The sequence below is a fragment of the Thermoflexus hugenholtzii JAD2 genome, from assembly GCF_900187885.1.
GTDB lineage: Bacteria > Chloroflexota > Anaerolineae > Thermoflexales > Thermoflexaceae > Thermoflexus > Thermoflexus hugenholtzii.
This window is the reverse complement of sequence record NZ_FYEK01000077.1, coordinates 1-56365: the sequence shown is the minus strand read 5'-3', so window position 1 is coordinate 56365 and position 56365 is coordinate 1. Positions and strand designations below refer to the sequence as shown.

The following is a 56365-nucleotide window of genomic DNA, read 5'->3' as shown; positions in this document are numbered from 1 at the left end:
GATGCCGGAGTGAGAACGCTTGGGGGCACAGGTCTCAACCTGTGCCCCCGGTGCTTTATGAGGCCGCCGCGCGGATGGGGAGGCGCTGGAGGGCTTTTTCGATGCGCTCCAGGGCCTTCTGGATGTTCTCGATGGAGTTGGCGAAGGAGAGACGCAGGAAGCCCTCGCCGTATTCCCCGAAGGCCGTGCCGGAGAGCACGGCCACCCCCGCTTCCTCCAGGAGATAGCTGGCCAGCTCCCGGGAGGACATCCCGGTCCCTTCGATGTTGGGGAAAGCGTAGAAGGCGCCTTTAGGTTTCAGGCAGCGGAAGCCGGGGAGGCGGTTGAGCCCCTCCACCATCACCTCACGGCGCTCCCGGAAGGCGGCCACCATGCGATCGACGTCGTCCTGGGGGCCGGTGAGGGCGGCGATGCCGGCGATCTGGGTGAAGGCGGCGGTGCAGGAATTGGAGTTGATCATCAGTCGGGTGACGGCCTCGGCCAGGGGTTCGGGCATCACCCCGTAGCCCAAGCGCCAGCCGGTCATGGCGTAGGTCTTGCTGAAGCCGTCCAGGATGATGGTGCGCTCCAGCATCCCGGGGAAGCTGGCGATGCTGATGTGTTCCCCTTCATAGAGGATGCGGCTGTAGATCTCATCGGAGAGCACCACCAAATCGTGTTTCAGGCACAGCTCGGCGATGGCTTCCAGGTCCTCTCGGGTCAGCACCCCGCCGGTAGGGTTGGCGGGGGAGTTGAGGATGAGCATGCGGGTGCGGGGGGTGATCAGGCGGGCCAGCTCCTCCACATCCACCCGGAACTCGTTCTCCATGCGCAGGCGCAGGGGGACGGGGCGAGCGCCCACGAAGCGGATCATGGACTCATAGATGGGGAAGCCAGGGTTGGGATAGATGACCTCGTCCCCCTCCTCCACCAGGGCCAGAATGGCGAAGAACATGATGGGCTTGCCGCCGGGCACCACCACCACGTGCTCGGGCCCGACGGGGATTCCCCGGGTGCGGCGGATGTAGTCGGCGATGGCCTCCCGCAGGGCGGGGATCCCGGCGGCGGGGGTGTAGTGGGTCCATCCCTCGTCCAAGGCGCGGACGGCAGCGGCCTTGATGTGGGCCGGGGTGTCGAAGTCTGGCTCCCCGATCTCCAGATGGATGATCTCCCGCCCCTGGGCCTCCAGGGCCTTGGCCCGCGCCAGCACCTCAAAGGCCGTCTCCGTGCCCAAGCGGGACATCCGCTCTGCCAGCCGCATAGACGCCTCCCGTTCCACAAGCAGGTGGGGGTTGCTTCCTTCCGCACTCCGCATTATGCCTGCGGAGCGATCCCCTCACAAGTGAGGGTTGTCAGATGTTACACCGGAGTTTGGGGAGATGGCCCGGGAAGGGCCCGGCTTGTGTTACAATCTTGCGCAATGCGCAACCCGTCGCGTGGCAGCGCCCATCGATCGACCGCTCTCAGGAAGCGCCAGCGAGGATGAGGGATGGGTCCGATCCTGGAGGTTCGCGAGCTCACGTTCCGTTATGCGGCGCGGCCGCAGCCGGCCATCCGCGACCTCTCGTTCGCCCTAGAGGAGGGGGAGATGGCCTTGATGGCCGGCCCGAGCGGCTGCGGGAAGAGCACCCTCCTGCGGGCGTTGAACGGGCTGATCCCCCGCAGCTACAAAGGGGAGCTGCGAGGCACCATCCGCATCGGGGGCCACGATCCCCGCGCATGGCCCATGGCCCGGCTCTCCCAGCAGGTGGGAACCCTGCTTCAGGATCCGGAGCGTCAGATTGTGGCCGCCGACGTGCTGCACGATGTGGCCTTCGGGCTGGAGAACCTGGGCTGGCCACGGGCGAAGATCCTGGAGCGGGTGGAGGAGGTCCTGCACGCCCTGGGGATCGCCCATCTGCGCGATCGGCCCACGTTCCAGCTCTCCGGGGGGGAGAAGCAGCGGGTGGCCCTGGCGGGGGTGCTGGCCATGGCCCCACGGATCCTGTTGCTGGACGAGCCCCTCGCTTCCCTGGATCCCCAGAGCGCCCAGGAGGCCCTGGCGGTCTTCCGCCAGCTTCATCGGGAGGGTCACACCATCCTGCTGGTGGAGCATCGGGTGGAGGACGCCCTCCAGGCGGGCCCCAGGCGGGTGCTGTATTTGGAGGACGGACGCTTGGTCTTCGATGGGGATCCGGAGTCCTTCTTCGAACGCGTGGATCCGACCGCGGTGAAGGTTCCGTTCCGGGTCTGGCTTCAGCGCTGGTCGGCGCTGACGCGGCGCCCGACGCCGGGGGTGGAGATCCCTCCGGCCTCTCCCACCGCGCCTCCGCTGGTTGTCTTCGAGGACGTGTCCTTCGGCTACGGAGATGGTCCCGATGTGCTGCGGGGGATCCAGGCGGAGATCCGGAAAGGGGACAGCCTGGCCATCCTCGGCCCCAACGGCGCAGGCAAGACGACATTGCTGAAGCTGGCCATGGGGCTGCTCAAGCCCCGAAGGGGCCGGGTCTGGGTCGGAGGAAAGGAGACACGGGCGCAGACGGTGGCCAGCATCGCCCGCACCATCGGCTATGTGTTCCAGAGCCCCAGCCATATGCTCTTCGCCCCCACGGTGTGGGAGGAGGTGGCTTTCGGGCCCCGGAACCTGGGCCGCCCTCCCCATCAGGTCGAAGCCGACGTCCGCTGGGCCCTGGAGCAGGTGGGGTTGCTGGACCAGGCCCGCTCCTCCCCATGGGCCCTGAGTTTCGGTCAGCAGAAGCGGGTGACCATCGCTTCGGTCCTCAGCATGCGGAGCCGGATCCTGGTGATGGACGAGCCCACGGCAGGCCAGGACTATCAGACCTGCATGCGCTTGATGAACGCCATCGCCGAGCTGGTCTTCGGGACGGCCCAGGCAGCGGACGCCCTGGTGTTCATCACCCATGATCTGGATCTGGCCCTCTCCTTCGCCAACCGCATCTGGGTGATGGCGGATGGTCAGCTGATCGCCGACGGCCCCCCGGAGGCCGTGCTGAGCGATCCGGAGGTGATGCGCCGGGGGCGGCTGGTCCCGACCTCTCTGCTGGAGGCGAACCGCCAGTATCTTCCCCGAACCGGCCGCTTCATGCGGGCCGAGCGCCTGTGCGCCTGGCTCCAGGGTGTTGGGAGTGATTCTTTATAATTGAAGAGAAGCCAGCCCTCTTTCTTTAAGAGGGTGGAGCATCCTTATCTCAGGAGGCGGCCATGGCGCGCAAGGCTCTGACCTGGCTGATCTTATTGATCGTGGTCGTCCTGTTGATGGGGCTGGCCAGCCTGATGACCGGGCCGGAGGGAGTTCGGCTGCAGGGCTTCGGCTGGCTGCTCTGGGTGGCCATCGGGGCCGTGATCGTCTACATCATCTACTTCGCCACCGCGGATCATCCGGCCTGGCAGATCGGCACCCGTGAGGTCGTGTATATGGCCATCGGCGCTGCCCTCTACGGCGTCTTCTCTTATCTTTTCAATGGCACCGTCTTCGTGGTCCCCTCGGTGAGTCAGGTGGCGCTGCGCCCGGCCATCGTCTTCCCGGTCTTCTTCGGCTACGTCTTCGGACCCGCTGTCGGCTTCTTCACCGGGGCCGTGGGCAACATCCTGGGGGACTTCCTTACCGGCTGGGGGGTGTTCCCGGCGTGGGATATCGGGAACGGCCTGGTCGGCCTGGTGGCCGGGCTGCCGGTGATCCTGGGGCGCGAGCGGGCCCTGAACATCCTCACCGGTGTAGTGGCCGCGGTGGGGGTGGCGCTGAGCTTGTGGGCGATGACCACCGAGATTGAGAGCCCCTTCTTCGGCGGACCCCTCAGCCCGCTGATGCGCTGGGTGCCGCTCATCGGTGCGGCCCTGGTGGTGGCCCTGCGGTTCGCTTTGGGAGGGAACATCGCCCTGGCCTCAGTGATCGTCTGGGGGGCGGTGGCCAACATCGTGGGCATCGGCTTCGCGGCCATCGCCGACATCTGGATCAACGGCTATCCGCCCGCGGTGGCCCTGCTTGGGGAGTTCGTGCCGGCGGCGGGACCGAACATCCTCCACGCGGCCATCCTCACCCCGTTGCTGGTGGGCGCCTACAACGCCCTGCAGCAGCAACTGGGCCGGGGCGCCGGGGTGGCATGAGCCAGGGTCTCCGCGTCTGGAAGAGGAGGGCCCGGTGCTGGTGACATGGCCCTATCGACGGCGGGGCAGCTTCCTGGAGGCCTTCGACCCGCGGGCTCGTCTGCTCGCCGCCCTTTCGTTGATGCTCTCCACCCTCTTCTTCTGGGACGTGCGGGTGCTGGCGGGCCTGTGGGGCCTGGCCCTCCTCTACTTCCGGCTGAACCGGCTGACCTGGCGGGAAACCCGTCGGGCCTGGCTGTTCACCGGCTTCGTGGCCTTCGTGTTCGTGTTCATCACGTTCCTGACCGGCCGCGGAGGCTTTGAGGTCTATCAGACGGAGCGGCTGCTGGCCCGCTTGGTCCTGCCGATCTCTCTGTTCGGGTGGACCCCGGCCATCCCTATCACGGTGGAGCGCCTCTTCTTCGCCCTCAGCCAGATGTGCCGGATGGGGACGGTGATCACCGCTGCCATCCTGATCCCCTATACCCTGGATCCCTCCCAGTATGGCGTGGTCTTCCGGGGCCTGGGTCTGCCGGACAAGATCGCTTACGCCATGGACCTGGCCTTCCGCTTCATCCCCACCCTGGGACGGGACGCCATGCAAACTATGGATGCCCAGCGGGCCCGGGGATATGAGCTGGAGAACGTGCGCGGCGGCCCCATCGCCCAAATCCGGCGCCTCGCGCCCTTGGTGGTACCGGTCACCCTGCACGCCCTGATGGCCGCCGAGGACATCATCGACGCGATGGACCTGCGGGCCTTCGGCGTGGGACGCCGCACTTGGCTGACGGAGCTGCGGTTCCAGCGCCACGATTTCCTCCTCTTGGGCCTCAGCGCCGCCCTGTTCTTCGGGTCCATGGCCGCCGCCGCCCTGGGCTTCGGCCGGTTCTGGACGCCGTGACCCCGCAGATCCCTCCCGCGACACCCGCTGGCCCGCAGGGCCTGGAAGGCTGCCGGAGATCTCCAACGAAGTGGAGAAGGCCTGCCGGAACCCCGGGGAATGCCTGAACGTCTTTCTTTCAGGAAAAGGGTCTTCTGGAGTATAGGCTCTCTGCTTCTGGGAGGGAGCAAGTGATGAGGAAAGCGATCCTGGCGGGTCTGCTCTGTGTCTTCGCTTCCTGCGCCCCGAGGCCGCTGGTGCCTCCCTCGAACGGCACCATCATCCCCACACCGGCCTTCTGGGAGTCCATCACCCCGATCGGCGAGATCCTCGCGGATCCCTCGGGCTACCAGGGCCGGGAGGTGACGATCCTCGCCTATTACCGGGGGTGGGATCTGCTGGGGGAAGCCGGGGTGGGGCCGCCCCTCACCCGCAGCGACGTCGCCGTCGCCGACCCGACCGGCTGCATCTACATCGCGCCCGCCGGGGAGGAGGCAATGAAGGACATCCCCCTCCGCCCATTCGACCGGGAGGCCACCGAAACGCTGCTCCGGTTGCACGGGCAGGTCCGGCGGAGCCCCCGCGGTCAACCCTACATCCTGGTGACGAAAGGGGAAGTGTGGAACGGGTTGCCCGCCCGCGTCCTCCTGCGGGTCCGCCGAACCGGTGGCATCGCCGGGATGGACCACGAGCTGATGGCGATGGCGGACGGCACGCTCTATTTCCTGGATCGGAAAAACCGCCTTCATGTTCGCTGGAAGACGACCCCGGATGCGGTCGCCCGGACGGTGGAAGGCCTCCGCCCGTTCCTGGATCAAGAGGTGGGCACGCCGGTCCCGGATGGCTTCGCTTACGCGGTCACGGTTCAGGAAGGGGAGCAGATCAGGAAGGTGATCTTCCACGAGGGGACGCTTCCGGGGGCAGCGGATCCGGCGCTGGCCCCGCTTCGGGAATGGTTAAGGGAAGCGATGGAGCGCGCGCCTTATCCTCCCCCAACCCCTACAGCGCATCCGGATGCGGTGAGGGCAGCGATCCGGTTCCTGGCCATGCAGCTGGATCTCTCCCCCGAAGCGATCCGGGTCATCGCATGGGAGCCGGTGGACTGGCCGGACGCCGCTCTGGGATGCCCGGAGCCGGGGAAGGTGTATGCGCAGATCATCACGCCGGGCTACGTGGTCTTCCTGGAAGCCCGCGGGGAGACCTTCCGCGTCCACACCGACCGGACAGGGGAACGGGCCTGTCGCCCGTGAGCCGGCTCAGGGGAGCCGAGCAGCGAGCCATCCGAGAACCAGATGAGGGGTCACATGGGCTTCGATCCAGGCCGCCAGCAGGAGCGGCGGGATCGCCAGCCCGAGGAGCTTGATCCAATCCGCCAGAGCCAGCAGCAGGCGATCCCGCAGGCTCCGGGGATGCGGCGGGGTGAGCAGCGTCAGGCTCAGGCGTAACGCGCCCGCGAACGCCAGGCCGACGGCAGGCAGCTCGACGAGCCCGTGGGGGAGCACAGCCAGGATCCCCGCCATCCCCAGCGAGGGATCGATGGTGAAGAGCATACGGAGCAGCATCCCGATGAACCCCATCAACCCCACCGGATAGAAGGCCACCCACAGGCCCAGGCTGAGGGCCCCCAGGAGGGTGTTCACCAGCACCGCCCGCAGGTTGTGGATGAAGATCCCCCACGCCGTCAGCGGGAGGGCCAGCGAGCGCGAGAGGTTCTGCCCGCCGGGCCCCAGCCGTTCCAGGATCGCCTCCGCGGGGAGGGAGCCTATCCCGGGCGTCAAGGACCACCCGAGGGCGAACCCCATCAGCCCCAGGAGGGCCAGGGTCGCCAGCGCCCCTCCGGAGCGGCGGATCGGCCCCCAGAGCCCATCCCATCCGCTTCGCGGCAACCCGTCGGGATCCCCCGTCCGTAGCGCCCGCCAGAACCCCCGCGCCATCCCCCGCAGATCCAGCGTGTCGAACTCCGCGCTGAGCAGCTGCTCCCGGTTGAACAGGGCGATGCCCATCCGGACCAGCAGGACGGCGTAGGCGAGCAGGATGCACAGGATGATCACTAGCATCCGGTAGCTGCCCCAGAAGAGGAGGGAGGACTCGAAGACCAGCAGCATGGAAAGGGGGAGGATGATGAAGCTGGCCAGAAGGTTGGCCCCGCGGACGCTATGGGATTGAGTGGAGATCACAATGGCCCCCGCCACCATCACCACCGCGTGCAGGCTCAGGATGCCGTAAAGGGAGAGGACGAGCGCTGGCTCCGGAGGAAGGGCACGCCGCGCGATGAGGATGAGCAGATACAGGGTGACCCCAAGCAACGAGGTGGCGGTGGGGACGATGAGGGCGGCCAGCCCCTTGCCGACATAGAGCTGCAGGTCGCTCACGGGGGCCGCCAGCAGCGGCTCCAGGGTCCGCCGTTCCTTCTCCCCCACGAAGGTCTCCAGAGGGATGATGAGACAGACCGTCAGGGGCAGGAAGCCGGTCGCCAGGGCCAAGAACGGCAGCAGGCGTTCCGCCACCAGCTGGGCGCCGAACTGGGCCATGTAGCGGGTCGCGGCTTCCGCGGAGAGCAGGGCCAGCACCGGAAAGATGAACAGGAGCAGGGCCAGGGGCGAGACCAGCCGCCAGTCCCGCAGGATGTCCAGCAGATCCCGCCGGAAGATCACCCACGCTCCCCGCAGCCAGCGTTGACCTCGCTTTCCCAGATCCCGGAGCCCCATCCCCTCGTTCACGAGCGGCATGCGTGTTCTCCCTCGAATTGGGCCACTGGATCCGGTGAAGCGGGCGGAGCGGCCCCGTTCAGGATGCGGAGGTAAAGGTCCTCCAGGGGGCGAGGGACCTCCGACAGGGAGACCACCGGCAGCCCATGGGCCAGCAACGCCTGCAACACCCGCGGGTTCTCCCGCTCCGGATCCGAGGTCCGATAGCGAACCCAATGGTCTCCCCATTCCACAACGGCGAGGCCCTCCGGGAGGAGCTCCAGGGCCTGCCCCGCCGGCGCGGCGAGACGCAGCTCGTAGACCGGCGGCCCCAGGAAGCGGTCCCGCAGCGCCTGGGGGGTGCCCTCCACGAGGATCCGGCCGCGGCAGAGGATGGCGATGCGGTGAGCGAGGGCCTCGGCCTCGTAGAGATTATGGGTGCACAGCAGAACGGCGTGACCCTCTTGCGCCAAGCTGCGGATCATCTCCCGGGCCACCTGGGCGCTCTGCGGATCCATCGCCGAGGTGGGCTCGTCCAGCAGGAAAACGGGCGGCAAGGGGAGGAACGCGCGCAACAGCGCCAGCTTCTGGCGCATCCCTTTGGAATACGTGGCGATGCGCTGGTGGAGGGCGCCGCGGAGCTCCAGGCGGTCCAGCCAGGCCTCCAGCCGTTGCTTCAGGAGCGGACGGGGGACCTCGTAGAGATCCGCGAAGAAAGCGAGATACTCGTAGCCGGTCATCCGCAGGTAGAGGCCGGGCAACTCGGTCAGCAGCCCGACCCGCCGGTGGACCTCCTCGGGCTGGCGCAGGACGTCGTAGCCGGCGACCAGGGCCCGGCCGGCCGTCGGCCGCAGCAACGCGGCCAGCATCCGGACGGTGGTGGTTTTGCCGGCGCCGTTGGGGCCCAGGAGGGCTACGATCTCCCCCGGGCGCACCTCCAGGGAGACCTCCTCCACGGCGGTGATGTTCCCAAAGGTCTTGCGAAGCCCTTCCGCCTGGATCACGGTGAACGCTCAGAAGGGGAGTGAGCGTGAAGCATCCGCAGCGCCCGTGCGGCCCGCTGCAAGGCGGCCAGGTGGGCCAGGAGGGCGAAAAGCAGCAGCAACGGTCCATACCAGCCGGTGAGGAGGGCCAGGAGGATCAGGAAGAAGCGCTCCAGCCGGGTGAAGAAGCCCTCCCGGAGGGAGAGGCCCAGCCCCTCCCCGCGGGCGCGGGCGTAGCTGACCATCAGGGCGCCCAGGAGCGCGAACCCGGCAATCCAGCTGCCCCACGGGGTGCCGGCCCGTTGCCAGGCCGCCCCGATGCCGAGCAGAATCGCCCCATCGCTGTAACGATCCAGCGTGGAATCCAGGAAAGCCCCCGCCGGGGAGGCCTTGCCGGAGAGGCGGGCCAGCGACCCATCCAGGGCGTCACAGAGCCCGCTGAGGGCCCAGAGCGCCGCGGCACCCCATCGGAGCCCCAGGCCGACCAGCAGCCCGGCGCCCAGGCTCAGCAGAAACCCCAGAATCGTCACCGCGTTCGGATGGATCCCCAGCGAATCCAGCCCGCGGGCCAGCCGGGCCAGGATCGGCTCCGCCCACGCCCGCCATCGCTCCGCAGCCATTCTCTACCCTCATTCGCAAGAGATCGATCTTTGTAGGAGGGGCTTTAGCCCCGAATCTCCGTCTTCGATCCTGCGAAAAGGTCGCGGTGAAAGCCGCTCCTACAATCAGGGCTTTGTTTGCGATCGTGCAGCTGGGCCCCGGCTCAGTAGGGCTTGGCCAGGAGCCGATAGCTGTTGGGCTGGCGAGCCTGGAGGACCTGAAGCTCCTCCCGCTGGCGGCGGACCTCCTCCAGGTCGATGCGGGCCACCACGTAGCCCTCCGTCGGCTCATCCAGGGAGGCGAAGACCTGACCCCGCGGCCCGAGGATCATGGAGTCGCCGACGAACTCGTAAGTCACCTCCTTGCCGACGCGGTTGGCCGCCACCAGGAAGAACGTGTTCTCCAGCGCCCTCGCCCGGGTCACGATTCGCCATTCCTCCCGCAGGGGCTGCTCCCAGGCCGCCGGGACCGCCAGGAGCTCCGCCCCGCTGAGGGCCAGCACCCGGGCGGCCTCCGGGAACAGGAGGTCCCACCCCAGCAACACCCCCAGCCATCCGAACCCGGTCTCGAAGACGGGGAACCGGTAGCCGCCCCGGAAGAGCAGCCGCTCCTCCCCCTTCAGGTGCACCTTATGGTAAACCCCCAGGGTCTCCCCATCCGGCCCGATCACCACCGCGGAGTTGTAGAGGATGGTCTCCACCCGTTCCCGGACGGCCATCCCGAACACCACGTGGACCCCGAACTCTCTTGCCCGCTGGGCGATGCGGTGGGTGGAGGGACCGGGGATCCGCTGGGCCCATTCGGTGAAGCGGGCGCCGCATTCGTAGCCCGTGGTCACCAGCTCGGGGAAGACGATCAGATCGACCCGCTGCTCGCTGGCGACCCGGGCGATCCATTCCGCCATGCGGGACAGGTTGTCTTCCATTTCGTTCAGACGCGCGTCCATTTGCACAGCTGCCACAGTGATTTCGCGCATGGATTCCTCCCGACGGGATGAGGGGCTCCGGTCCCCTTGGATCTCCATAATTATAATGTTAAGGGCTGGGGGCCTCACGGGGTGGATCCCCAGCCCGTTTGATCCTCTGCCCAACAACGGGGTGCCCAGCACGAGTTTCCAGCGGGTTCCGAAATATGGCGACGCGCAAGCCGATGGTCGCCCTGGTGGGGCGGCCCAACGTGGGGAAGTCCTCCCTCTTCAACCGGCTGATCGGCCAGCGGCTGGCCCTGGTGGACGAACGCCCGGGGACGACGCGGGATCGCCTCCATGGGGAGGTGATCTGGAACGGCTTCGCCTTCACCCTGGTGGACACGGGTGGACTGGAGGTGTTGCCTCCTAAGGTGGAGGCCGGCCTCCGGCCGGCCCAGCCTCTGGCGGAAGACTCCGCCGCCTTTATCCCCCAGATCCGCGCCCAGGCTGAGATCGCCATCGCCGAGGCCGACGTCTTGGTCATGGTGGTGGACGTCCAGGCCGGCCTCACCGCCGCCGATGAGGCCGTGGCGGAGGTCCTGCGGCGGACGCAGAAGCCGGTGCTGGTGGCCGCGAACAAGGCGGATAACCCCGAGCTGCGGGAGGCGGCGGTGGAGTTCTACCGGCTGGGATTGGGGGAGGTCTACCCCATCTCCGCCCTCCATGGCACTGGCATCGGCGAGCTGCTGGACGCCATCGTGGCCGCTCTGCCGGGCCTGGCCGAAGCGGAGGAGGAAGAGGGCATCCGCATCGCCATCGTCGGGCGCCCCAACGTCGGGAAGTCCTCCCTGCTCAACGCCATCCTGGGGGAGGAGCGGGTCATCGTCAGCCCGATCCCCGGAACCACACGGGATGCCATCGACACACCCATCGAATGGGAGGGGAAGAAGATCATCCTCATTGACACGGCCGGGATCCGCCGGCGGGGCCAAATCCGGCCGGGGATCGAGCGCTACAGCGTCCTGCGGGCCCTGCGGGCCATCCAGCGCAGCGACGTGGTCCTCCTGGTGCTGGACGCGCAGGAGGGCGTCACCCATCAGGACGCGGTGATCGGCGGGATGGTGGTGGATGAGGCCCGCAGTGTGATCCTGGTGGTCAACAAGTGGGATCTCATGTTGGACGAGCGGGGACGGCCCCGGGTGAAGCCGGAGGAGTTCATCCAGCATATCCGGGGGACCCTGAAGTTCCTGGATTACGCGCCGGTGCATTTCGTGTCGGCGAAGACCGGCTACGGCGTCCCGGCCCTGCTCCCCCTGGCCCTGCAGGTCTACCGGGAGCGCCATGTGCGCCTGAGCACCTCCGAGCTGAACCGGCTCGTCCGCGAGGCGCTGGAGGCTCAGCCCCCTCCGACGCGGAAAGGGAAGCCTCTCAAGATCTATTACGTGACCCAGGCCCGGACCGATCCTCCGACCATCGTGTTCTTCGTCAACGACGCGGACCTGGTCCACTTCTCCTATGAGCGCTACTTGGAGAACCGAATCCGGGCGCGTTACCCGTTCACCGGAACCCCTCTGCGGCTGGTCTTCCGAGGGCACGAGCGGGAATCTTCATAGCCGCTGTCCGCCCGGCGGCTCATCGCAACCGGCGAGGCCGGTGGATGGCCCGGTAAACCCGGTAGTGCCGGTCGTCGAAGAGGATCTCCACGTTCCCGAAGGCCCGCTCGATGAGGGCGCGGTAGGGGAGCACCACGGCGCCCACCAGATACAGCCGCCCGCCCGGGCGCAGCACCGCGGGCGCATCATGGACGAACTGCATGGCCACCTCCCGTTCCACCCCGAAGCCTTGATGGATCGGCGGGTTGGTCACCACCACATCGAAGCGCTCCCCCCGCACGCCATCGATGACATCGCTCAGGCGCACCTCGACGTGGGGCAGTTCGTAGAGGGAGAGGGTGCGCCGGCTGGCCTCCAGGGCCGCGGCGCTGATGTCTACCATCACCACTCGCCCCTCCCGGGCCTCATGGCCGGCGATCACCCCCACGATGCCATACCCGCATCCCAGATCCAACACATGGTCCTGGGGGCGGATCTCCATCTGCTCGATGAGGTGCTGTGTCCCTTCATCCAAAGCAGACCATGAGAACAGCCCGGGCCGGGTAATGAAACGCCAGGTCCGGCCCCGGACAGTAGCCTCCCGCTCGACGAAATCTTCCCCAGGGGGCTCCAAGCGGAGGTCGGGTGGGCGGGTGGCCACAGCCACCCGGTAGCCTCCGCCGTAGGCCCACACGGGGGCCTTGCCGAACAGATCCGCGGCGTAGGCGATGATCCCCTCAATCCCACCCCGCTTCGGCCCGGCCAGATAGAGGCGCCCGCCGGGCTTCAGGGCCCAGGCGGCGATGCGCACTAGGCGCTGGGCCACCTCCTTTCCCTTCGGGATGTTAAGGAAGACCACATCGAAGGTCCCGGGCTGGAGCCCGGGGATTCCATCGCCGTGGATCAGGAGGGCGCGGCCCTCCAGGCCGTTCATGGCCATGGTGCGCCGGGCAGCCTCCACCGCCAGGCCGTGGTCGCTGGCCAGGACGATGCGGCCGGCGGTGCGCCGGGCAGCCAGCACCCCCAGCCAGCCCACCCCGCAGTTGAGATCCAGCACGTGATCCTGGGGCCCGACTTCCATCACCTGGGCGATGAGCGCAACCCCCGGGTCCACATGGCTCCAGATCTCCAGGCCGGGCTTGCCTGCCCATCGGATCCACTCGTTCCCGATGCGATCCTCAAACTCTCGCCAGACGTAGTAATCGGTCACGCCCATACGAGCGTCCGGATAAGGGAGAGATTCGCAACATGCGGCTCCAAAAAAACGGGCGAGGCCCCTCAGGCCCCGCCCGGCTTCAGTGGAGGCGGCGGGAATCGAACCCGCGTCCGGAGGATTCCACCGCCGGTGCCTACCGGTGTATCCGGTTCTTCCTCTCGCCGGCCGGTCCTCCCACCGGCAAGGTCTCCGGCCGGCCAGCCCCTTCGATCTTAGGCAGCCCTCCGGGGCGCCGGGCCGCCGCACGCCGACTTTGTCACACCCGAGCCGGCCCCGTCGGCGATGGGTCCGGTCGAGCGGGTCCCCTCATCGGGGGACCGTCCCCTCACGCTGGCTTAGGCGGCCAGCGGGAGAGCCGCGTAGTCGCGGTTGGCACTTGTTTTTTGCTCGGGTTGTTCACGGGGTCCGAGCGGCCCCGACCGGCCACCGACGATCTGCCTCCCCCGTCGAGCCCAGTTCGCCCCCATCTGCACTACATATTATAGCGCAAATCGCGTGTGGATGCGCGATGCGGCGTCTCGCTCCCGAAGGGGGCTTTTCCCCCGGCGGGAATTCCCATGTCACCTCATGGAGACCGCCGCATCTAAGGGAAGTGAAGGGCCCTTTTCCAGGGCCTCCACGAGCCCTGGACGGTCCGCGCCATCGGGCCCTCCGACGGGGAGGATGGGGGGCGCAACGCCCCCCATCCGGTCTCCCTCAGAGGGCGGCGGGCCGGGGCCCGCATCCTTCACCCGCGCATCCTTACCCGGAGGAGGTCCGTATGGCGTTGCTGGACGCGCGCACCCGAGAGGAAGTCCGCCGGCTGCTGGCCGATCTGCCCCATCCGGTGCGGTTGCGGGTTTTCATCCAGCATACGGATTGCATCTATTGCCGGGAGACCCGACAGCTGGTGGAGGAGGTAGCGGCCCTCTCCGATCGCCTCTCCCTGGAGGTCCATAACCGGATCACGGACCGGGAGGTCGCGGAGCGTTACGGGATCGATAAGGTCCCGGCCGTGGTCATCGAAGGGGACCGGGACTACGGCATCCGCTACTTCGGGATCCCGTCTGGCTATGAGTTCGGCTCGCTGATCGAGGACATCCGGATGGTGGGGGCGCGGGATTCGGGGCTCTCGCCGGCGAGCCGCCAGCGCCTGGCCCGGATCCAGACGCCGGTCCACATCCAGGTCTTCGTCACGCCCACGTGCCCGTATTGTCCGCGGATGGTCCGGCTGGCCCATCAGGCGGCCTTCGAGAGCCCATGGATCCGCGCGGACATGATCGAGGCGATGGAGTTCCCCGAGCTGGCGGATTTCTACGGGGTCTATGGGGTGCCCCGCACGGTGATCAACGAGGTCATCCACATCGAGGGAGCCGTGCCGGAAGGCTACTTCATCAACGAGCTGATGAAGGTGACGGATCCGGAGGCGATGGCGAAGGCCACGGCGGCCTGGGAGCGGATGCGCCACGCCATCGCCGCGGGTCATGCCCACTCTCATCACCACGATGATGAGGACTGAACATCCTTGTGCGCAGGAGGTGGATCATGGTGGTGAACATGGCCGGCTGGGATCGCATCGTGCGGCTGATCGTGGCGGTCGTCTTCATCCTGGTCTCAGCCTTCGTCCTCCGCTTTAACACCCTGGGCATCATCCTGACCGTCATCGCCGTCGTCTTCATCCTCACCTCCCTGATCGGCTGGTGCCCGCTCTACACGGTCTTGGGTTTCCGGACGAAGCGCTGAGGCGGCCGCGGATAAGGGCAGCGGGGGCGCAACGGTGTCGCGCCCCCGCCGGCCTCCGCCCGAGCGGGTGGATTTGACAGAACGGCAGGGACCGGCTAAATTCTTAAATAGAGAAAGCGGGCGGGCGTAGCTCAGGTGGTAGAGCGTTGGCTTCCCAAGCCAAAGGCCGCGGGTTCGAATCCCGTCGCCCGCTCTCCGGCAAGGAAACGGGGGCAGATCCAGGATCTGCCCCTTTTGTTTTGATGCGGGGTGCGCCTCCCGGATCCCGGGCAAGGCGAGCATCCGTTGAGGCATCAGGCGAATCATTTGTTCTCGGATTCCAACAGGAGGATCCCCCCGGATGGGCATCCTGCGTAGCCGGATGGGACGCCTCTTGGCAAACCTCCCGGGATGGCGTCGGGAGCCCTTTCTGTCCCCCATCCGTTCGGATGAGGCACCCTCCGGATCCACCGGGACGGTCCGGGAGGAAGGGGCGCCTCCCGCTTCTCCTGAAGACTCGCTCCGGCTCCTGGAGGAGCGCCTGGGCTGGTCGTTCCAGAACCCCGAGTGGCTTCGGGAGGCCCTGACCCACCGCTCCTACGTCAACGAGCACCCCGGGGAGGGGGTCCGAGATAACGAGCGGCTGGAGTTCCTGGGGGACGCGGTGCTGCAGCTGGTCGTCAGCGCGGAGCTGTTCCGCCGCTTCCCGGAATGGCCGGAGGGGCGCCTGACGGCCCTGCGGACCGCCCTCATTCGGGGCGAGCAGCTGGCGGCCTGGGCCGAGACCCTGGAGCTCGGCCGCTTCCTCCGGCTGGGGAAGGGAGAGGCGGAGGGAAGCCGGACCCGGCCTTCCATCCTGGCAGACGCCTTCGAAGCCCTCCTGGGGGCGTTGTATCTGGACGGCGGGCTGGCGGCGGCCGAGGCCCTGCTGCGCCGGTTGCTTCCGGAGGCTATCGCGCGGGCCCTGGAGAACCTGGAGCGGCACGATCCGAAGGGGCGCCTGCAGCAGTGGAGCCAGGCGGTGCGGGGCCAGACGCCGGTCTATGAGGTGGTGGCGGTGGAAGGCCCTCCCCACGCGGCGCGCTTCACCGTGCGGGTGCGGATCGGGGAGGAGGTGGTCGGGGAAGGCCAGGGGACCAGCAAACGAGAGGCCACCCGGGAGGCTGCCCGGGATGCCCTGCGGCGCCTGGGCCTGGAGGAGGCGTAAGCCGGTTCGGATCAGGCGCAGCGGCGTTGCGCCTCTACCGGCTGGCCGATCGAACATCCGGATGAAGAGGGGTGTATGGAGCGCCGATGGCTGGAGAAATTGGAGGCGGTGGAGCGGCGATATGAGGAGCTGACGGCCCTGCTGGCGGATTCGGTGGTGGCGGCCGACCTCGCCCGGCTTCGCTCCCTCAGCCAGGAGCGAGAGGAGCTGGAGCCCATCGTGGAGACTTTCCGGCGCTATCGAACGGTGAGCCGTCAGCGGGAGGAGGCCCAACAGCTGTTGGAGACCGCCGAGGAGGAGGAGCTGGCCGCCCTGGCCCGGGAGGAGCTGGAGCGGCTCACCGAGGAGCAGGAGCGCCTGGAGCAGGAGCTCCTGCGGCAGCTGCTCCCCCGCGATCCGAACGACGAGAAGAACGTGATCGTGGAGATCCGGGCGGGAGCGGGTGGGGAGGAGGCGGCCCTGTTCGCGGCCGATCTCTTCCGGATGTATACCCGCTACGCCGAGCGGAAAGGCTGGGCGGTGGAGCTCCTCAGCGCCAACGAGACCGGCCTGGGCGGCTTCAAGGAAGTGATCTTCATGATCCGCGGCCGCGGCGCCTACTCCCGCCTGAAATACGAGAGCGGCGTCCACCGGGTCCAGCGGATCCCCATCACGGAGGCCTCCGGACGCATCCATACCAGCACCGCCACCGTCGCGGTGCTCCCCGAAATGGACGAGGTGGAGGTCCAGATCGATCCCAAGGACCTCATCATCGAGACCTTCCGAGCGGGGACGGCGGGAGGACAGCATATGCAAAAGAACGAGACCGCCGTGCGGATCACCCATGTCCCGACCGGCATTGTAGTCTCCTGTCAGGACGAGCGGTCCCAGTTCCAGAACAAGCAACGGGCCCTGGCCATCCTACGGGCGCGGCTGTATGAGCTGGAGCGTCGGAAGCGAGAGGCGGAGGTCCGCGAGGCCCGACGCAGCCAGGTGGGGACCGCCGAGCGGGCGGAGAAGATCCGCACGTATAATTTCCCCCAGAACCGGGTCACCGATCATCGCATCCATCTCACCCTGTATCGCCTGCAAGAGGTCCTGGACGGGGATCTGGATCCGCTGATCGAGGCGCTGATCCTGGACGATCAGACCCGCCGCCTGGCTGAGCTGCAAACGGCCGGATGAGGAGCTCCCCGGAAGGAGGGCGTCCGGGCATGGAAGAGACCGGGCAGGTGTTCCAGCGTTCCTCCCGCTGGCTGACGGCCACGCGGGTGCACCGGCACTCGTGGGTGCGCCGTTTCCTGACCTTCCTGCTGCACCTCGCCTATCGCCTGGTGTTGCGCCTGGAGGTGGTCGGGCTGGAGAACATCCCGGCCAGCGGGCCGGTCATCCTGGCCATCAACCATATCAGCTTCCTGGATCCCGTGCTGGTGGTCAGCGTGCTCCGCCGCAAGGTCCTCCCCATGGCCAAGGCCGAGGTCTTCCGCGATGTGGTGCTGGGCCCTCTGGTCAGCGCCTTTGACGCCTTCCCGGTCCGGCGTGGGGAGATCGATCGCCGGGCCGTTCAGACGGCCCTGGAGGTGCTCCGGATGGGTGGGGTGTTGCTCATCGCCCCCGAGGGCACCCGGAGCCCCACCGGGGCTCTGATCCGGGGGAAGGAGGGGGCGGTCTACCTGGCCTGGCGCACCGGCGCCCCCATCGTGCCCGTGGGGGTGGATGGGACCGATCGCTTCAAGTTCAACATCCGCCGGCTCCGGCGCACGCCGGTGCGCGTGGTCTTCGGCTCCCCCTTCCGGGTGGAGATCCCGGAGGAGCGGAGCCGGGAGGCCCTGCGGGAGGCCACGGACGAGCTGATGGTCCAGATCGCCGCGCTGTTGCCCCCGGAACGGCGCGGGGTTTACGCCAACTTCCCCGCTGCGACCCCCCGCTACCTTCGGCCGCTAACGGCTCCGGAGAACTTCATGGCCCTGCGGACGCGGGAGCCTGCTCCATCAGAATTCGTTGAGCGAGCGGAAACCCCTTGACCTCGAGGCGGGGGATAGATCGACGAACGCGCGCGCCTTCGATCTCAATGCCGACCACCCGATCATACGCATCGAAATCCAGCACGATCCCGTGGGCCACTTCTTCCGAACTCGACACTCGGCCGATCCGCAAGCCGGACATAGATCATAACGGAGCATGACGCTCTCTAAAATATTTTGTTGTCCTCCTATAAGCCGCAACCCTATTTAAGCAAAAGTAGTCTGTCGAGACTGCTCTGTAATTTTAAGAGTTTAGGGTTTGCCGCCACTTTCTCTGAAGGGCTCCGGCTCTAACGCCAGGCCATGGCGGCAATGTCCCCCTGCGCGGTGAGGCGGTCGATCCGGCCGGAGAGGAGATTGATCCGGTAGAGGTCCCCCTGATAGCGGACCAGGAGGCTCTGGCCGTCGGGGGCCCAGAGCATATCCGGCGGGCCGCCGAACCCGATCTCCCCCTCCGGTGGGAACAGCCGTCGCCGGTTGCTCCCGTCGTGGTCCATCCCGTAGAGGTCGTAGCGCGAGGCGTCCCCCATCTCAGGCTGCCGGGCCTGTCCGAAGAAGATCCCCCGCGGGGTCCACAAGATGGCCGCCCACATCCCGACGTCCTCCAGAAGCGGGCGTGCCCAGCCACCCTCGACGGCCACGATCCACAGATCGAAGCGCGTCGATTGTTCCGGCGGCTCCTCCCCTCGAGGCGGGCCGTGGACCAGGGCGGCCAGGTAGCGCCCGTCGGGTGACCAGGAGAGGGCGGGCGTCCACGCCCAGGCGCCCCCCGTCTCGTAAACCGGGAAGGTGATCCGGAGGGTGATCCGGAGGCTCTCCACATCCAGGATGCCGATCCCGTCCGTCCGCCCGAAGGCCAGGCGCCGGCCGTCCGGGGACCAGGCCCAGCGCATCCCCCACCAGCCGTAGGGACCTCCCGCTGTGGAGGTGAGGACCTGACGCGCCGTGATGCGTCCACCGGCCCAGCGGCCGATCCACAGGTCGTTGTTCGCCCGCCATCCCGGCGGCCCGGGGCTGGGCTCCCCGGTGGTGAAGGCCATGCGGTCCCCCCGGGGGGACCAGTCCAGCCAGAGGATGTTCTCCGGGCCGGCAGGCTGGGAACGGGGCGGGTCCGCCCGGAGATCCAGTCCCCACAGGGTGTTCAGCAGGCGGGAGGAGGCCGTGAGGGGTGCCCGGGAGAACAGCAGGATGGATGCGTCCGGAGAGAGGGCGAAGACCCGACCGTCCAAATCGCCGAAGCGGGTGAGCGGAAGGATCCGGGAGGTCTCCCCGGCCATCCGCCATGCGTCCCGGCGGGCCAGGAAGACCAGGGTGCCGGAGATGGGGAGGGAGGCTACCTCGCCACCCAGGCCCACGGCGAGGATCTCGGGCACTGGCTCCCGGAGGCGCTCCCGATGCACCTCCCGGCGCTCCACCAGCTGGCCGTCCGCCCATGTGAGGCGGACGGTGACCCGTTCCATCCCGGGCTCCCCCCGGCGGATCAGGCGGGTCTCTCCGGGGGCCAGCCGGGCGTCCTTCAGGATCTGCTGGGGGAAGGGCAGGGGGATCTCCTCGACCTCCAGGGTCTGGGTGATGCGGGTGACGGTGATCACCATCCCAGGCTGGATGGGGACGTTCTCCGGTGGGGTGACGCGGTCCAGGTCCCGAAGGGTGATGCCAGCCTGGGCCAGGGCCTCCCGGACCGTGGGGCCGCGGACGTAAACCGTCCGGCGCTGGCCATCGGCCACCACGGTCACCGGGGCTGGCCGGGCGGTGCAGGCGGCCAGCGCCATCGCTCCCAGTCCGATGATCCAGCGTCCCCATCCGTTCGGCATCGCGATGTGCGACTCCGAGAGGGGTGGGGAGGCCTTTGGGCCTCGCCCCAGCCTGCGTATTTTACTGGAGGGAGCGACCGCCTGCCGGGCGGCATGCCATTCGGTGTCGAGGGGTGGACTGAAGCCCTGAACTGTCGTTTTCGATCCTGCAAGGGTCGCGGCTAAAGCCACTCCTACCGAAAACATCGTGTAGGAGGAGCTTCCGCCCTGGGCGGGTGTCCCGCATGGCAACGGCGGTCATTTCTGAAGGGAGGGCCTTCAGTCCCAAACCCTTTCTTCTCGCCCCTGCAGGGGGTCGTGGCGGAAGTCGCTCCTATTAGGAAGGCTTTAGCCCCGCGAGGCCACGCTTTCTTTACACCCTGATCTACGGCGGGCCCCGCAGGATCATGGGAAGAAAGATGATGGCTGGGCAGACGGCGATCACGTTGTTGTCCTCCCGCGCCTCCCAGACCCGCCCGGTGAGGGGGCTCTCCCCATAGGGATCCACATCGAGGTTCAGGAAGAAGCAACGACCGGGTTGGAAGGACGCAGTCCCGGTGATGGGGATCTCCTGACCGGGGGCCAACGGGGGAAGCCAGATGCCCGAAGGCCCTTCCATCCACGCCGCGAAGCCTTCGCCGTCCCACGGCCCGGCCGGAGGGTTCCCGGACGCGCGCTGCTGCAGCGCCACCAGGAAGCCGCCGACGCGAGGAGGGACCGGCGCGGCGCCCGCGTTCCGGACCCATGCGTTCACTTGGGCCATGTCCCCGACCAGCCGGAGCGTAGGGCTGAGGAGAATCAGATCCGGGAGCATCTCCTCCGGATTGCCGCGCAGATCTCCCAGGCGGATGGTGTAGGTCACCCACGCCCGGCTCTCGGGAGTGGCGGTGAAGCGGGCCAGCGGCCAGAGGATGCCCTCCGGCGTGTAGAACGGGATGGGATTGAGCCCTTCCTGGCTGGTGGAGAGGATCCGAGCGTAGGTGATGGTGTAAATCCCCGTTGGCACGCGCACGGCCATCCCCGTGGCGAACTCGAAGCCTGTGCCCCCAATGGTCCCTACGGTGATCTCATATTCCGGCGGCTGATACCGGGCATAGGCCGTGGTCATCCAGGAGGCGAAAAGGGTGTGGGTGGGCTGCACATTGAGGAACAGCACGCCGGTGGGCTCCACCGTCCAGGTGATCTCACCATCGAAGGGATCGGCCCAGACCTCCACCCGGGTGATCCAATCCGGGTAGGTCAGTCCCCCGAAGCCGATGCGGAGGCGATCCACGGTGGCGTTCTCAATCCGGTTCTCCCGGGTGACAGGTAAGTATGGATCCCCTAGGCTGGTGACACCAATGGTGAGGGTCTGCCATCGAGTGTTGGGGAAGACTTCGGCCGCGCGCAGGGCCGGCGCGGGGAGTGGAGTGGGCCACGGGGGAGGCGGAGGAGGTGGCAGGGCCCGTGCGATCCCATGCCAGACGAAGATCCCCAACAGCCCCAGGCCCGACAGGAGGAGGCTGAGCAGGCGAAGGATCGGTCCAAATCGCAGACCGCTTTTCGTCTGTTCGGTCATTATTCTCTAACCACTCGGGCGGATGGAGGGGTTGAATTCAAAATCTGCCTCTCCATCCGCCCAGAAGGTGTCGGGAGACCTTCACCCGTCCCACCCGCTTGGCGTGCGGGTCGGCGTCGGCGTGGGTGTCCGGGGGGGCGTGGGCGTCCACACCGGCGTGGGCGTCGGGGTGCGGGTGGGCGTGCGGGTCGGCGTGCGGGTGGGTGTGATCGTCGGCGTCCGTGTGGGCGTAGGCGTGAATGTGCGGGTTGGTGTGCGCGTGGGCGTGCGGGTGGGCGTAGGCGTGCAGACCGACGGCGGACATACCGTCGGTGTGGGCGTGCGGGTGGGCGTCGGCGTCCGCGTGCGCGTGGGAGTGCGAGTCGGCGTGATAGTCGGTGTGCGCGTGGGGGTGCGGGTCGGCGTGGGCGTGCAGATCGACGGCGGGCACGGCGTGGGCGTAGGCGTGCGGGTGCGCGTTGGCCTGCGGGTGCGCGTAGGCGTGCGGGTGGGCGTGCGCGTTGCAGTGGCCGTGGGCGTGGAGGTCGATGTCGGCGTCGGGGTTGCCGTCGCCGTAGGGGTAGGCGTCGGTGTGTCCGTGGGCGGCGGCGTGGGCGTGGGCGTATCGGTGGGACCCGGGGTGAACGTCGGCGTGGGAGGCGGCTCCACCGTTGGGATCTGCGGCGGCAGCCCCAGCAGACGGACGGTCCGGAAGCGCTCGTTGATGGCCTCGCGGCGGGCGATCAGCGGGATGTGGGAGACGATAGGCCGCAGGAAGGGGGTGATGATCATATGGTTGTAGCGCACCACCACCACCACCCGGTCTCCGGGGCCGCCCGCGTCGTTGCCGGGCTCGCAGCGCAGGGTGGCCGGATCGAATTCGAAGCCTGCCCGGCTGCTGCAGATGGTCACGCCGTAGAAGCCCGGCGCATCCGAGCCGGGCCCGCCGGCCTGTTCCCCGAAGGAGGTGACCAAGAGACCGTAAAGGATCTCGCGTCCCCGCATCAGGCCGGCCTGCAGCCGGGCCTGCTCCCGGTCGGCCTCATCCGTGCAGCCGCTGAGACAGAAGGCCTCATCGTATTGCCCGGTAGAAAGGTACCGGGCCGCCGCCCGGGCGTTGTTCTCAATGGTCGCCCAGGCGTAGAACACCCGGGCCAGCTCGATGACCATGAAGACCAGCATCAGGAAGATAGGCAGGGCCACGGCGAACTCCAGCGTCCCCTGAGCCAATCGGCGCATGATCCCTCCTTTGCGGCACAAGAGAAGCCACCTATCGGTTCAAGCGGGTGAAGATCCGACGGGCGATCTCCCGGAAGATCTGTTGCAGGGTGCTGGCGTCCGGGGCGTAGAAGTAATTGCTGCACGACTGCCCCTGGGGTTTCCAGACCGCTCCGGAGCTGAACCAGTCGTCCCCGCTCTGCAGGCAATCGGCCCGGTTGTCCCCATCCGTGCTGTCGGCGAGGTAGCGCATGAACTTCTCCCCGACATCGCGATCTCGCCCCCCACCGGGCCGGACGTTCAGGCTGTGCATCCCGGTGCCGTAGCCGATCGAGAAGACCACTACGTTGGCCTCTCTCAGCACGTCCACCATATCCAGCGCGGCGTCCTCCGCATCGTAACGGGGGCTCGTGCTGGGATGGCGCGCTTCGAAGTCTCCATCCTGACAGAACGGACGGTAGGTGGGATCCCCCCAATACCAGGTGGGCTCCCCCCACCCCGGGGGCGGTGTATATTTCGGGCAGAGCCCGAAGTTCTTGGTTGCCGGATCTGGCGAGCTCGGAACGGGATCTGTGGCGTTGGCGGCGGCATCGCTCAGCATCACGATGGCCCAGAGGGCACCGGTCTCCGCCGGACGTCCCTGGGTGGCCAAGACGTTGTAAGCCAGCCGGAGGGCTCCTTGGACGTTGCTGCTGGGACACGGGCGGGGATCGTTGCCGGGCCCCGGCTCGAAGACAGGCACCGGGACGCAGTTCCCCGATTCGGAGGTGCAATCCATCCCTGCGCATTTTGCAGTCTGTGCGTTTTGGGAAGGGTCATAAACCTGGATGCTCCGGATCGCGTTCTCAACGGCCATCAGGCTGGTCCCCCCGTTCAGATCCACCCACAGGCGAGGCTGGCGATCGAAGGAGATCACCGCCACGCGGTCGTAGGGGTAATACATCCGGGCGGCGAATTCCAGCGCTGCCTGCCGCACAAAGCGGAAGGGTTCACAGGCGTCCGTCGGGTTGCAGAAGTGCGGCCGCTGGGGCCGAGGACATGCCGGATTGGGATCGGGGGCATCGGTGGGGATGCACACGATGGGGTTTGCGGAGGCGAGGACCATGCGGGTGTCGTAGGCCATAGACTCTGAGTTGTCGATGATCAGCACTAGGTCCACCGAGGCGGCCTCCCCTGTGGCGGAGCCGGAGAGGCGCGCGCTCTCCCAGCCCACCACGCGCAGGAAGGTCATCGGGACGGTCACCTCCGCTTCGACACGCACCAGCTTGCGCCTGGGGGTGGTGCAGAGCTCCGCGGCGTAGGGGCCCGGATCGTCGCATGTGTAGACCCGGATAGCGGCGACGTCGAAGCCCTGGGCGGTCAGGAAATCCTGAGCGGCCTGCTGAATGTCGGCCAGGGTGCGGCCGACGCGGAACTGATTGGAGCCGGCCAGGGTTGCTCCATCCAGGGCGTGCTGCAAGCGGTGCCGGGCGGCGTAAAGCCGGGCGCCGTCCATGGCCAGGCCGGCCAGGGCCAGCAGCCCCACTACCATGAAAGCGAACAGGACCACAATCTGACCGCGGCCGCGCATCTTTCCTCCTTCCGTTGGCGACCCCGAAGGGGCTGGAGGGACCTGTGCCGGGCTCATTCCATCGGATCCACCGAAGGCAGCGGCATCCAGGCCGACGCATACATCGGGATGATTTCAGGGAATATCGATGTGAACAGGCCCAGACGCTGACGATAGTGATAATAGGCCTCCACGATCAGGATCCCTTTGCTCGGGGAACGACCAACCTGCGCAGTGATGGCCTCGTTGGTGACTCGAGAGCTTTGATTGTTGAATCGTGACCAGCCGTTGGGGGCGTCTCGGGGGAGCCGCCAGACCAATGTGCCGTCCTGCCGGACGCCGAAGGCGGAGATCACCAGGTCGTCCCCCAGGCCGGAGTTCAGCGCATAGGGCTGGAAGGCCTCGTCAAATCGCTGGGAGATGGGGTTCAGGAACAGGTCGCTGCCGCACACAGCGCTGGGATCCCGCGGGTCCTCCTGGCGATCCGCGTAGAGGCAGGGATCCCCATCGGCCCCGAAGCGGGCGGCTTCCCGCACGGCGTCCTGCAGGGAGAGATAGGCTGCAATGGCGAACCCGATCTCGGTGAGCCCAGCGATGAGGATCAGAAAGAGGGGGAGTAGAATCGCCAGCTCCACGATGCTCTGGGCCCGCCGTCCTCTCCGTCCCCGCTCGCTCATAGACCCTCCGTATCCAAAAGCCCATCCAGAGCGGTTTAAATTTAATTCGACATTCACTGCACCCCCCTATGGGGGATTATATTAAAAAATCTCAAACCGTCAATAGCCCGAAAGTCCAGGGTGGGGCGGGGAGGGGCCGTAACCCCCCCACCTCTTTGGGCGGTTTACCTCACGGAGGTAAGAGACATATGACCTCACGGATCCGAGAGGTGCGGATGCGGGGGGCATCCTTCCGCCGGGGTCAGGGGTTGGTGGAGTTCGCCTTGATCCTCCCGGTGCTGTTGCTGTTCATGCTGGGGATCATGGAGTTCGGCCGCGTCCTCTACATCTACACCGAGGTCTCCAATGCGGCCCGGGAGGCCTTACGGGCGGGGGCGGCGACCATCCACCGGGCCAATGACGCCGATCGGGGGAAGGTCACCGCTGCGGAGTGCAATGAGATCCTGAACCGGGCCTACGGGACCCTGGCCCTGACGCCCCGGAGCCAGGTGACGATCACGGTGGAATACCTGCGCCCCACCTCTGGTGGTGGCAGCACCTCCCTGGGGGTATGCGCTTCGGATCCCGCGCAGATCCAGCTGCCGACAGCGGTCCTGGCCCTGAACGATCAGGTGTATGTGGAAGTGCAATCCCGGGTGAGCGCGGCCACGCCCCTGATGCAGCCCTTCCTTCCGGGCCTGACGCTGCGCTTCGCCGGGATGCGCTCGGTGGTCCCGATCAGCGGCATCGCGATGCCGAAACCGTAGAGGGAGCCCTATGGGGACCATGGGACGAGGACGCGGTCAGAGCCTGGTGGAGTTCGCCCTGGCAGCCACTGTCTTGCTGATCCTGCTCACCGGGGTGCTGGACCTGGGCCGGATGTATATGGCCTGGGTGGCCATCCAGGACGCCGCCGGGGAGGGGGCGCTGTATGCGGCGATGAACCCCCGCTGCATCAGCGCGGCCAACGGCCCGGATTGCCAGACGCCCAACAACGCCTACGACCGCACCTTCATCGCCATCCGCTCCACCCCCGGGACCCCCCTGGATCCCTACCGGGTGACGATCGTGATCACGCCGAACGATCCGGGGCAGATCTGCTTCGGCACGCCGATCACAGTCTCGACGCGGTATTCGTTCACGATGATCACGCCGGTGATGCAGGCGATGTTCGGCCCAGAGGTGGCGCTGCGGGCTTACGCGGTGCAGCGCGCCCTCAACAACGGTTCAAGCGGATGCCCATAGATCGGGATGTCCGGAGGAGGTGGAAACATGCACGGACGAAGCCGAGGACAAGCGCTGGTGTTGATCGCGTTGGCCTTCGTGGGCCTTCTGGCCCTCACGGCCCTGGCCCTGGACGGGAGCAACGCCTACGGCCAGCGCCGGCGGGCCCAGAACGGGGCCGACGCCGGGGCCCTGACCGGGGCGCGTTTCCTCTGGAACCCCAAACCCTGGTGCAACAACCTTCAGGGCTACGGCTGCCCGGAGGCGGCGCTGTTGCGGGCGGTGAACAGCGCCGTGGAGGCCCACGGCCTGCCGGATACGGACGGCCAGCCCGGGAACGCGTATAACGCCAACATCCAGGTCTTCTACACTGACGCCGACGGGAACGTCCTCGGCCCGGTCGGCGGCGGCTTCGTCCCGGCCAAGATCGGGACGAAGGACGTGAAGGGCGTCCGCGTGGTGGTCTGGAACCCCTTCTCCGCCTTCATCGCCCAGATCATCGGTCAGGCGAACCTGCGCGTGAGCGCGGAGGCGGTGGCGGTCTACCAGCCGCCTGTCTCTTGCAATGGCTGGGCCATCTTCGGCGGGTGCACCGGCAACTGCCAGCCCAACGTCCTCAAGGCCACCGGCGGCGGCCAGGCCGGGGTCGTCAACGGCAACATCCACTCCAATGCCGACATCAATATCAGCCAGCAGATGTATATCAACGGCGTCTGTGACTATGTGACGGAGAAGAAAGGGCAGGGGAAGTGCCAGACCACCCAGCAGGGCAGCTACATCCCGATGCCCGAGTTTTATAAATACGAAGACTTCCTGCCCGGCGGCTCCAAGTGGAACCAGGCGGATGCGAGCCGGCGCTATTACTTCAGCGGTCCCATCACGCTGAAATCCAGCGGCCTCTGCCCCTCGCCCGGGAACAACAGCGGCGGCTCCTATAAGCTCTGCGACGGGCTCTACGTGGTCAACGGCGACGTCACCATCCAGGGCGGGGGAACCGTCACGCTGACGATCGTGACCAACGGCGAGATCAAGTCCACCAGCTCGAACAACGATGACGCCTACTTCAAGGGGTTCTATCGGGAGCCGGACGGCAAGGGGCAGCTCCTGTTCTTCTCGACATCCAATGACACCAACAACGGGGCGATCCAGCTCTCGTATGCCTCGATCACCTGGGAGGGCCTGATCTACGCCCCCAACGGCTTGGTCAACCTCTCGGGCAGCCAGGGGTTCACCGGGAACGGTGCCATCTTCGGCTACGAGGTCGACGTCTCCGGCGCCAACTTCCAGCTGACCTATATCGATGAGGCCTGTCCGACCTCGCCTCCCCAGCTCTTCCTGTTCAAGTGAGCCGATCCCTGTCCCGGGAGGCTCCCGTTAGCAGGCCTCCCGGGACCTTTATCTTCCCACTCTCAGCGCTCAGGATCCGGAAATGCGGACGCACAAAGGTTGGCATCGAGTTGGGGCAACGCTTCTCATCGCGGGCGCCGGGTTCCTCGCCCTGCTGCTCCTCATGAGCCGCCGGGCCGAGGCCGGCGTCCAGGTCCTTTCCCAGACCACGTTGGTGGATTTCGGCGCCGGGGAGTTCCTCCGCACCGGGCTGGCCGGCATAGGGGACGGCGCGGTCTCGCTGCTCCGGGCCGGCCTGAGCGGGGAGTGGATCACCACGGTGGTGACGGCGGGCCTGGTCCCCCGTTGGGGTCACGCTGCGGTCTACACGAACGGGCGCATCTATGTGATCGGCGGGCTCCACGATGCCACCGTGGGCAGCGCCCTGACGCACGCCATCGTGCAATCGGCCACGGTCCTGGGCGATCATAACCTCACGCCATGGGTCACCGTCACGACCAACCTCACCGGGATCTTCCCCTATGGCACCGCCTATGGGGGAGCGGTGCAGGTCGGCCCCTTCCTGTATGTCATCGGCGGCAGGCGGGAGCCGAACCCAGACATCGGAGCGGCCCAGCGTCAGGTAGCCTACGCCCGGGTGAACCCGGATGGCTCCCTCTCCCCGTTCACGGAGGCGGTCTCCCTGCCCGTCGGGCTGGAGAGCATGGCGACGGTGGCGTGGGCGGGGTGGATCTACGTCCTGGGCGGGATCGATGAAAGCCTCCAGGTGACCGACACCATTTACGTGGCCCGGCCGGACCCGGCCACTGGTCTCATCACCGGCTGGACCCGCCTCACGTGGACCCTGCCTTATCCCCTGTGGCGGCACGCCGCGGTGGCCGAGCAGGGCTATCTCTATGTGATCGGGGGGATGACCGGGACGAGCAGCCTGCCCCTGTATGAGGTCTGGTTCGCGCCCCTGGGGGATGGGACGCTCCTCGGGCCCTTCACCCGCACCGAGCCCCTGGACAACAACCTGGTGGAGCTGGCGGCCATCGGCTACAACGGCCTGTTGCTCACCAGCGGAGGGTTGCAGAGCAACCTCAGCGATGTCAGCCGGGACGTGCGGGCAGGGGTGATCGCCGACACCAGGGAGGTAATCACCTGGACGGCCACCAGCCTGATCACCCCACCCCGCAGCGCCCACGCCATGGTCGTGCTCCCCGACGGCTGGGTCTACGTGATCGGGGGGCGCGATCAGAACACCCCCCTGACCCACATCAACGCCGGACGACTGGGCGCGGAGGGGGCAGGGCTCTTCGTCTCCAGTGGGCGCTACCTCGCCCCGCCCTTTCATCTGGACCGGCGGCGACTGCTGTTGACGCTGGACTTCCAGTTCCTGCGTCCGCCCGGGACCGACGCCGCGGTCCGCATCCGATCCCAGGCTCAGGACGGCTTCCCGTGGAGCGACTGGGGCCCGTGGACGCCGCTCACCGGGACGGGAGAGGTCACCCTTTCCATCCCCCTCAACTTCTACGTCCAGTCCCTTCAGTATGAAGTGGTCTTCAGCACCACGAACCCCCTCACCGCGCCCTTCCTGCTCCGGGCCGATCTGCGCTACGAGGTCCCGGACAAGCCGCCTGCCTGGGTCAAACAGGCGATGCCGCCGGAGGGGAATGCGGTGCGGCCCGGGGATCGGATCACCTACACGGTGGTCCTGACCAACGACAGCGGGGCCACCCTCCACAACCTCCGGCTGATGGACGACTTCCCGGCCGGGACGGCCTACGTGGCAGGCTCGGCCTCCGCCTCCGCAGGGCTCTCGTGGACGGTCTCCGCCAGCGGGTGGGTGGGGGAGATGACCGCCCTCGCCCCCGGGAGCGTCCTGACGTTCACCTTCGCGGTCACCGTGACTGCCGGGGGTGGCCAGATCCAGAACCAGGCCGTTCTCCAGACCGATGAGTTCGGGTTGCTCTCCGGCAACGTCGTCGTCCATCCGGTGGTCGCGTTGACCGGTACCCTCAGCGCCCTCCCGCCCGCCGGGAGCGTGGTCTTCCCTGGGGATCTGCTCACCTATACTGTGTGGGTGACCAACCCTGCGTCCGCTCCGCTGGGGGCGGCGCAGATCACCGGGCAGCTCCCCCTCGCCGTCGTCCCGCTCCCCAACGGCCTTCAGGTCAGCGCGGGGTCGGTGTTCACGGGATCCTGGCCGACCTTCCGCTGGGACCTGCCCGGCCTGGGCGCGGGGGCGGCCGCGGCCCTCACCTGGACGGTGCAGATCACGGACCCGATGTGGATCGAGGACGGGGCCTGGCTCACCGCTACGGCATCCCTCTCCGGCACCCCGCCCCTCCCACTGGGGGCTATCACCCACGTGGTACGTCAGCCGTATGCCCTCCAGATCGTCAAGACCGACGATCGAAGCCAAGCGGACATCGAGGAGATCCTCCGCTATACCATCACCCTCACCAACACCGGCTGGGTGACGGTGACAGACCTTCGGATCACCGACACGCTGACCGGATGGCCGTGGATCACTTTCGTGGATCCACCGGTGGAGGCCAGGGAGATGGTGATCACGCTCCCCGCCCTGGGGCCCCGGGCGACGATCTCCTTCGTCCGGAGCACTCAGATCAGCGTCTCCGCCAACCTCTCGGACGTGGTCGCCTTCACCAACACGGTCACCGCCCGCGCCTTCGGGACGGCAGGGGTTCCCCTGGCGGACCGCTTCGAGGCTTCCGACGTCACCACCCTGGCCGGACCGGATCTGGTGGTCGCCATCCCACCGGAATCCGTGAGCTTTGATGGAAGCACAGTCACGCTCACGGTGGTCGTCACTAACGTCGGGCCGGGAACCGCCCGTCCGTTGTCCAGTGAGAACCCCCTGTGCGCGCCGCACTGGGTGCTGGTGGGGTTCTGGGCGAACGACGAACCCGTTCGTGCGGACTATCTCGATCTGGGAGCGCATCGGCTGCCTCCGGGCGCCGCGGCCTCCGGGGTCTTCACGCTGTCACTTACGAGGACTGCCTCGATCCGCGCCATGGTGGACGCCTACACCCCCGGCTTTGGCTTCCCCGGCCGGGGATGCGTGATGGAAACGCGGGAGGACAACAACGTCACCGAGCCGGTGAGGGTGGGCGGATATCGGGTGTTCCTCCCCCTGATCCTGCGAGGTCCGTGAGCCGATCCGTGGATCCATCGGCTGTCTGGTGATTCCGGACCAGGGCTTCCCAACGTGGTAGGTTCGATGGTAAGATCTCCTCAGCCGGAGGCTGGCGGGATCGCATCCGGAGGGAGAAGGTCCATGGCGTGGGAAGGCGCTCGCGTTCAAAGAAGGCATGGGTGGGCGCGCGGCGGGCTGCGGGCCGGGCTGGGCCTGGCGTTGGGGATGGGGCTCGCCCTGGGGTGGGGCGATCGGGCCAGCGCCCAGTTCCCCACCCCGGGCCCGACGCCCACCCCGTTCCCGACGTGGACGCCCACCCCGGTGGCGACCCCGACGGATACGCCGGTTCCTTCGCCCACGCCGACGCCTTCTCCCTCCCCTACGTTCACGCCGACGTCCACGTCCGTGCCTCCTCCTACGCAGCCCCCTCCCACGGTAACTCCTATCCCCTCTCCGACGGTTTCTCCCATGCCCACCGCTCCGGCGGTCCCAGCTCCCTCGTCTCCGCCCCCGGGTCCATCGGGAGGGTCCGATGCAGCGAGCCCCAGCGTGGCCACACCCGGTTTGGATGTCGCCCGGCTGCCGCGGACCGGCGGGGCGCTCTGGGGGCCAGTGGCCGGGGGCGGTCTGGCCATGCTGGCGGCTTTACTGGCGTGGCGCCGCCGGCGATTTCGGAGGCGGCGGTAGGCGCGAGGGCGCACTGGGGGACAAAAGGCCTATACGGAAAATTGGAAAGGGCCTATAATATTCAGTAATCGGATGACTTTTGACGGCCCCACCCGCTCCCGAATTGGGGAGTGATAGGGTGCGGGGTTGTGCAGGGGCTCGATGGGGGCGGGTTGCGATCCGGAGGAGGCGGTGTGCCGTGGAGGGTGATTAGGATCCTGAACCGGAGGCAGAGGGATGCGCCGGCGCAGAAATCGAACGTTGTTGCTGCTCATCCTGCTGATCCTGGTCCTGATGGGGGCCGCGCTGTTGCTCGTGCCCCGTTTCGCTGCGGGCCCGGCCCCGACGCCAACGCCCACACCCCCTTCGCTGAAGCCCATCGTCATCGCGGCCCAGAGCATCCCGCGCGGGGCGTTGATCACGGAGTCGGATGTCACCCTGCGGGGATGGCCGGTTGAGGTCCTGCCGGAGGGGGCTTTCGCGGATCCGAAGGAGGTGATCGGGAAGGTGGCCCGGGTGGACATCCCCCGGCAGAAGCCCATCGTGCCGGAGGACCTGACGGTGCAGCCCGCAGAGGCGGCGCGGCGGGGATCGGAGGCCAGCCTCTTCGTGCCGCCCGGGAAAGTAGCCTTCCCCATCCCGGCCGACGAGGCGGGGGCCGTCGCCTTCAACCTGGCGCCTGGGGATCGGGTGGACGTGCTGGTGACGTTCCGTCTGGTTCCAGTCAAGGCGACCGCCGATGGGGAGTTCCGCCCGCAGATCCTGGACGAAGATCTGTTCAATCGGTTGCGGGCCCTTGGGGTGGAGCCCGGCGCCGCGGCGCAGGCGGCCGTGGTGAAGCCGGAGCAGCAGGTGGAATTCCGGGTCAGCCAGCTGGTCCTTCAGAACGTGGAGATCCTTTCTATCGGATCCTTTGAGCCTCCGCAGCCTCTGCCCCCGCCTGGGCCGACGCCGACGCCGGGTCCCGCGCCCACGCCCACTCCGATGCCGCGCCAGCGATACATCACGTTGCTGGTCGATCCGCAGGAGGCGTTGATCCTGCAGTGGCTGCGGGAATCCGGAGCGGTGGTGGACCTGGCCTTGCGCAACCCGACGGATAACCAGCTGGTGCGGACGGACCCGGTGACCTTAGGATGGCTGCTCCAGCGGATCGGGATCACCCTCCCGCCGCCCGGGCGCTTCGGCCTTGCCCCGGATATGATCCCGGGTTGTCCGGATGCGTTCGCCCGGGAGCCGTGCCGGTGAGCTACATATTTTGATCGAGGAGATCCGATGGCGGACGCGCGGATTCGCGTGCTGATTGTGGATGATGTCCCCGAGACGCGGGAGAACCTGAAGAAGCTCCTTTTGTTCGAGCCGGACATCGAGGTGGTGGGGAGCGCAGCCACCGCGGAGGAAGGGATCCGGCTGGCGCGGGACCTGCAGCCGGACGTGGTCTTGCTGGACATCAACCTGCCGGGGATGAGCGGCATCGCCGCGGTGGAGCGAATCATGGAGGTCGCTCCCCTCACGCAGGTGGTCATGATGTCCGTTCAGAGCGACGCGGACTACCTGCGGCGGGCGATGCTGGCCGGAGCCCGGGACTTCCTCCCTAAGCCCTTCTCGGCGGACGAGCTGGTGGCCACGGTCCGTCGGGTGGTCCGGACCCGGCGGCCTCCGGCGGTGCTGCCGCCCACAGGCCCGCTGGGGGTCGCGGCCGGGCCGGGCGGCGCGCGGGGGAAGGTGGTGGCCGTCTACAGCCCGAAGGGGGGCGTGGGGACCACGATGATCGCAGTGAACCTGGCGGTCGCCCTCCAGAAGCCGGATCGCAAGGTGGCCCTCATCGACGCTTCCCTGCCGTTCGGGGATGTGGGAGTGTTCTTGAACCTGCAGGGGCCCCGCCATCTGGCCGATCTGGCCCAGATGGATGAGGTGGATCCGGAGGCGTTGACCTTGACGATGCTCGCCCACGCCTCGGGGTTGAAGGTGCTGCTGGCCCCGCCCCGGCCGGAGCTGGCGGAGTATGTGACCGCGGAGGCGATGAAGCGCATCCTGGGGTTGGCCCGCGGTCTCTTCGACATCCTGGTCATCGACACAACGACCCAGCCCTCGGATCTCACGCTACAGATCCTCGATGAGGCCGATCGGATCGTGCTGGTAGTGACGCCGGACGTGCCCACCATCAAGAACGCCCGTCTGTTCTTCGATGTGGCGGCCCAGCTGGAGTACCCGCCCCAGAAGACCCTGATGGTCCTCAACAAGGCCGACCGGCGCTTCGGGATCACGGCGGAGATGGTGGAGCAGGCCCTCAAGCACCCGGTGGTTGCCCAGATTCCCTGGGATGAGACGACGGTGTTGCAGTCGATCAACAAGGGCAGCCCGCTGGTCGCCCAGCGGGCCCGGCCCATCGCCCAGGCCCTCCTCCAGCTGGCCGGGCGGGTCGAGGAGGCGCTATCCGCCGCCCCCGAGGCGGAGGAGGTCCGGCGGCGGACTGGCCGTTAGGAGGCTGTTCCCACTCGCTTTCCGGAGGTGAAGGATGTCGCTCCTGCGACGGATTCAGGGAAGCCAGAGTCCTCCTGCAGCGTCGCCGAGCCCCGAGCCGGCGCGCCCGGGGCCGGCCCCGGAGCCTCCGCCGCCTTCCGCCCCCCGCCGGCCGTTGCCGACCACCACCGGCCTCCGGGATGCCTACGCGGATCTCAAAAGCCGGATCCAGAACAAACTCCTCGCGGAGCTGGAGCCCACCCTGGATCTCTCCCGCACCGAAGAGCTGCGGGCGATGATCGAGGAGAAGTTCGACGCCGTCCTGGCGGAGGATCACATCGTCCTGAGCCGCCTGGAGCGCCAGCGGCTGTTCGAGCAGATCGTGGCCGAGATCCTGGGCTACGGCCCCCTGGAGCCCCTGCTCCAGGATGACACCATCACCGAGATCATGGTCAACGGGCCCAAGAAGGTCTACATCGAGCGCAACGGGAAGATCGAGCGGACGAACGTGGTCTTCGAGGACGATGAACATCTGATGCGGATCATCGAACGCATCGTCGCTCCCCTGGGCCGGCGGGTGGACGAGAGCATGCCCTACGTGGACGCTCGGCTGCCCGACGGCTCCCGCGTCAACATTGTGATCCCCCCGATCTCCCTGATCGGCCCGGTGGTGACCATCCGGAAGTTCTACCGGACCCCTCTCACGGTGGAGGATCTGATCCGCCTGGGCTCGGCCACGCCGGAGGTGATGGAGTTCCTGAAAGCCTGCGTCCAGGCGAGGATCAACATCGTGGTCTCCGGCGGGACGGGCTCGGGCAAGACCACCTTGCTCAACATCCTCTCCGGCTTCATCCCGGAGGGGGAGCGGATCATCACCATTGAGAACGCGGCGGAGCTGCAGCTGCGCCAGGAGCATGTGGTCACCCTGGAGACCCGCCCACCGAACATTGAGGGGAAGGGCGAGATCACCATGCGGGATCTGGTGATCAACGCCCTGCGGATGCGCCCGGACCGGATCATTGTCGGGGAGTGCCGCGGGGGCGAGGCCTTTGACATGCTCCAGGCGATGAACACCGGCCACGAGGGCTCCATGACCACCATCCACGCCAACAGCCCCCGTGACGCCCTGGCCCGCCTGGAGAACATGGTGCTGATGGCCGGGACGGATCTCCCCCACCGGGCGATCCGGGAGCAGATCGCCATGGCCATCGACCTGATCGTCCAGACCTCCCGCATGCGGGACGGCTCCCGCAAGATCGTCTCCGTCACAGAGATCCAGGGCCTGGAGGGGGAGGTGATCACCGCCACCGAGCTCTTCAAATTCGAGCAATACGGGATGGAAGGGGGGAAGATCGTTGGCCGGCTGGTGCCCACGGGGATCCGGCCGCGCTTCATCGACCGCCTGGAGGAGGCCGGCATCCGCCTGCCGCCCTCGATCTTCGGCATCGGGCGTCGATAGGGGGAAGGGGATGGCCTGGCAGACTTATGTGCTGATCGGCGGGGGCGCGCTGATCGTGATCCTCCTGCTCCTCTACATCTTCGGAGGGGAAGAGGAGGAGGTGGTCGAGCGGCTGGAACGCTACGCCGCTGCCCCGCCCGTGCGCCGGGGCGAGGGGCCATCCCGTCCGGCGCCCTCCCGCCGGGCCATGCCATTCAGTGAAAATCTGAACCGGGCCATCGCCGGGCGGGGGTTCGCGGAGGACCTGCGCCTCCAGCTGGCCCGGGCGGATCTCAAGATCACCCCGGCGGAGTTCCTGGTCATGCAGATCCTCTCCGCGGGGCTTGGGCTCCTGCTGGCCCAGCTGATCTTCCGCTTCCTGCCGCTCACGTTGCTGGGAGCGGTGGCCGGCTTCTTCGCCCCCCGCTTGTATGTGGCCTGGCGCCAGCGGCGGCGGCTGCAGGCCTTCAACGCCCAGCTGGGGGACGCCATCAACCTGATGGTGAACGGCCTGCGGGCTGGCTACAGCGTCCTGCAGGCCATGGAGGCCGTGGCCCGGGAGCTCCCCCCGCCGATCTCTGTCGAGTTCGATCGCGTGGTCAAGGAACAGCAGCTGGGCCTCTCCCTGGAACAGGCCCTCCAGAACATGCTCCGTCGGGTCCGCAGTGATGACCTGGAGATGCTGGTCACGGCGATCCTGATCCACCGCGAGGTGGGCGGGAACCTGGCCGAGATCCTAGACACCATCAGCTTCACCATCCGCGAGCGCGTGCGGATCCAAGGGGAGATCCGGGCGCTGACCGCCCAGCAAACCCTCAGCGGCTATGTCCTGATGTTCCTCCCCATCGCCCTGGGCCTGATCCTGTTCGGGATCAACCGCAACTACATGTTGAATTTCTTCAACAGCGGGATCCTGGGCTATTTTATGATCTCCTGCACCCTGGTCATGATGCTCATCGGTTACTTCGTGATCCGCCGGATTGTCCGGATCGAGGTGTAAGAGGATGGTGAGCCTGATCGTGGTTCTGGTCATCTTGGCCCTGGGGGTGATCGCGCTGGCCTTGGTGATCGGCCTGGGGGCGCCGCGGGAGGAGGAGGTGCTTCAGGCCCGGCTGGCGGAGTTCGCCGCCCGGGACGTGCCGGTGACCCTGGAGGACATCGAGCTCTCCATTCCTTTCACCCAGCGGGTGATCGTCCCCCTCCTTCGCCAGATCGCGGCCTTCATCACCCGGTTCACCCCGCAATCGATCATTGAGGACACCCGTCGCCGCCTGGAGCTGGCCGGCAATCCCACCCGCCTGGGGGCGGCAGAGTTCTTCGTGCTGCGTCTGCTGGTCGGGCTGTTCCTCTTCGGCCTCCTCCAGGTGCTGCTGCTGCGGGCCCCGCCGCCCCAGCGGTGGGTTCTCAGCCTGGCCATGGGCGGGCTGGGTTTTTACCTTCCCATGCTCTGGCTCAACCAACAGATCGCCCGGCGCAAGCGGGAGATCCTGAAGACGTTGCCGGACGCTCTGGATCTCCTGGTGATCTGTGTGGAGGCCGGCCTGGGCTTCGACGCGGCGATGCAGAAGGTGGCGGAGCGTTGGAACCACAACGAGCTGGGGCGCGCCTTCGCCCGTGTCCTCCATGAGATCGCCCTGGGGCGCTCCCGCAAGGACGCCCTGCGGGATATGGCGGCGCGGGTGGATCTGCCGGAGATGACTACCTTCGTAGCGGCCATCATCCAGGCGGAGCAGCTGGGGGTGAGCATCGCCAAGGTGCTTCACATCCAGGCGGATCAGATGCGCCTGCGCCGCCGGCAGCGGGCGGAGGAGCTGGCCCGCCAAGCCCCGATCAAGATGCTGTTCCCGCTGGTCTTCCTGATCTTCCCCGCCATGTTCGTGGTCCTGCTCGGGCCGGCCCTGCTCATCGTGCTCAAGCAGTTCGGCGGCGGGTTCCTCCCTTAGCGAAAAACCTCCGGGTTGAGCTCTCGCTTTGGGGTAGAATGTGCGTCGGATCTCCCTCCCGGTCCGCCTGACCCTGCCCTTCCGCATCCTGGAGGAGGCGCTGGATCTCCTCTTCCCTCCGCGCTGTGCCGGTTGTGGGAGGCCGGGAGCCTTCTGGTGCGCCGCCTGCGCGGCGGCGGTCATTCCGATTATGCCGCCGGTCTGCCCAGGCTGCGGGATCCCGTGGCCGGAGGGGGATCGCTGCCCCACGTGCCGGGCCGATCCGCCCCGGCTGGCGGGGATCCGCTCGGCCTGTCTCTATCGGGGACCCCTCCGCCGGGCGGTGCACCGGCTAAAATTCCATGGACGCTATGCGGTGGCCCGGGCCCTGGCCCCGCTGATGGCCGACGGCTGGACCCGTTTCGCCCTGGAGGCCGACCTGCTGATCCCGGTTCCTGCCCACCGGGGGCGAGAGCGTCAGCGGGGGTATAATCAGGCCGCCCTGCTCGCGGAGGCCCTGGCCGAACACCTGAGCCTCCCCGTGCACCCGGAGGCGCTGCGGCGCGTGCGGGCCACGCCCTCCCAGGTGGGGCTGGACCACCTCGCGCGACGGGCGAACGTGCAGGGGGTTTTCCAGGCCGATCCCCGCTGGATCGCGGGCAGGCGGGTGGCGGTGATCGACGATGTGTGCACCAGCGGGGCCACCCTGGAGGCCTGCGCAGCGGCCCTCTATCAGGCCGGCGCGGTCACGGTATGGGGGTTCACCCTCGCGCGGGTGATCCTACGAAGATCCCTTTCGATCCCCTTAGGAGGAGCCTATGGAGCTGATCGTGCGGGGACGGAACATTGAGATCACGGAGGCCATCGAGGCCTACGCACGCAAGCGGATCGCACGGCTGGAGCGCTTCCTGCCCACGATCTCGCAGGCTGAGCTGGAGCTGGCCCAGGAGAACACCCGTAGCCGGGATCAACGTCAGATCGCGCAGCTCACCCTGCGGATGACGCCGGGCCTCCTCCTCCGGGCCGAGGAGCGCCACGCGGATCTCCTGGCGGCCATTGACCTGGTGGTGGACAAGATGGAGCGGCGCATCGAGCGGTTCAAGGGCCGGCGGGAGGGACGCGCGCGGGCTGGCATGGAGGAGACCGCCCCGGCCGCGATCGGGGAAACCGAAGAGGGCGGCCGGATTGTGAAGATCAAGCGGTTCGAGGTCACGGCGATGACGCCGGAGGAAGCCATCGAGCAGATGGAGCTGCTCGGCCACGACTTCTTCATCTTCTACAACCCGGAGACCGCCAGCATCAACGTGGTCTACCGCCGGCGGGACGGCCATTACGGCCTGATCCAGCCGGAGCTGGCGTGAGCGGGAGGAGATCCCCGATGCCAGGGAAGAAAACGAAGGGCTCACGGGGGACCAGCCGGAAGACCGCCAGGGGGGGGTTACTGCTGAGGAACGGGCCGCGATGAAGGGGCGCTCAGGCAGAGCGCCTACAAATTCCAAACGCGGTATGCAACCCTGGGTTTCACCGATGCGGCGCGCCTGGATGAGGGAGCGATGTGGCCCGTCGCGTTTGCGTTGAGAGAGGTATCCGAGGCAGAGGAGGCCCGGATCATTGCGCTCATCCGGAAGGCGGTCGGCCTGTAAAGGACCTGCTCAAGGAGCCTGCGCCCGGAACCCGCTGTTCTACGGCGAAGAGAGGGGCTCCGGGGTCAGATAGGGCTCCGCCACCCATCCTTCCATACCTCCCTCCGCTGTCCGCGCCCGATACCAGCGCAGGCCGTCCGCTTCCTGGGGCTCCGGGAAGACCCATAACCGGGTGCCCTCCGGGAGCACCGCGACGGTCGGATGGTTCAGCCCCGGGCCCTCCCGGAGCCGCAGCCCGAGCCCCCCTGTCCCCGCCACGCGCATCCACCGCCCCTCCGGTGTGGGGGTGAGGGGGAGGGAAGGAGCCGGCGTCCCGCCGGGCTGCGGCGTCCGGGTGATCAGGATCAGCCGGGCGGGCTGGGTGGGGGGAGCGGATCGAGCGGCCGGGCGCAGCTGGGCCAGCCCGGCCCCTAAGCTGAAGAGGAAGAGCCCGACGAGCAGGATCGGAAGCCCGCGTCGCATCCGCAGCCCTCACCGCCTGGCGGGCGGCTCGAAGAAGGGGGGCTGCTCCAGGCGCCAGAGGGCCCACAGGGCGAAGCCCACCACCAATCCCCCGATCAGGTAGCTCTCCAGCGCCCCCGCCATGGCGACGAACATCGCCAGCACCCCCAGGGTCACCTGAGCCAGATACAGCGTTAACACCGCCTCCCGATGGGTCAGCCCCGCCCGCACCAGCCGGTGGGAGAGATGATCCTTCCCCGGCGTGGTCAGTGGGTTGAGGCCCCGCCGGAGCCGCGAGAGCACCACCAGAGCGGTGTCGAAAATGGGGATCCCCAGGACCAGCACCGGGACCATCCAGGTGACGAAGGCGACGTTGTTGGGGAAGCGAAGCTTGATCCCCAGGACCGCCATCAGGAACCCCAGGAACAGGCTCCCGGCATCCCCCATGAAGATCGAGGCCGGGTTGAAATTGTAGCGCAGGAAGCCGATGCAGGCCCCCAGGACAGCGGCGGCCATGGCACCCACCAGATATTGGCCGTTCAGGGCGGCCAGGAGCAGGAAGAAGGCCGCGGCGACCGCACCGATCCCTCCCGACAGGCCGTCCATGTTGTCGATGAGGTTGAAGGCGTTGGTGATCCCGACCAGCCAGAGCAGCGTCACTAGGAGGTTCAGGATCGGCCAGGGGAAGAGGGAGACGGTCACGCCCGTCGCCATCACCACGCCGGCGATGAGCACTTGGCCGGCCAGCTTGATCAACGGGCGCATCCCCCAGCGGTCATCCCAGATCCCCAGGAACGAGATGGCGGTGGCCCCCGCCAGGATCCCGGCCAGCTGGGGAAGGTTGTAGCGGCCCTCGAAGAGCAACAGGGCCAGCAGCACGGCCAGGTAAAGGGCGAGGCCGCCCAGCAGCGGGATGGGCCGCGTGTGTAGCTTGCGCGAGGCCGGATGATCCACCATCCCCACGCGGACGGCCACCGCGCGGGCCACCGGCGTCATCACCAGCGCGATGGCGAGGGCGCCGAGGAAGATCACCAGCCAGGCCGTCTGCGCACGCATCCCTTCCCGCCCCCCTCCGGGGCATTACCGGCAGACCTGCAGGCTCACGGCGTCGATCACCGCCGCGCTGCCCGGACCGCTCCCATTATTGTAAACGCCGATGGTCAGGGTGAGGATCTGGCCTGCATAAGGCGTGAGGTCCAGGCTCACCGGCTCCCACGCTCCGGTGTTCGCCGAGTCGACCAGCAGCGGGATCCATTCGTTCCGGGCGTTCCGGAAGCCGATGTAGAAGCGATCGCCGCTTTCCCGGATTTGAGGCAGGCGCCACAGGCTCAGGGTGGCCCGGCTTCCATCCAGGCTCACCCGCCGCCAGAGGGTGGCATAGGAGGAAGAGGTCGCCTGCAGGTCCCCCAGGCGGACCGCCCACTGCCCCTCGTAAACCGGGCTCTGGACCCGGGCGATGGGCGCCGTTGGATTGAGGATCTGCCAGCTTCCCGCTAAATCCGCTTCAAATCCTCCGTTTGCCAAACGTTCCACACAAGCCGGGGGCGGTGGGGGCGGGGGAGTGATCCCCTCCCCACGCATAATCAAGGGCAGGAACACCTGACCGGGGGGGCGCGCCCCGGCTGCCACATAGAACTGCACCGGCGGAGGCGTCCCCGAGAGATTGCCTGCTGCGTCGAAGGCAGCGACCGTCCACTGATATTCCCCAGGAGCCAGGTTGGCCAGGAAGGGCGGCGCAGTTACCGTGAAGCGAGCGGTGTTGATCAGCACCACGTATCCGGCCGGCGTCTCGGCGCCCGTGGGCGCCCACTCCATCCGGACCGGCGGGGTGTAGGTCATCGTCACCGTGGGGGTGATCAGGACCGGTGTCCCCGGCGGCGTGCGGTCCAGGGTGAAGGTCACCGCAGCGGGGGTGGGGTCCACAATGGTGTCCCGCACCGCCCGGGCCAGCACCCCATAGGTCCCATCCGTCAAATCGGAAGGCGGGGACCAGGACCAGGTGAGGCGGCCGGTGGCGGTCAGCCAGACCGGCCCGGCTCCCCAGCCCGAGCCGTTCCACCATCGCTGGTCGCTCGTCCGCTGGAGCGCTACCTGAACCGCTGTGACGTCCGAGGGCGAGGCCGTCCCGGCGATGATGGGGACGTGGTTCAGCAGCGCGTTGGGGGTCGGCGCGGTGATGGTTGTCTCCGGCGGGGCCCCGCAGGCCAGCATCGCGTTCAGGAGGCGGTCCAGCAGCGCGGCCCGGGCGCTCATCGGCCAGGCGCTCTCCAGCGGGAACCCGAAGACCGCCACCTGCGGGCAGGGCGCGCCGAAAAAGGTGGCCGCCGCCCGTCCGTCCGGATACTGCATCAGGATCTGGGCTTCGGGACCCGGCGTCAACACGTCCGGCGTGGTCACCCGGTGGCTGCCCATCGTCCCGTCGTCCAGCGTGAGATCGCCGATGCCGTCCAGCAGCCCGCCCGAGACCGGGCGCACGGTTCGGGTCCCTGCGTCGTCGGCGGAGAACCCGGCTCGCAGGACATCCCGCAGGAAGCCGGGATCTCGCTGGCTCAGGTCCTGGCCGACGTTCGAGCCGCTGAGGATCAGGCGGCCTCCGTTGCGGAGATAGGTCCGCAGCCGGGCCCGCGCCGCGTCGTCCAGGGTGGGCTCCGAGAAGCCCTCCTCCCCGAGCGCCCAGATCACCGCGGCGTATCCCTCCAGGGGGAGCGCGCCGCCGGCGACGGCTTCATCGGTCGCGCCATCGAAAGGCAACGAGAGGGCGCGGCCGATCCCCGCCAGGGCGTCGAAGCCGTTCATTCGAGCAAGGGGCATCCGGGTCACGAGGCCCAGGCTGCCGCCCAGATCCTCCACGGGCCGCATGGCCGCGTCCAGCCGGTCGAACCCGTCCACGAGCAGCAGGCGGGGCGCGCCCCACGGCCCCACCCGGACCCCGACGACGGGCGTGGGGAAGGACTCGCCGCCGGCGTTCACGCCCGTCACCCGGAAGAACACTGCCCTCCCCTCCGGCAGGCCGGAGAGGGTCCACGTGGTGTCGTTCACCAGCACCCCGTCGCTCCACGCGAACCCATCGGTGCTGGTGTAGACCTTGTAGGCGGTGGCCGGGTGCCCCAGGAGGACGCCGCCGTCGCTGGGGGAGGGCTGCCAGGAGAGGGTCACCTGGCCCGGCCCGGTCTGGCGGGCGACCGGGGCCTGGGGAGGCTCGGGGAGGAAGACCGGGGCGCGGCCGTCCCGCTGGGCGTAGTAGCGCACGATCCCCTTGTAGATCGCCCGGGCCACGATCTGCGCGAAACGAGGATCTTTCAGGGCCGCCGCGTCCTGCGGGTTGTCGTGGAAGGCCACCTCCATCAGGACGCCCGGCATGGTGGAGAGCAGGCGCAGCTCCCCCAGGTTGGCCTGTTTCTTTCCTCGATCGATCCAGTTCGGATCCCACGCCGCCCGCAGGTCCTGGATGACCTGGGTGTGCACGGCGTTCTGCAGCTCCAGGCTGCCCGGCGTGCGCTGGTAGTTCGGGTCGCTGTTGTCGTAAACGTAAGACTCCGTCCCGCGCAGCGTCCCGTTGTAGCCGTTGGTGTGGAAGGAGAAGTAGACCGGGTCGTCGAAGGGCTCCCGCTCCCACTCGGCGTAGCGAGGTCGGGCGGTGACGTCGTCGATGGCGTCTCCGCAGGCGCTGTGGGTGTTGCACTGGAAGGGATCATAAACCGAAGGGGGAGCGCCCTGATACTTCGCCCAGTAGCGGGCCGCCTCCTCCCACCGAGGCCGCCCGCTGGGCCCGGGGCTGGGCGGCGGTCCATCCCCCCGGACGGTGCCCATCCCCCCACCGATCCGGATCGCGTCGGCGACCACCACCCGGTTCAGGTTCTCCGGCCGGTCGGTGCGGTTGGTGAGGATGACCCGGGCGGGTTGCCCGCCCCGGAAGGGAAAGGTTCCCAGGTAGCGCCAGGTGTAGCCGTGGCCCTGCTGGTTGATGCGGACCTCGCTGCGTCCGCCGGCGTGCTCGATCAGGAATTGCGCATCGGTGCTCCGGTTGGAGCCGGCGGTATACCACACGTAGACGGCATACAAGCCATCCCGTGGCGGGAAGAGAGTCCAAACGGCCATGGCGGTGGCCGTCCCCAGCGTGGTGAGGGCGGTGCGATAGGTGCCGCCGTTGTAGCCGGGAAGGGTGCCCGGAGACCACGGGCCCTGTTCCTGATACGTGGCGGGGTTGTCGTTGTCGGCGATCCCTTCCCAGGTGTTCATGTCCCGTTCGCGCACCGGCCAGACGTCCGCGCCGGCGTTGTAGAGATACTGGATCAGGAACTGGTTGACGACCTCCGCGTTGTTGAGGTCCTCCACCAGCCCGTTGGTGTTGCCCCGTTGGGTCAGCCAGCGGCCTCCGGGGGCATACCAATACCAGCCGTGCCCGGCACTGAGGTAGATCGCCTTCCCGCTGAGGAAGCCGGAGGCCTGAGGGCGGCTGTAGGCCGGCGGGCCGGAGACGCCGAGCGGCTGCAGGGTTTCCCCGCTGGCCTTCGCCAGCTCCGTCGGTTTGTTCAGGGGCGGAGGCTCTCGGAGGAACCAGGAGAGGGCATAGAACCGCCCGTCGACCGGGTTGCGGGCCATCACCTGCACGTTCTGCACTCCAAAGGGCTCCAGGTGTCGCAGGAACAGGTAAAGGGCCTGATCGATGGTCCAGGGGCTCAGGACCGGCCCCTCGGGAGAGGCCCGCTCCAGGTAGGCGACAGGCAGCTCCAGGTAGAGGGTGAGGACCGCTCCGGACCACTGGAAGCTGGCCAGGCGCGCCCCGGCCGGGAGCGGGGACCAGAGGCCAGCGGCCCGCTCCTCCGGAGTGGGGCCAGTGATCAGGGCCTGCAGGCGCAGGGAGAGGCGATCGGTGATCGAGGCGGCCGCCTGCGGGAACACGCGGGAGACGCAGCGAACCCGGCTGTCCCACGGGTCTGTGTAGAAGCACACCGAGGCGCCTTCGGACTGGGGGCGGACGACGGCGGCCATCCCCCGCCAGGCCAGCCCTAGCAACAGGAGGCTCAGGAACCCCCCACCCAACAGAAGCGCCGCACCTGCCCGCCGGAAGCCCAAAGCCCTTCTGGACCGCTGGGCATCCCTGTCCATCCCGCCTCCCACCGGGCGACCCGATTGGATGCTTCTCAGTGAGTGTAGCCGAGCCGGGGCGCGCCTGCAACCGGCGCGTTGGCAGTATGCTTGGAGGGAAGGGGAGGTGGGAGCGATGGGGGAGATCGTGCTGATCTTCGATGGGTGGTGTGGCTTTTGCACCCGGGCGGCCCGCTGGATCCGGCGCTGGGACCGACGGGGGCGAGTCCGGCTGGTGCCCTGCCAGCGGCCGGGCGCGCCGGAGCGCTACGGCCTGACCCGGGCGCAGTGCGAGGAGGCGGCCTGGGCGATCACCCCCGATGGGCAGCGCCATCGGGGCGCGGCGGCGGTCCTGGCCGCCCTGGACGGCGCCCTCGGCTGGCCGGGGCTCCTTCGGCTCTACGCCTTTCCCCCGATTCGGTGGCTTGTGGACGGCCTATACGAACAAATCGCCTGGCATCGCGGGCGATTGCCCGGCGTGCGTCCGTATTGCGAGGAGCATCCCGAAGAGTGCGGCGCGTAGCCGCTGGATCAGCGGGCGGGGAGAGTGCTTCTCCATCTCCCCGCCCATTCCCGGGTTCATCGGAGTTCTCCCACCACGTCCGCCAGCGGTTGGCCTTTGGTCTCGTAAGGCAGGGAGAGGGCGGCCAGCCCGGAGAGGACGTAGGCGGCGGCGAAGACCGTGAGGGCCAGCGGCATTGAGACCCCCAGCAGATATCCGCCGAGGGTGGGAGCCAGGGCGCCGGCGATGCGGGTCATCCCGCTGGCCGCGCCCATCCCTGTGGTGCGCAGCTGGGTGGGGTAAGCCTCCGGGGTATAGGCGTAAAGGGCGCCCCAGGCTCCCAGGGCGAAGAAGGACATCCAGATCGCCGCCGCGACGTAGGCGGGCAGCGAGACCGCCACGGCGAAGAGATACGTGAAGATGCCGCTGGCGATCAGATACAGCCCCAGGGTCATCCGCCGCCCGAGGCGCTCCACCAGATAGGCCGCCGAGAAATAGCCCGGCAGCTGGGCCAGGGTGAGGATGAAGATGTATTCATAGGACCGCAGGAAGGTCATCCCCCGCTGCACGAAGAGGCTGGGCAGCCAGGTGAACACCCCGTAGTATCCCAGGGAGATGCCGAACCAGATCAGCCAGAGCAGCGCGGTGGTGCGGGTGTAAGGTCGACGCCACAGGTCGCCCACGCTCACTTGCGGCACGGGCGGGACGACGAGGCGGATGTCCTCGGGCAGCGGGGCTCCGTTCTCCCGGGCCACTTGGCGCAGGATCGCCCGCGCCTCTTCCTCCCGGCCGTGCACCAGGAGGAAGCGAGGGGACTCGGGGACGTAGCGGCGGATCCAGAAGACGATGAGGCCGGGCAGGGCGGAGATGGCCAGCAGCGGCCGCCAGCCCACCCGGGGCACGATCAGCCAGGCCAGGCCGGCCGCGACCAGGGCGCCCAGGGCCCAGAAGGCCTCCAGATACACGAGGTAACGCCCGCGCTGCTTGCGGGGGAGATACTCGGCGAAGATCGCATAGTCCACCGGCAACGTGCCGCCCACGCCGAAGCCGGTGAGGGCCCGCAACAGGACCAGTGTAGCGAAGTTGGGGGAGAAGGCCGAGAGCAGGCCGAAGCCGGAGTCGATGAGCACCGTGAGGATGAACCCCAGCTTCCGCCCGATGCGGTCGGAGAGCGTCCCCCAGAACCAGGCCCCGGCCAGCATCCCGAGGAAGATGGCGGTGCCCAGGAGGCCGGCCTGGGCGGTGGTCAGCTTCCACTCCTGTCGGATGGCCGGCAGGGCGAAGGAAATCAGCAGCACCTCCATCGCGTCGGCTGCCCATCCCGCCCCGCAGATGGCCATCAGCTTGTATTGAAAGCGGCCGAGGCCCACCCGATCGATGGCCTCCTCGAAGGTCCAGGTCGCTGGAGCGGCGGTAGCCATGGGAAGACCTCCTGCCGAAGTTTCACGCTCCGAAAGGGTGGCGTTTGGGTTCGGCCCATCGGGCCTTCTTATTCGACCAGATAGCCGCGCTGACGGAGCGCCTCCCGGGCGCGCTCCAGCAGCTCCGGGCTTCGGGCCTCCAGGGTGTGCAGGTGGAGCCCCTCCGTGAGCTCGCTCAACAGGCGGGCGCCGGTCCGGCGGACGGCCTCCATGAACTGGCGGACATCCTCCCGAGAGGCCACGTGGAGGCTGCCCCGCAGCTCCCCGTAGATGGGGTGCTCCACGATGACGTCCACCACCTCCACCCCCAGATCCACCAGCAGCGTGAGCTCGTCCTCGGTCTGCTCGGGGGTGTGGCGGACCGCCACCAGGGTGCGGTGGGCTGGACGGGCGCGGGGGAGGAGATATCCACGGGGGGTGGCGAGGATCTCCACCCCGGCCGCCCGCAGCACCGCGATGTCCTGCACGATGAGCTGCCGGCTGGCCCCCAGCCGGCGGGCCAGCTCCGCCCCGGTGAGGGGACGGTCGGCCGCCTGCAGGAGCTCCAGAAGGCGGGCCCGGCGCGCTTCCGGGCCCGCCGGCCGCTCGGCGATGGGCTGCTCCCGGAGGGCCATGTCCTTCCTCTTCAGGCTGCCGCAGGTGCCCGCACCCGCAGGGCGTCCACCGTGGTCAGGGTGCCCCGAAACAGGAAGGCCGTCTGGCGGTTGGCGGCCTCCATGTCGAAGGGGTGCAGCGCCGAGGTGGCGTCCACCGGGATGATGACGTGGAACCAGCGCAGGGCTGCGCTGGCCGCGGTGTAATGCACGCAGATGCTGGCTACCGTCCCGCAGATCACCAGATCCCGGATGCCCCGCAGCCGCAGCTCATGCTCCAGAGGCGTCCCGTAGAAGGCATCGTAGCGGCGCTTGGGCAGCACCAGCTCCCCTTCCTGAGGCTTCAGCTCCTCGACGATCTCCCATCCCCACGTCCCGGCTACGCAATGTTCCCCCCAGATGGGGAACTCCGGGTCCCCGGGATAGTGCGTGTCCTGGGTGAAGACGACGAACATGCCGCTGGCGCGGGCCAGATCCAGGAGCCGGCGGATACGGGGGACCGTCGCCGGGGCGTCGGGAACGAAGAGCTTGCCCTGAGGATGGACGAAGTCGTTCTGCATATCCACCACGATCAGCGCGGTGGTTCGGGGGTCCACTTCCACCGATGGCGTCAGTGAATACTCAGGCACCTCCACCATCCGCCCCATGGGGTCCTCCTCTTGTCGAGACATTTGACAAGTCATTTGTCATGACAGATTTTAAGCCAGGAAAAGGATCTGTCAAGCGGGGGAGGTCGCTTCGATGGATCGGGGATTCAGGATCCGGGGACTGGGGAGGCCTTTGAAGAGTCTTCCCCGTGAGCCTGATACCATTCCCACGCCCGCCGGATGGCCTCGCGGACCGGGATCTCAGGGCGGTAGCCCAGCTCGGCCTCGGCCTTGCTTCCATCGCACCAGATGAAGTGAGCGCTCAGCCAGAGCTGATCGGGACCCACGGGCAGGGGGAGCCCGAGGGCCGCGGCGAGGCGGGCGGCCCCCGCCAGGGCTTTCATGATCCGACGCGGAAGCACGCGTGGGGGAGCGGGGACGCCCACCACCTCAGCGATCTGTTGGGCCAGATCTCGGTAGGTCAGGTTCTCGCCGCCCAGAATGTAACGCTCCCCGCTCCGCCCATGCAGCAGGGCGAGGAGGTGCCCTCGGGCCACGTCCTCTACGGCCACCACGTTCACCCCGCCGGGGGGGAGGGCCGGCACGCGCCTCCGGGCCATCTCCAGGATCAGGCTCCCGGAGATGCGGTGGTGGTCGCGAGGGCCCAGGATGACGGAGGGGTTCACGATGACTACCTCCAGCCCCTGGGCGACGAAGACCCGGGCGATGGCCTCGGCCATCGCCTTGCTGTATCCGTAGAGGAAACGCCCGGGCGGCAGGTTGTAGGGATGGTCTTCGGTCAGCAGGGTTCCATCGGCCGGCACCCCCAGGGCGGCCAGGGAGCTGGTCAGCACCACCCGCCGGACGTTCATCTCCCGGGCGATGGCGAGGACGTTCCGCGTGCCCTCGATGTTGACCCGCAGGATCTGCGCTCCCGGGGTGCGCCAGTAAGCGGAGACCGCGGCGGTGTGGAAGACGGCCTCGCAGCCCACCATGGCCGGCCGCAGGCTCTCCGGCTCCAGCACATCCCCGATGGCGTGCTCCACATCCAGGTCCTCCACGGCCTTCAAGGAGGACGTGGCCCGCCGCAGGATCCGCACCGTCCATCCTTGCTGGCGAAGATAGGCGGCCAGGTTCGCCCCGACGAAGCCCGTTCCCCCGGTGATCAGCGCCCGCATCGCTTAATCCTCCTCGCTGGCGGATCCCGCGGGCAGCCCCGCCCACGCGCGGTAGGCCAGGGTCCAGACGGTCTCCACATAGGTGAGGATCGGGGCCATCAGCGCCCGGGTAAGGAGGGCCAGGCAGAGGGCCCCGGTGATCAGGGCGATGCCGAACCGGAACATCGTGGAGACCTCCACAGGCCCTCCGCGCCCGAAGAAGATGGCCAGCGCGGCGCCCGTCCAGAGCAGGAGAGGGATTACGCTCAGGAAGCTGAGGAGGAACTCCGTCACCCCCAGCACGCCGACGTCCAGGACCAGCCAGGTCAGGAGGAGGGCCCCGATGCGGCGCAGGCCGAGCTGCAGGCCCCGGCGCAGGGCAGCGATCCACGGCAGGTCCTCCAGCAACGCCGCCCGCAAGGCCAGGCGGGACCACAGGTGCATGACCGCGGCCAGGAGCAGCAAGCAGCCCAGCGCGAGGAAGAAGGCCAGGAGCGCGAGGAGCAGGCCGGCGATCCGCGCGCCTTCCTGGCGGGCGAGGAAGAGCAACAACGTCCCGCCCACCAGCCCGAGGATCAAGATCAAGGTAAGGAGAAAGCCGGGGGCGCCCAGCACGATCATGATCCCGATCAGTCGCAGGAAGCGGGCCACTGCCTGACGTCCCAGGAAGCCGAGTTGGGGGGAGCGCCCCGCAGCGGCCTCGCCGGCTCCCAGGATCAGCGCCCCCTGGGCCCAAAGGGCCAACAGCTGCAGAAGGAGGGAGAACGCGATCAGCCCCAGGATCGCCAGCAGCACCAGGGGCCAGTTCTGCTCCAGCCACCGGCGCACGGCCTCCGGGAAGCCGGGGGGCAACGGCTGAGGCGGCGTGGAGGTTCTGAACGAGAAGTTGAAATTGCCCGAAAGGCGCGGCGCGCCCGTGCCCAGGGCGGCCAGGACGCCGAAGAGCCAGAGGGATTTATACCGCCATGTCAGCGAGAGCCCGCGGGACAGCCACTCGCCCAGCTCCATCGTGACCCTCCTCGCCGGGGATAGGCGTCTTCGATACGACCGGATCCTCTGTACCCTCTATGATAAGGCGATCTCACCGGAGGCCCTAGATGCCCAAGGAGGGCAGGGATCCGGTTTCTGTGGGGGACGCCGGTCGGGTCCTCCGGATTCTCGGCTAAAGCTGGTCCTGCCCGGATGATTGGGCCTTCGGGATGGGCTTGCGGTGCGCTCCGGATGGTCGTCGGTGCAGGGGTCAGATCCCGGGGCACAGCCGATCAGGGAAGGCCGGTGATCGTTTCGCGAAGGGGCGGGGACGGTGATAAGATAGAAATGCCGTTCCTGTGGGCCGGTGGCGGAATCGGCAGACGCGGCAGACTTAAAATCTGCTGCCCCGGGAGGGGCGTGCGGGTTCGACTCCCGCCCGGCCCACCTGAGATGCCGCGAGCCCGGGATTGTTTCTTTATGGAACCGGTTGCGACCCACACCGGGGGGATCTGGGAGGCGGTGCTCCGCTTCCTCAGCCAGCGCTCCACTCTGACCCTGGCCACGGCCGACGAGGCGGGCCAGCCCTACGCGGCTTCCCTCTACTTCGTCCACGACGATGGATTGCGGCTGTATTTCCTTTCATCTCCCGAGAGCCGCCACACCCGTCATCTCCTGAACCGCCCGGAGGTCGCCGTCACCATTCACGGGGAGCCGTGGGATTGGCGGACCATCCAGGGCCTCCAGTTGACCGGACGGGCGGATCCGGTGGAGGACCCCGAGGAGCGAGCGCGGGTGATGGCCCGCTACCGGGCCAAGTTCCGTTTCGTTGAGGAGCTGCCCCAGGCCCTGGCCCACGCCCGCCTCTACCGCATCACCCCGCGCTGGGTCCGCTGGATCGACAACACCCGGGGCTTCGGCTATCGGGTGGAGTGGCGCCTGGGATGACCTACCTGCGGGTTCTCCTCCGTTTCTTTCAGGCGAACCTCATGGCGGCCATGGAATATCGGGCGGACTTCCTGGCCAACGCCCTGGTGGCGGTGGCGTCCTCCCTCTGGACCCTGGCCGCGCTGCAGGTGTTTTTCATGCACCGGCCGCGGCTGGGGGGCTGGCGCTATGAGGAGGCCCTCATCGTGGCCGGGCTCTTCATCGCCTTTGAGGGGATCATGGCCGCCCTTCTTCGCCCCAACCTGGAGGAGATCCCGGAGGCCATCCGCCAGGGGACGCTGGATTTCGTCCTGCTGCGCCCGCTGGACAGCCAGTTCCTGGTCTCCTTTCAACGGATGCAGATCTGGCACCTCACGGATATCCTGCTGGGCCTGGGGGTGGTGGCCTGGGCCCTCGCCCGGCTGGGCTGGCCCCCGGCGGATCGGCTGCTCCTGTTCGGGGTGATGCTGCTCGCCGGTCTGGTGATCTTTTACTCCCTCTTGATGATCCTCATCACCCTCTCGTTCTGGTTCGTGGAGGTCGGCAACATCATGGAGCTCATCTACACCTTCTTCGAGGCCGGCCGCTTCCCGGCGACGGCGTTCCCCACATGGGTCCGGATTGTCCTCACCTTCATCGTCCCCATCGCCTTCATCACCACGGTGCCCGCTCAGGCGGTGCTGGGCTGGTTGCGGCCGGCGGGGGTCGCGACAGGCTTGGCCATCGCCGCCGTCCTGTTTGCCGTCAGCCGGGCCTTCTGGCGCTACGCCCTGCGCCACTACACCAGCGCGGGGGGATGAGAGGGAAAGTTCGCGGCGGAAGCTCCTACGGCATTGATCTTTTTGTAGGAGGGGATTTAGCCCCGAACTTGGGGTCTTCGATGGTGCCAGGGTCCCGGCGAAAGCGGCTCCTGCAGGAAGAACCGTCGTCCTCCAATGGCACCGCCGGTCGCTTCTGACAGGAGGGTCTTCAACTCTGAACTCTTGTTTTCTTCGATCCCGCAAAGGTCGCGGCTGAAGCCGCTCCTACAGGGCATCGATCTTGTTGTAGGATGGGCTTTAGCCCCGAACCTCCATTCTTGAGACAGCGAGGGTCGTGATGAAAGCTGCCCTCATAAACAATGGAGGCCGAAATGAATTTCGGCTTGCGATTGGGGCTTCCGCCCTAAACCCTGGTCTTCGGTGACGCAAGGGTTGCGGCGGAAGCCGCTCCTGCCGGTATTGCTTTGATCTTTCTGCCCTAGGAGCGAGAAACGAGGGATGAGCTCGCGCTCAAATGGAATGAGGAGCCAGATCCCGTTGGGAGGGTCCGCCGAAGTCCTCCATTATCTTGAAATGAGAATCTCCGAAATGCCACACCTCACAGCCGTGGACCAGGGCGACGCCTGCGATGAGGAGGTCGGTAGTGGGCACGCGGCGGCCACTTCGGCTTAACTTCCAGGCCAGATGAGCCGCTGCAAACGCTTCCTCCCACCGAATGGGCAAATAGATGAGGGTTTCCAGATCTCGTTGTAGCAGTTCCCGCTCGTTTTCGGTTCTGGCTCCGAATAGCAGTTCGACCATAATTGGGGCTGTCAGGGCGATCTCGTGATGCTCTAGGGCCTCTTGAAGGGCCTGTTTTACGTAGGCCGAACCCCTCGGGTGGTAAAATTCGATCCATACGGATGTATCGATCAGAATCCGAGCCATTAGCGTCCCTCCCGCATGCGGCGGAGATCTTCCTGAGTGAGCTCCAGTTCGACCGCTCCGGCGTGGCTTGCGATCTGCCTTCGTCGGAGACGGTGGATCAGCTCGTGTAATGCCAGCTCGATGATCTCCTCCTTTGTTTTGGCACCGCTCAGCCGCTGCGCTTCCTCCAGTAGCCGTTCATCGATATGAACGATGACCTGTGTCATGGGCTTCTCTCCTCGCAAGGGTTTCAGAGATCATTCTAACCTGTCTCTTCGGAGGAGAGGAAAAGGTCGCGGCGGACGTCGCTCCTGCGAGCATGGATGTCGCGATGAATTTCGGCTTACGATCGGAGAGGCTTCCGCCCCGAACTTCGCATTCTCGATGGCGCAAGGGTCCCGGCGAAGGCGGCTCCTGCAGGAAGAACCGTCGTCCTCCAATGGCACCGCCGGTCGCTTCTGACGGGAGGGCCTTCAACGCTGAACGCTTGTTTTCTTCGATCCCGCGAAGGTCGCGGCTACAAAAATCGATCTTTGGTAGGAGAGGCTGTAGCTCCGGACCCGCGTCTTCGATGACACAAGGTCGCGGCTGAAGCGGCTCCTACAAAAATCGATCTTTGGTAGGAGGGGCTTTAGCCCCGAATCCGTGTCTTCGATGGCACGATGGTCGCGGCTAAAGCCGCTCCTACAAGAAAGGGCTTGCCTTCACAGGAAGCGGCGGAGCTGCTCCGGGGAGAGGTTGCCGCCGCTTAGGATCAGGGCGATGGTCTTCCCGCGCACCTGTTCCCGGAGCCGCAGGGCGGCCATCAGGGGCGCGGCGCCCGCCGGCTCCGCCAGGGTCTTGGCCTTCTCCAGATAGATCCGCACGCCTTCCACCAGCTCCTCATCGTCCACCAGGATGAAATCGTCCAGCCCCTCCCACATGATCCGCTGGGGCAGCATAAACGGGCGCCGGGTGGCCAGGCCCTCCGCCAGGGTCTCCATCGGCGCCTCGGTCCAGCGCCGGTGGCGCCAGGTGAGATAGGCCGCGGGGGCGCGGGCGCTCTGCACGCCGATGACCCGGATCGAGGGGTTCAGGGTCTTCGCCACCAAGCACGCCCCCGCCGCCCCGCTGCCCCCGCCCACGGGGACGAAGATCATCTCGACGTCCGGCTGGTCCTCCAGGATCTCCAAGGTTTCCGTGGCCACCCCGGCGATGAGCTCCGGCTCATCCCCCGAGGAGATGTAGCGCAGGCCCTCCTCGGAGGCCGCGCGCTCGCAGTAGGAGCGGGCGTCGTCGAAATCCCGCCCGTGGACCCGGATCTCCGCGCCGTAGCTCCGGATGGCCTCCACTTTGACGGGATTGGCGTTCTCGGGGACCACGATCACCGCCCGGACCCCGAAGAGGGCGGCGGCGTAGGCGATGGACTGGCCGTGGTTGCCGGTGGAGGCGGTGATCACCCCTCGGGCCCGCTCCTCCGGCGAGAGACGGGACATCAGATAGATCCCCCCGCGCACTTTGAAGGCCCCGATGGGCTGGTAGTTTTCGTGCTTGACGTAAACCCGGGCCTCCAGCAGCCGGTCCAGGGCCGGGTAGCGATGCAGGGGCGTGCGGGGCAGGAAGCGCCCCAGGACCTGCCGGGCTCGCAGCACGTCGGCGAAGGTGGGCATTTGATGTGCCTCCATTGGGCACCTCCGTTCCGGTGAGAGTCCTGCTTGAAACAACCCGATGCGGGCCGAAATCGAATTTCGGCCTGCGTTCACCGCGCCAGCCGCACGATGGTGGCGCCGTCGTCCGGAGTGGGCTCGAAAGCCTCCACGTGAGGATGCCCTTTCAGGCGCTCCCGCACGGCCCGGCGCAGCGCCCCGGTGCCCTTGCCGTGGATGATCCGCACGAAGGGCATGCCGGCCAGGAAGGCGTCGTCCAGGAATTTCTCGAGGACGGGGAGGGCGTCCTCCACCCGCATCCCCCGTAGGTCGAGGTCCAGGGCCACCCCAGCCGGCGGCGGAGGGGAGGGGGCGGCGGCCGAGGGTGGGGTGGGCCGTTCCCGGCGCTCCAGGTCTGCGAGGGGCATCCGCAGCCGCCAGCGGCCCACCTGCACGTCCGCCTCCTCGCCCTCGATGTGAAGGATCTCGCCTTCCGCCTGGAGGGGGCGCACCCACACGCGGTCACCGAGGGCGAAGGCGGGCCCCGCGGGGGCCTCCGGTGCCGCGGGCGGGGGCGTGTGGAGGCTCCGGGCGCGGGCCCGCAGGGCCTCCAGGCGCTGCCGGGCGGCCTCCACCTCCGCCTGATGGATCCGCCGGACCTGCCGTCGGATGCGTTCCACCTCTTCTTGCGCTTCCCGGAGCAGCGCCTCGATCTGCTCCCGGGCCTCGCGGAGCCGCCGCTCCCGCTCCGCCTCGATGCGGGCGATGCGCTCGCGCCATTCGGCTTCCAGGGCGCGGGCGGCGGCCCGGGCCTGTTCGGCCTCCTCCCAGGCCCGGGCGGCCTCCGCTCGCAGCCGCTCGGCCTCTGTGAGCAGCGCCTCCAGGCGCAGGGCCTCCGGCGAAACATAGCGCTGCGCGCGGGCGATCAGGGCTTCAGGCATCCCCAGCCGGCGGGCAATGAGGAAGGCGTTGGAGCGCCCGGGAAGCCCGATGCGCACCCGATAGGTGGGGGCCAGGGTCTCCGGGTCGAACTCCACGCTGGCGTTGACCGCCCCCGGCGTGGTCTGGGCCCACAGCTTGAGCTCTGGGAAGTGGGTGGCCACCAGGGTGGTGGCCCTCCGCTCGTGGAAGTGCTCCAGCAGGGCGCGGGCCAGCGCCGCCCCCTCCATCGGATCCGTCCCCGCCCCCAGCTCGTCCAGGAGGACCAGGGAGCGGGCGGTGGCTTTCTCCAAAAAGCCCAGGATGTTGGTGAGGTGAGCGGAGAAGGTGGAGAGGTTCTGCTCGATGCTCTGCTCATCCCCGATGTCCGCGTAAATGCCGTCGAAGGCCGGCAGGCGGGAGCCCTCCGCCGCCGGGATGTGCAGGCCGCTCTGGGCCATGATCGCCAGGAGCCCTACGGTTTTCAGGGCCACCGTCTTGCCGCCGGTGTTGGGACCGGTGAGGATGAGCATGAACGTGGCGGGGTCCGGCGTGATATCAATGGGCACCACCCGCTGGGGATCCAGCAGCGGGTGGCGGGCCTGGCGCAGCCAGAGGGGCGACTGCGTCCGACGCTCAGGGGGCTCCTCCGGCCACGGGACGATCTCCGGGCGCTCCGCGCGCAGGTCGATGGCGTAGCGGGCCTTGGCCAGCGCCAGGTCGAGATCCGCCACGGCCTCCAGGGTGGCGCGGATCTCCTCCGCCCGGGCGCCCACGGCGGCGCTTAAGGCGGCCAGGATGCGGGCGATCTCCTTCTCCTCCTGGGCCCGGGCCGCGCGGAGCCGGTTCCCCAGCTCCACCACCGGCAACGGCTCGATGAACAGGGTGGCCCCGCTGGCGGAGACGTCATGGACCAGGCCCGGGATCTTCCCCCGATGCTCGGCCTGCACCGGGATCACGAAGCGGTCCCCACGCAGGGTGATCAGGGGCTCCTGCAGATACGGCGCGTAGCGGGGGTCCGTGAGGTAAGCCTGCAGCCGGCTCTGGATCTCCTGGGTCAGGCGACGGATCTCGGCGCGCAGGGCCCGGAGGGTCGGGCTGGCCTCGTCTTTCACCTCCCCCGCCTCGTCCAGGCAGCGGGCGATCTCCTCCTCCAGCTCCGAGAACTCCTGCATGCGCGCCGCGTGGCGGGCCAGATGGGGCCACTCCCCGGATCGCCGCAGCAGGGTCCGGCGGGCGCGCCGGGCGGCCTGCAGGGTCTCCCGCAGGGCGAGGAGGTCGGCGGGGGAGAGGGTCGCTCCGTGCCGGGCCGCCTCCAGGTGGGGGCGGAGGTCCCGGACCCCGCTTAGGTCGAAGCCGGGCTCCCGGGCGAGGAGCTGGCGGGCCTCCTCCGTTTCGGCGAGCCGGGCGAGGACCTCAGCAGGGTCGGCGGAGGGGCGCAGGGCGCGGGCCTTCTCCGCGCTCCAGGGGAAGGCGGTGTAAGCCGCCAGCCGCTCCCGGATCTTGGGCCATTCCAGGGTGATCAGGTCGTGCTCGCGCACCGCATCTCCCTGCTTCGGGGATCTCAGCATGATCATACCCCGGGTCTGAAGGGGAGAGACCTGTGGGTATAATCGGGGCGGCGAAAACCCGGCAGGAGGCTGGCCATGCGGCCCCATCGGATCGAGCCGCTGATCGGCGCGGAGGAGCTGGCGGCGCGGGTGCGGGATCTGGCGGCGCAGATCTCTGCGGATTACCGGGGGCAGGAGCTGCTGGTGGTGGGGGTCCTCAAGGGCGCCTTCGTGTTCTGCGCGGATCTCCTCCGGCACCTGGAGGGGGTGCGGGCCCAAGTGGATTTCATCGCCTGCTCCAGCTACGGGACGGCCACCGAGACCTCGGGGGTGGTCCGCATCCTGAAGGATCTCAATGCCCCGGTCACCGATCGGGACGTGTTGCTGGTGGAGGACATCGTGGACACGGGGCTGACGTTGCAGTATCTGCAGGCCCATCTGCGGAGCCAGGGCCCGCGCAGCCTGCGCACCGCCGTGCTCTTGGACA

51 protein-coding genes, 2 tRNA genes and 1 other RNA gene (1 of these 54 cut by a window edge) are annotated in these 56365 nt (G+C 67.9%); 29 read left to right on the top strand and 25 right to left on the bottom strand.

Going from position 1 to position 56365, the window contains the following annotated elements; translation table 11 throughout:
* Nucleotides 1-13, top strand: the final stretch of a protein-coding gene (locus CFB18_RS16365) for a CapA family protein (RefSeq protein ID WP_088572474.1). 1589 nt of this gene lie to the left of the window's left edge; the window shows 13 of its 1602 coding nt (coding positions 1590-1602); the start codon falls outside the window, past its left edge; it ends in the stop codon at nt 11-13.
* Between the two features lie 42 nt (nt 14-55).
* Here the strand turns inward: CFB18_RS16365 and CFB18_RS14290 are convergent, their stop codons facing one another.
* Nucleotides 56-1240 (bottom strand): pyridoxal phosphate-dependent aminotransferase, encoded by a 1185-nt coding sequence (locus CFB18_RS14290; RefSeq protein ID WP_088572473.1) that lies wholly within the window; start codon nt 1238-1240, stop codon nt 56-58.
* A 228-nt stretch (nt 1241-1468) separates the two neighbouring features.
* On the opposite strand from CFB18_RS14290, the gene CFB18_RS14285 reads away from it, so the two are divergent.
* The 4 genes from CFB18_RS14285 (at nt 1469) to CFB18_RS14270 (ending at nt 6192) form a co-directional block, all read left to right on the top strand.
* Nucleotides 1469-3118 carry an ABC transporter ATP-binding protein gene (locus CFB18_RS14285; RefSeq protein WP_088572472.1) on the top strand — a complete coding sequence of 550 codons (1650 nt, stop codon included), beginning with the start codon at nt 1469-1471 and terminating at the stop codon, nt 3116-3118.
* Nucleotides 3119-3180: 62 nt separating this feature from the next.
* Nucleotides 3181-4083: an ECF transporter S component gene (locus CFB18_RS14280; RefSeq protein WP_088572471.1), complete on the top strand. Its 903-nt coding sequence runs from the start codon at nt 3181-3183 to the stop codon at nt 4081-4083.
* A 34-nt stretch (nt 4084-4117) separates the two neighbouring features.
* Complete coding sequence (locus tag CFB18_RS14275; protein WP_159461789.1) at nt 4118-4963, top strand: energy-coupling factor transporter transmembrane component T family protein; 846 nt, start codon at nt 4118-4120, stop codon at nt 4961-4963.
* Between the two features lie 173 nt (nt 4964-5136).
* Entirely contained in the window at nt 5137-6192 is a 1056-nt protein-coding gene (locus CFB18_RS14270; RefSeq protein ID WP_088572469.1) for a DUF8738 domain-containing protein, read from the top strand.
* Between the two features lie 6 nt (nt 6193-6198).
* On the opposite strand, the gene CFB18_RS14265 is transcribed toward CFB18_RS14270, so the two are convergent.
* The 4 genes from CFB18_RS14265 to CFB18_RS14250 form a co-directional block, all read right to left on the bottom strand.
* The gene (locus tag CFB18_RS14265) at nt 6199-7671 is read right to left on the bottom strand and encodes a stage II sporulation protein M (RefSeq protein WP_088572468.1); all 1473 of its coding nucleotides are present in this window, start codon (nt 7669-7671) and stop codon (nt 6199-6201) included.
* Nucleotides 7659-8633, bottom strand: a complete 975-nt coding sequence (locus CFB18_RS14260; RefSeq protein WP_088572467.1) for an ABC transporter ATP-binding protein — start codon at nt 8631-8633, stop codon at nt 7659-7661. The genes CFB18_RS14265 and CFB18_RS14260 overlap by 13 nt, the downstream gene beginning before the upstream one ends.
* On the bottom strand, nt 8630-9232 hold the full coding sequence (locus CFB18_RS14255; RefSeq protein ID WP_088572466.1) for a CDP-alcohol phosphatidyltransferase family protein: 603 nt from the start codon (nt 9230-9232) through the stop codon (nt 8630-8632). Before CFB18_RS14255 ends, CFB18_RS14260 begins: the two co-directional genes overlap by 4 nt.
* A 143-nt stretch (nt 9233-9375) precedes the next feature.
* The gene (locus tag CFB18_RS14250) at nt 9376-10188 is read right to left on the bottom strand and encodes a carbon-nitrogen hydrolase family protein (protein WP_159461788.1); all 813 of its coding nucleotides are present in this window, start codon (nt 10186-10188) and stop codon (nt 9376-9378) included.
* 155 nt (nt 10189-10343) lie between these two features.
* Here CFB18_RS14250 and der point away from each other — a divergent pair, with 155 nt between their 5' ends.
* Complete coding sequence (gene der, locus CFB18_RS14245; protein ID WP_088572464.1) at nt 10344-11732, top strand: ribosome biogenesis GTPase Der; 1389 nt, start codon at nt 10344-10346, stop codon at nt 11730-11732.
* Between the two features lie 19 nt (nt 11733-11751).
* Here der and CFB18_RS14240 read toward each other — a convergent pair whose 3' ends face one another.
* A complete protein-coding gene (locus CFB18_RS14240) occupies nt 11752-12927 on the bottom strand; it encodes a methyltransferase (RefSeq protein WP_088572463.1) in 1176 nt (391 codons plus the stop codon).
* 80 nt (nt 12928-13007) lie between these two features.
* Nucleotides 13008-13392: a transfer-messenger RNA gene (ssrA, locus tag CFB18_RS14235) on the bottom strand.
* Nucleotides 13393-13687: 295 nt separating this feature from the next.
* On the opposite strand from ssrA, the gene pdo reads away from it, so the two are divergent.
* The 6 genes from pdo (at nt 13688) to CFB18_RS14205 (ending at nt 17838) form a co-directional block, all read left to right on the top strand.
* Entirely contained in the window at nt 13688-14425 is a 738-nt protein-coding gene (gene pdo, locus CFB18_RS14230) for a protein disulfide oxidoreductase (protein WP_088572462.1), read from the top strand.
* Between the two features lie 26 nt (nt 14426-14451).
* The gene (locus tag CFB18_RS14225) at nt 14452-14649 is read left to right on the top strand and encodes a YgaP family membrane protein (RefSeq protein WP_088572461.1); all 198 of its coding nucleotides are present in this window, start codon (nt 14452-14454) and stop codon (nt 14647-14649) included.
* Between the two features lie 120 nt (nt 14650-14769).
* Nucleotides 14770-14842: transfer RNA gene (locus CFB18_RS14220), tRNA-Gly, on the top strand.
* A gap of 147 nt (nt 14843-14989) precedes the next feature.
* Nucleotides 14990-15835: a ribonuclease III gene (rnc, locus tag CFB18_RS14215; protein ID WP_200808237.1), complete on the top strand. Its 846-nt coding sequence runs from the start codon at nt 14990-14992 to the stop codon at nt 15833-15835.
* 75 nt (nt 15836-15910) lie between these two features.
* Nucleotides 15911-16999 carry a peptide chain release factor 1 gene (prfA, locus tag CFB18_RS14210; RefSeq protein ID WP_088572460.1) on the top strand — a complete coding sequence of 363 codons (1089 nt, stop codon included), beginning with the start codon at nt 15911-15913 and terminating at the stop codon, nt 16997-16999.
* Between the two features lie 29 nt (nt 17000-17028).
* Complete coding sequence (locus CFB18_RS14205; RefSeq protein ID WP_159461787.1) at nt 17029-17838, top strand: lysophospholipid acyltransferase family protein; 810 nt, start codon at nt 17029-17031, stop codon at nt 17836-17838.
* On the opposite strand, the gene CFB18_RS16655 is transcribed toward CFB18_RS14205, so the two are convergent.
* The 6 genes from CFB18_RS16655 to CFB18_RS14175 form a co-directional block, all read right to left on the bottom strand.
* On the bottom strand, nt 17774-17980 hold the full coding sequence (locus tag CFB18_RS16655; protein ID WP_088572458.1) for a DUF2283 domain-containing protein: 207 nt from the start codon (nt 17978-17980) through the stop codon (nt 17774-17776). The genes CFB18_RS14205 and CFB18_RS16655 overlap by 65 nt on opposite strands.
* A gap of 148 nt (nt 17981-18128) precedes the next feature.
* Complete coding sequence (locus tag CFB18_RS14195; protein ID WP_159461786.1) at nt 18129-19652, bottom strand: G5 domain-containing protein; 1524 nt, start codon at nt 19650-19652, stop codon at nt 18129-18131.
* A 364-nt stretch (nt 19653-20016) separates the two neighbouring features.
* Nucleotides 20017-21189, bottom strand: a complete 1173-nt coding sequence (locus CFB18_RS14190) for a hypothetical protein (protein WP_088572456.1) — start codon at nt 21187-21189, stop codon at nt 20017-20019.
* 81 nt (nt 21190-21270) lie between these two features.
* Nucleotides 21271-22407, bottom strand: coding sequence for a TadE family protein (locus CFB18_RS14185; RefSeq protein WP_088572455.1), 1137 nt, complete (start codon nt 22405-22407; stop codon nt 21271-21273).
* 31 nt (nt 22408-22438) lie between these two features.
* On the bottom strand, nt 22439-23956 hold the full coding sequence (locus CFB18_RS14180; RefSeq protein WP_159461785.1) for a pilus assembly protein TadG-related protein: 1518 nt from the start codon (nt 23954-23956) through the stop codon (nt 22439-22441).
* Between the two features lie 53 nt (nt 23957-24009).
* Nucleotides 24010-24612, bottom strand: a complete 603-nt coding sequence (locus CFB18_RS14175; RefSeq protein ID WP_088572453.1) for a TadE/TadG family type IV pilus assembly protein — start codon at nt 24610-24612, stop codon at nt 24010-24012.
* A gap of 188 nt (nt 24613-24800) precedes the next feature.
* Between CFB18_RS14175 and CFB18_RS14170 the strand changes: the two genes are divergently transcribed.
* The 12 genes from CFB18_RS14170 to hpf all read left to right on the top strand — a co-directional run bounded on the left by CFB18_RS14170 (nt 24801) and on the right by hpf (nt 38151).
* Complete coding sequence (locus CFB18_RS14170; RefSeq protein ID WP_200808236.1) at nt 24801-25358, top strand: TadE/TadG family type IV pilus assembly protein; 558 nt, start codon at nt 24801-24803, stop codon at nt 25356-25358.
* 19 nt (nt 25359-25377) lie between these two features.
* Nucleotides 25378-25836: a TadE/TadG family type IV pilus assembly protein gene (locus CFB18_RS14165; protein WP_159461784.1), complete on the top strand. Its 459-nt coding sequence runs from the start codon at nt 25378-25380 to the stop codon at nt 25834-25836.
* A gap of 27 nt (nt 25837-25863) precedes the next feature.
* Complete coding sequence (locus tag CFB18_RS14160; RefSeq protein ID WP_159461783.1) at nt 25864-27162, top strand: Tad domain-containing protein; 1299 nt, start codon at nt 25864-25866, stop codon at nt 27160-27162.
* An 82-nt stretch (nt 27163-27244) separates the two neighbouring features.
* Nucleotides 27245-30322, top strand: a complete 3078-nt coding sequence (locus CFB18_RS14155; protein ID WP_088572450.1) for a CLIPPER-2 domain-containing protein — start codon at nt 27245-27247, stop codon at nt 30320-30322.
* 123 nt (nt 30323-30445) lie between these two features.
* Nucleotides 30446-30991: an LPXTG cell wall anchor domain-containing protein gene (locus tag CFB18_RS15475; RefSeq protein WP_159461782.1), complete on the top strand. Its 546-nt coding sequence runs from the start codon at nt 30446-30448 to the stop codon at nt 30989-30991.
* A gap of 216 nt (nt 30992-31207) precedes the next feature.
* Nucleotides 31208-32215: a Flp pilus assembly protein CpaB gene (gene cpaB, locus CFB18_RS14145; protein ID WP_088572449.1), complete on the top strand. Its 1008-nt coding sequence runs from the start codon at nt 31208-31210 to the stop codon at nt 32213-32215.
* Between the two features lie 27 nt (nt 32216-32242).
* On the top strand, nt 32243-33451 hold the full coding sequence (locus CFB18_RS14140) for a CpaE/TadZ family protein (RefSeq protein WP_088572448.1): 1209 nt from the start codon (nt 32243-32245) through the stop codon (nt 33449-33451).
* Nucleotides 33452-33485: 34 nt separating this feature from the next.
* Nucleotides 33486-34889, top strand: a complete 1404-nt coding sequence (locus CFB18_RS14135; protein ID WP_088572447.1) for a TadA family conjugal transfer-associated ATPase — start codon at nt 33486-33488, stop codon at nt 34887-34889.
* Nucleotides 34890-34899: 10 nt separating this feature from the next.
* Complete coding sequence (locus CFB18_RS14130) at nt 34900-35868, top strand: type II secretion system F family protein (RefSeq protein ID WP_088572446.1); 969 nt, start codon at nt 34900-34902, stop codon at nt 35866-35868.
* A 4-nt stretch (nt 35869-35872) separates the two neighbouring features.
* Nucleotides 35873-36811 carry a type II secretion system F family protein gene (locus CFB18_RS14125; protein WP_088572445.1) on the top strand — a complete coding sequence of 313 codons (939 nt, stop codon included), beginning with the start codon at nt 35873-35875 and terminating at the stop codon, nt 36809-36811.
* A 40-nt stretch (nt 36812-36851) separates the two neighbouring features.
* Nucleotides 36852-37640 (top strand): ComF family protein, encoded by a 789-nt coding sequence (locus CFB18_RS14120; RefSeq protein WP_088572444.1) that lies wholly within the window; start codon nt 36852-36854, stop codon nt 37638-37640.
* Complete coding sequence (gene hpf, locus CFB18_RS14115) at nt 37609-38151, top strand: ribosome hibernation-promoting factor, HPF/YfiA family (protein ID WP_088572443.1); 543 nt, start codon at nt 37609-37611, stop codon at nt 38149-38151. Before CFB18_RS14120 ends, hpf begins: the two co-directional genes overlap by 32 nt.
* Nucleotides 38152-38472: 321 nt before the next feature.
* On the opposite strand, the gene CFB18_RS14105 is transcribed toward hpf, so the two are convergent.
* The 3 genes from CFB18_RS14105 to CFB18_RS14095 are packed head-to-tail and all read right to left on the bottom strand — an operon-like array spanning nt 38473 to nt 43983.
* Nucleotides 38473-38895 (bottom strand): SH3 domain-containing protein, encoded by a 423-nt coding sequence (locus tag CFB18_RS14105; protein WP_088572442.1) that lies wholly within the window; start codon nt 38893-38895, stop codon nt 38473-38475.
* A gap of 9 nt (nt 38896-38904) precedes the next feature.
* Nucleotides 38905-39930, bottom strand: coding sequence for an MraY family glycosyltransferase (locus CFB18_RS14100; protein WP_088572441.1), 1026 nt, complete (start codon nt 39928-39930; stop codon nt 38905-38907).
* 24 nt (nt 39931-39954) lie between these two features.
* Nucleotides 39955-43983: a golvesin C-terminal-like domain-containing protein gene (locus tag CFB18_RS14095; protein ID WP_088572440.1), complete on the bottom strand. Its 4029-nt coding sequence runs from the start codon at nt 43981-43983 to the stop codon at nt 39955-39957.
* A gap of 115 nt (nt 43984-44098) precedes the next feature.
* Between CFB18_RS14095 and CFB18_RS14090 the strand changes: the two genes are divergently transcribed.
* Entirely contained in the window at nt 44099-44485 is a 387-nt protein-coding gene (locus tag CFB18_RS14090) for a thiol-disulfide oxidoreductase DCC family protein (RefSeq protein ID WP_159461781.1), read from the top strand.
* A gap of 56 nt (nt 44486-44541) precedes the next feature.
* Here the strand turns inward: CFB18_RS14090 and CFB18_RS14085 are convergent, their stop codons facing one another.
* From CFB18_RS14085 to CFB18_RS14065, 5 genes are all read right to left on the bottom strand, one after another.
* A complete protein-coding gene (locus CFB18_RS14085; protein WP_088572438.1) occupies nt 44542-45885 on the bottom strand; it encodes an MFS transporter in 1344 nt (447 codons plus the stop codon).
* A 68-nt stretch (nt 45886-45953) separates the two neighbouring features.
* Nucleotides 45954-46499, bottom strand: a complete 546-nt coding sequence (locus CFB18_RS14080) for a transcription repressor NadR (RefSeq protein WP_088572437.1) — start codon at nt 46497-46499, stop codon at nt 45954-45956.
* 11 nt (nt 46500-46510) lie between these two features.
* The gene (locus CFB18_RS14075; protein ID WP_234977066.1) at nt 46511-47116 is read right to left on the bottom strand and encodes a cysteine hydrolase family protein; all 606 of its coding nucleotides are present in this window, start codon (nt 47114-47116) and stop codon (nt 46511-46513) included.
* Between the two features lie 116 nt (nt 47117-47232).
* A complete protein-coding gene (locus CFB18_RS14070) occupies nt 47233-48243 on the bottom strand; it encodes an NAD-dependent epimerase/dehydratase family protein (RefSeq protein WP_088572435.1) in 1011 nt (336 codons plus the stop codon).
* 3 nt (nt 48244-48246) lie between these two features.
* Entirely contained in the window at nt 48247-49230 is a 984-nt protein-coding gene (locus CFB18_RS14065) for a hypothetical protein (protein WP_088572434.1), read from the bottom strand.
* 322 nt (nt 49231-49552) lie between these two features.
* Between CFB18_RS14065 and CFB18_RS14060 the strand changes: the two genes are divergently transcribed.
* The 3 genes from CFB18_RS14060 (at nt 49553) to CFB18_RS14050 (ending at nt 50918) form a co-directional block, all read left to right on the top strand.
* A tRNA-Leu gene (locus CFB18_RS14060) sits at nt 49553-49638 on the top strand.
* Between the two features lie 33 nt (nt 49639-49671).
* Nucleotides 49672-50139 (top strand): pyridoxamine 5'-phosphate oxidase family protein, encoded by a 468-nt coding sequence (locus CFB18_RS14055; protein ID WP_159461780.1) that lies wholly within the window; start codon nt 49672-49674, stop codon nt 50137-50139.
* A complete protein-coding gene (locus CFB18_RS14050) occupies nt 50136-50918 on the top strand; it encodes an ABC transporter permease (protein WP_088572432.1) in 783 nt (260 codons plus the stop codon). The genes CFB18_RS14055 and CFB18_RS14050 overlap by 4 nt, the downstream gene beginning before the upstream one ends.
* Nucleotides 50919-51389: 471 nt before the next feature.
* Here CFB18_RS14050 and CFB18_RS14045 read toward each other — a convergent pair whose 3' ends face one another.
* The 4 genes from CFB18_RS14045 to CFB18_RS14030 form a co-directional block, all read right to left on the bottom strand.
* Nucleotides 51390-51806 carry a PIN domain nuclease gene (locus CFB18_RS14045; RefSeq protein WP_088572431.1) on the bottom strand — a complete coding sequence of 139 codons (417 nt, stop codon included), beginning with the start codon at nt 51804-51806 and terminating at the stop codon, nt 51390-51392.
* Nucleotides 51806-52012 carry a type II toxin-antitoxin system VapB family antitoxin gene (locus tag CFB18_RS14040; protein WP_088572430.1) on the bottom strand — a complete coding sequence of 69 codons (207 nt, stop codon included), beginning with the start codon at nt 52010-52012 and terminating at the stop codon, nt 51806-51808. Before CFB18_RS14040 ends, CFB18_RS14045 begins: the two co-directional genes overlap by 1 nt.
* 477 nt (nt 52013-52489) lie before the next feature.
* On the bottom strand, nt 52490-53449 hold the full coding sequence (locus tag CFB18_RS14035; RefSeq protein ID WP_088572429.1) for a threonine ammonia-lyase: 960 nt from the start codon (nt 53447-53449) through the stop codon (nt 52490-52492).
* 74 nt (nt 53450-53523) lie between these two features.
* On the bottom strand, nt 53524-55869 hold the full coding sequence (locus tag CFB18_RS14030; protein WP_159461779.1) for an endonuclease MutS2: 2346 nt from the start codon (nt 55867-55869) through the stop codon (nt 53524-53526).
* A 105-nt stretch (nt 55870-55974) separates the two neighbouring features.
* Here CFB18_RS14030 and CFB18_RS14025 point away from each other — a divergent pair.
* A partial coding sequence (locus CFB18_RS14025; protein WP_088572427.1) for a phosphoribosyltransferase occupies nt 55975-56365 on the top strand: 391 nt, incomplete at its 3' end.

Bases quoted from the DNA above. Each gene is read 5' to 3' on its own strand.
- CFB18_RS14290 (WP_088572473.1), bottom strand. From the start codon at position 1,240: ATGCGGCTGGCAGAGCGGATGTCCCGCTTGGGCACGGAGACGGCCTTT.
- CFB18_RS14285 (WP_088572472.1), top strand. From the start codon at position 1,469: ATGGGTCCGATCCTGGAGGTTCGCGAGCTCACGTTCCGTTATGCGGCG.
- CFB18_RS14280 (WP_088572471.1), top strand. From the start codon at position 3,181: ATGGCGCGCAAGGCTCTGACCTGGCTGATCTTATTGATCGTGGTCGTC.
- CFB18_RS14270 (WP_088572469.1), top strand. From the start codon at position 5,137: ATGAGGAAAGCGATCCTGGCGGGTCTGCTCTGTGTCTTCGCTTCCTGC.
- CFB18_RS14265 (WP_088572468.1), bottom strand. From the start codon at position 7,671: ATGCCGCTCGTGAACGAGGGGATGGGGCTCCGGGATCTGGGAAAGCGA.
- CFB18_RS14255 (WP_088572466.1), bottom strand. From the start codon at position 9,232: ATGGCTGCGGAGCGATGGCGGGCGTGGGCGGAGCCGATCCTGGCCCGG.
- CFB18_RS14250 (WP_159461788.1), bottom strand. From the start codon at position 10,188: ATGCGCGAAATCACTGTGGCAGCTGTGCAAATGGACGCGCGTCTGAAC.
- der (WP_088572464.1), top strand. From the start codon at position 10,344: ATGGCGACGCGCAAGCCGATGGTCGCCCTGGTGGGGCGGCCCAACGTG.
- CFB18_RS14240 (WP_088572463.1), bottom strand. From the start codon at position 12,927: ATGGGCGTGACCGATTACTACGTCTGGCGAGAGTTTGAGGATCGCATC.
- pdo (WP_088572462.1), top strand. From the start codon at position 13,688: ATGGCGTTGCTGGACGCGCGCACCCGAGAGGAAGTCCGCCGGCTGCTG.
- CFB18_RS14225 (WP_088572461.1), top strand. From the start codon at position 14,452: ATGGTGGTGAACATGGCCGGCTGGGATCGCATCGTGCGGCTGATCGTG.
- rnc (WP_200808237.1), top strand. From the start codon at position 14,990: ATGGGCATCCTGCGTAGCCGGATGGGACGCCTCTTGGCAAACCTCCCG.
- prfA (WP_088572460.1), top strand. From the start codon at position 15,911: ATGGAGCGCCGATGGCTGGAGAAATTGGAGGCGGTGGAGCGGCGATAT.
- CFB18_RS14205 (WP_159461787.1), top strand. From the start codon at position 17,029: ATGGAAGAGACCGGGCAGGTGTTCCAGCGTTCCTCCCGCTGGCTGACG.
- CFB18_RS16655 (WP_088572458.1), bottom strand. From the start codon at position 17,980: ATGTCCGGCTTGCGGATCGGCCGAGTGTCGAGTTCGGAAGAAGTGGCC.
- CFB18_RS14195 (WP_159461786.1), bottom strand. From the start codon at position 19,652: ATGCCGAACGGATGGGGACGCTGGATCATCGGACTGGGAGCGATGGCG.
- CFB18_RS14190 (WP_088572456.1), bottom strand. From the start codon at position 21,189: ATGACCGAACAGACGAAAAGCGGTCTGCGATTTGGACCGATCCTTCGC.
- CFB18_RS14185 (WP_088572455.1), bottom strand. From the start codon at position 22,407: ATGCGCCGATTGGCTCAGGGGACGCTGGAGTTCGCCGTGGCCCTGCCT.
- CFB18_RS14180 (WP_159461785.1), bottom strand. From the start codon at position 23,956: ATGCGCGGCCGCGGTCAGATTGTGGTCCTGTTCGCTTTCATGGTAGTG.
- CFB18_RS14175 (WP_088572453.1), bottom strand. From the start codon at position 24,612: ATGAGCGAGCGGGGACGGAGAGGACGGCGGGCCCAGAGCATCGTGGAG.
- CFB18_RS14170 (WP_200808236.1), top strand. From the start codon at position 24,801: ATGACCTCACGGATCCGAGAGGTGCGGATGCGGGGGGCATCCTTCCGC.
- CFB18_RS14165 (WP_159461784.1), top strand. From the start codon at position 25,378: ATGGGACGAGGACGCGGTCAGAGCCTGGTGGAGTTCGCCCTGGCAGCC.
- CFB18_RS14160 (WP_159461783.1), top strand. From the start codon at position 25,864: ATGCACGGACGAAGCCGAGGACAAGCGCTGGTGTTGATCGCGTTGGCC.
- CFB18_RS14155 (WP_088572450.1), top strand. From the start codon at position 27,245: ATGCGGACGCACAAAGGTTGGCATCGAGTTGGGGCAACGCTTCTCATC.
- CFB18_RS15475 (WP_159461782.1), top strand. From the start codon at position 30,446: ATGGCGTGGGAAGGCGCTCGCGTTCAAAGAAGGCATGGGTGGGCGCGC.
- cpaB (WP_088572449.1), top strand. From the start codon at position 31,208: ATGCGCCGGCGCAGAAATCGAACGTTGTTGCTGCTCATCCTGCTGATC.
- CFB18_RS14140 (WP_088572448.1), top strand. From the start codon at position 32,243: ATGGCGGACGCGCGGATTCGCGTGCTGATTGTGGATGATGTCCCCGAG.
- CFB18_RS14135 (WP_088572447.1), top strand. From the start codon at position 33,486: ATGTCGCTCCTGCGACGGATTCAGGGAAGCCAGAGTCCTCCTGCAGCG.
- CFB18_RS14130 (WP_088572446.1), top strand. From the start codon at position 34,900: ATGGCCTGGCAGACTTATGTGCTGATCGGCGGGGGCGCGCTGATCGTG.
- CFB18_RS14125 (WP_088572445.1), top strand. From the start codon at position 35,873: ATGGTGAGCCTGATCGTGGTTCTGGTCATCTTGGCCCTGGGGGTGATC.
- hpf (WP_088572443.1), top strand. From the start codon at position 37,609: ATGGAGCTGATCGTGCGGGGACGGAACATTGAGATCACGGAGGCCATC.
- CFB18_RS14105 (WP_088572442.1), bottom strand. From the start codon at position 38,895: ATGCGACGCGGGCTTCCGATCCTGCTCGTCGGGCTCTTCCTCTTCAGC.
- CFB18_RS14100 (WP_088572441.1), bottom strand. From the start codon at position 39,930: ATGCGTGCGCAGACGGCCTGGCTGGTGATCTTCCTCGGCGCCCTCGCC.
- CFB18_RS14095 (WP_088572440.1), bottom strand. From the start codon at position 43,983: ATGGACAGGGATGCCCAGCGGTCCAGAAGGGCTTTGGGCTTCCGGCGG.
- CFB18_RS14090 (WP_159461781.1), top strand. From the start codon at position 44,099: ATGGGGGAGATCGTGCTGATCTTCGATGGGTGGTGTGGCTTTTGCACC.
- CFB18_RS14085 (WP_088572438.1), bottom strand. From the start codon at position 45,885: ATGGCTACCGCCGCTCCAGCGACCTGGACCTTCGAGGAGGCCATCGAT.
- CFB18_RS14080 (WP_088572437.1), bottom strand. From the start codon at position 46,499: ATGGCCCTCCGGGAGCAGCCCATCGCCGAGCGGCCGGCGGGCCCGGAA.
- CFB18_RS14075 (WP_234977066.1), bottom strand. From the start codon at position 47,116: ATGGTGGAGGTGCCTGAGTATTCACTGACGCCATCGGTGGAAGTGGAC.
- CFB18_RS14070 (WP_088572435.1), bottom strand. From the start codon at position 48,243: ATGCGGGCGCTGATCACCGGGGGAACGGGCTTCGTCGGGGCGAACCTG.
- CFB18_RS14065 (WP_088572434.1), bottom strand. From the start codon at position 49,230: ATGGAGCTGGGCGAGTGGCTGTCCCGCGGGCTCTCGCTGACATGGCGG.
- CFB18_RS14055 (WP_159461780.1), top strand. From the start codon at position 49,672: ATGGAACCGGTTGCGACCCACACCGGGGGGATCTGGGAGGCGGTGCTC.
- CFB18_RS14050 (WP_088572432.1), top strand. From the start codon at position 50,136: ATGACCTACCTGCGGGTTCTCCTCCGTTTCTTTCAGGCGAACCTCATG.
- CFB18_RS14045 (WP_088572431.1), bottom strand. From the start codon at position 51,806: ATGGCTCGGATTCTGATCGATACATCCGTATGGATCGAATTTTACCAC.
- CFB18_RS14040 (WP_088572430.1), bottom strand. From the start codon at position 52,012: ATGACACAGGTCATCGTTCATATCGATGAACGGCTACTGGAGGAAGCG.
- CFB18_RS14035 (WP_088572429.1), bottom strand. From the start codon at position 53,449: ATGGAGGCACATCAAATGCCCACCTTCGCCGACGTGCTGCGAGCCCGG.